The sequence below is a fragment of the Sulfuricurvum sp. genome, assembly GCF_028712165.1.
In the GTDB taxonomy this organism is placed as follows: domain Bacteria; phylum Campylobacterota; class Campylobacteria; order Campylobacterales; family Sulfurimonadaceae; genus Sulfuricurvum.
On the sequence record NZ_JAQTQR010000006.1, the window covers coordinates 1 to 55,380 of the forward strand.

Genomic DNA, 55,380 nt, shown 5'->3' on the forward strand with positions numbered 1-55,380 from the left:
GGGGGAAACGCCCGGTCCCATTCCGAACCCGGAAGCTAAGACCCTCATCGCTCATAATACTGCATCTTTCAGGTGTGGGAACGTAGGTCGCCGCCTGGCCTCAGATTTCTTCTTAACTAACCCCCCTCTTCTTTTAATTCATTAATCGAAAATTTAATCTAATAAACCTATAACCATTTGTTAATCATACTTTGCATTTTTATGCTATTCAAGCTATAATCTAATATTTTATTTATAAAGGTTAGATATGGTTAAAATAATCACCCTTCTTTTTTTCATTGTTTCTCTCGCATTTGGAACTATCAATATTAATCGTGCTAATGCTGCACAGTTGCAAACGCTTAATGGAATAGGTCCATCTAAAGCTCAGGAAATCATTAAATATCGAAAAACACATGGTGGCTTTAAAAGTATCGATGAACTCGTTAATGTTAATGGAATCGGTCCAAAAACACTTCAAAAATTAAAGCCGCAAGTGAGTGTTCGTTAAGGGATATAGATCTTATCGATCATTTCCGTGTATTCACTTATCACGTTGCTTTCGGAGGTTATACCTCCACCGCTTTTATAGATAAGGCTACCGTTAATCTTTTCTATGAAACGAATTGCAACTGCGCTGTAGAGATTCTTTCCATCGTAGTATCCGAATACTCCTGTAAAATATCCGCGATCATATTCTTCAACCTCTTTTATAATCTCTACAGTCTTACGTTTGGGTGTTCCGCTTATACTACCTGCCGGTAATAGTTTACGAAGCAGTTCTCCTGCATTTTCTGTCCAGTTTATATCCAATGTGCCGCAGACATGGGAACTTACTTGATGCAATTTTTTATTTCCGGTGTCAATAGTGGTTATAAAGCGAAATTTTTCAACTTTTATATCCTTGGCTACAATTCCTAAATCATTACGAAGTAGATCTACAATCATTGTATGTTCTGCAAGCTCTTTCGGATCATTTAATATGGTATTGATTGAATCAGGTACAGATGCGTCTATTGTCCCTTTCATTGGATAGGTATGGATGATATTGTCAACAATGGTAATAAAAGGTTCAGGTGAGAAACAGACAAATGTATCTTTTACGCGCATTTTATATGGCGCATGTGCCATCGTATAGATTTCATTAAGTGTATAGTCCGTTTTAATTACGGAGGGTTGTGTAAGATTTAGGAGATAGGTATTTCCGCTCCGAATATGACTTTGTACGGTTTCAAATTTTTGGGAGTAGTGCTCAAAGGCTACAGGAATATAAAGTGGTTTATGCGGTGAATTTGTACTGTCGCTTTCATTGTTGAAAGAAAACTCAATATCTTCTTTCTCAAGCTCTTCCAGTGTAAAACACTGGAGATTCTCTCCCGTGAAATTTGTGAAAAAAAAGCACTTCACTCCTGATGATACGAGCTCAGTGAAACGTTGATACATCAGGCTATAAGTGCTTTGAGAACTGCCATCCGGATGGCAACGCCGTTGCGTACTTGTTCCAATACTTTGCAGCGAGGGTCTTTGAGCATCATATCATCGATATCGATATTGCGATGTACCGGTCCCGGATGAAGGAGAATCAAATCACGATCTCCGACAAGTTCCTGTGTGATACAAAAATCGCTGGCGTAATCTTTGAGTGAACCGTAGGTTTGATGTGAATGGCGTTCGGTTTGGGTACGAAGGCTCATGATAGCATCGACGTTATCAATGACATCACGGAGATTATGAGTCGTTTTGAGATTACTGTCCGGGAGAAAATGCGGAGGGGCTACAAGAGTGATCTCCATTCCAAAACGGGTCAATAATTCGATATTGCTGTTGGCTACACGAGAATTTTTGATATCCCCTACGATAGCGATTTTTTTGCCTTTAACATCCCCAAAATGGCGGCGGAGGGTAAAGAGATCGAGTAAGGCCTGCGTCGGATGGGCATGAGCTCCGTCGCCGGCATTGATGATTGAAGCATGGGTATTTTGCGCAAGGATATTGGGAACTCCCGCATGGGCATGGCGGACGATCATCGCGTGAGGTCCCATTGCATCGAGATTAGCCGCCGTATCGACTAGACTTTCCCCTTTTTGGGTAGAACTTTTTTGCACATCAAGATGAACCACTTCGGCGCCTAAGCGTTTTGCTGCAATTTCAAAAGAGCTTTTGGTTCGGGTTGAGTTTTCAAAAAAGAGGGTAATGATGATTTTTTCTTTGAGGATTGGGTCAAACTGTCCCGCTAGATAGTGTTCCGCATCTCGTAAAACCTGAAGAATTTGGTCCGTCGTAAAATCATCCGTTCGAATCAGGTGTTTCATGCTATCTCCTCATTTTGTAGTGAAATTGTATCCAAAAGTACTTTGGCTATGGTATCAATATCTTTCTCGATTAGGAAGAGCGGATTAAAGCGATGACTAAAATAAGGGAGGGATACGGTTTCAAAACTTGTATCCTCAGATCGGCAATTCAGTCCCCATACATAAGGCAATGCAGCACTGTCAAGTGCATTGATGCTTAAGAGTGTGTCATTAATGCATCCGAGATTGCAGTGGGTGACTAATAATGTTACGGCATTAAAGTGTCTGGGCAGATCGATCATCATTTTTTCAGAATCGATCGGAACCATTAGCCCGCCGGCCCCTTCAATGATGACGATATCACACAGAGTTTCGATTTTTGCTAATGCGGTATCAAAGAGGCTGAAATCTATATTTTTCCCATCATTGGCCACAAAAGGTGCCGCAGGGAGGGGAAGTTGAAGGGTGACGATATCATTTAACGTTAATGAGGTGAGTGCCGGATTATAGGATAATGCGGTTTTGAAAAGCGTATTGCCATCCGATGGCAGGGTTGTGACTCCGGTTTCAACCGGTTTGTAGACACCTACCCGCAGTCCCATACGGCTGAATGCTCTGATAAGAAGTTGAGAGGAATAAGTTTTGCCGATATTGGTGTTAGTTGCGGTTACGAAAATTCGTTTAGACAAGGAGAGAGCCTTTTTGGTTATAATTGTCCAATTTTAATACAGGTTAGATGATGAATCGCTTTGAAGAGTTTACAACACGTATAGTCCAGCAAGTCGGGAAAAAAGAGGGACCGGTCAGCCCGGTCATGGTGAATTCGGCTTCTTTCGGATATGGCAGCAGCGAAACGGGCGAAGGGATATTTGACGGATCTGTGAAAAAACCGTTATATGCTCGTGTCGGCAATCCTACATCGGCGCAGCTGGAACAGATTTTAGCTTCAATGGACGGCGGAATCGGTGCGGTCGCGGCTTCTTCTGGTATGGGTGCGACAGCTATGGCTACCTTGAGCCTTTTGAGAGCGGGTGATGAAATTATCAGTATCGGCGGACTTTTCGGAGGTACCTATTCGTATTTTACAGAGACGCTGGTGCGCTTTGGGATTACGACGCACTTTTTTGATGTGGATGCATTAGATGCTATCGAAGAAGCAATCAATACGGCTACCAAAATTATTTTTTTGGAGAGTGTCGGCAATCCGAATATGCGCCTTCCTGATATTGCAAAAATTGCCGAGATTGCCAATCGTTACGGAGTAGTCTTGATGGTGGATAATACGATTACTCCGCTGAGTGTAGTGCCGATAGCATTGGGTGCCGATATCGTTGTCTATTCAACGACTAAAATTATCACGGGAAATGCTTCGGCTCTTGGCGGTGCCGTGATTTTCCGCGCGATCGCTGAGGGTGAGGATAAGTTTAAAGGTGAGCGTTATCGTGATGTACATCCGTTCATCAAAAAGATGGGCTCTATGGCATTGGTTGCGAATGCCAAAAAACGGGCATTGCGTGATTTTGGGATGTCGGCAAACGGATTTGGAAGCTACCTGACGATGTTAGGATTGGAGACGTTGCCGTTACGTATGGATCGGATCGTTACAACGGTGGAAACAGTGGCTAAAGCTCTAAATGAGAAGGGATTGAGCGTTAATCATCCGTGTTTGCCGCACCATCCTCACCATGAGCGCTATTTGAGTCAATTTGCAAATGGGTGCGGAACCATTCTCACGATCGATATGGGGAGTAAAGAGAGAGCTTTTGAGTTCTTAAACCGTTCCAAATTGATAACGATTACGGCTAATATCGGCGATAGCCGTACTCTCGGATTGCACATGGCTTCGACCATTTATCGCGATTTTGATGAAGCGACACGTGAGTTTTTAGGGATCACACCGGGGCTTGTTCGTGTCTCGATTGGCTTGGAAAGTGCTGAAGCGATTATTGCTGACTTTGTAAACGCGGCAAACCTTTAAAAAGATAAGGTATAGTTGCGTATGGCTACAAAACACGAACACTCAACACAGTTAGATCTTTTGGTGGAACATCCAAAGCAGTACAATGTTTTTTTGCTCAATGACGATTACACGTCAATGGATTTTGTCGTTGAAATTTTGATGAAATTGTTTCGGAAAAATTTTCAGGATGCTCACGCTATCATGATTGAAGTACATCAAAAAGGGCGTGGCTTATGCGGAGTATATCCGTTTGAAGTAGCCGAAACAAAGGTACATCAAGTGGGTACACTGGCTAGAGAAAACGGATTTCCCCTTAAAGCGGTAATGGAGGAAGCATAATCATGGTAAGTACAGAACTGAATGCAATTTTTCAAAAAGCGATCGCGTTTGCACGACATCAGCGTCATGAATATCTAACCATTGAACACGTTATGTTGGCATTGCTCAACTCACCTGACGGTGAGGCCATCATCAAGTCTTGCGGTGCGGACGTGGAGCTTATCCGCGAAGCACTGGGTGCGTATTTGATGCAGACAATGGAGCCGTTACCGGACGATGCGGAACAAGATCCTTTTGAGACGGTCGCATTGGCTCGGATGATTGACGGAATGATGCACCATGTACGAAGTGCCCAAAAAGAGTATGCGGATGTAGGCGATCTTATCGCAGCAGTGTATGAAGAACATCATACGTATGCGTGTATGCTGCTCGAAGAGTATGGAATCAGTCGTGTCGATGTACTCGAAGCAATTTCACATCGGGATATGGATACTGCGCAGGATGAGTCCCAAAATGAAGGGGCATTGCAAAAATACTCGATCAACCTGATTGCCCAGGCACGTAAAGGGAAGATTGATCCCGTTATCGGACGGGTTAATGAAATTGAACGTACGATTCAAACTCTCTGCCGTCGAAAGAAAAACAATCCGCTCTTAATTGGTGAACCGGGAGTGGGTAAAACAGCGATTGCTGAAGGGTTGGCATTACGGATTCTCTCAGGAGATGTTCCTAAAATTTTGGAAAATGCCGAAGTTTTTGCTCTGGATTTAGGGGCGATGCTTGCGGGAACCAAATACCGCGGAGATTTTGAAAAACGGCTCAAAGCCGTGATGGATGAGGCAGCCGAACATCCGAATGCTATTTTATTTATCGATGAAATTCACACGATTGTAGGCGCTGGAGCTGTCGGCGGCGGAAGTATGGATGCGTCTAATCAGCTCAAACCCGCTCTTGCTTCCGGTATTTTGAAATGTATGGGGGCAACGACTCATGCGGAATACCGAAGCGTTTTTGAAAAAGATCGTGCCCTTAGCCGCCGTTTTGCCCGTATTGAAGTGGGCGAACCTTCGGATGAAGAGAGTTTTTTGATTCTCAAAGGGCTCCGAGAACGGTATGAAAAACACCATGGAGTGAAATACACCGATAAAGCGCTTCGCTCTGCGGTTGAACTCTCCAAAAAATACATTACCGATCGCTTTTTACCGGATGTCGCGATTGATTTGATCGATGAAGCCGGAGCATCGTTTCATCTCAAAACCCATAAACGCACGACGATCACTCCCCACGATATCGAAGCGATTATTTCGAAAATGACGGGAGTACCCACTTCGAAAATGGGGACAGACGTACGCGAAAAACTCTCTTCGCTGGAATCGGATTTGAAAGCACTTGTTATCGGACAGGATCATGCCGTTAGCCAAGTGGTCAAGTCGATCAAACGTTCGTATGCCGGTTTGAGTGCAGAACATAAGCCGATTGCATCTTTTCTCTTTTCCGGCCCTACGGGCGTTGGAAAAACAGAATTGGCGAAATCATTGGCTCAGACTTTGGGAATTTATTTCGAGCGGTTCGATATGTCCGAATATATGGAAAAACACGCTATTAGCCGTCTCATCGGGTCACCTCCGGGATATGTGGGATTTGAGCAGGGAGGATTGCTGGTCGAAACGGTTCGAAAACACCCTTATATGGTGTTATTGCTCGATGAGATCGAAAAAGCGCATCCCGATTTGATCAATGTTCTTTTACAGGTAATGGACAGTGCGACACTCACCGATAATACAGGATTTAAAGCGAATTTTTCGAATGTCGTATTGGTTATGACCTCAAATATCGGGGCAACAGAGCGGAACGTTATGGGATTCAATGCAGACAGTTCTATTTCACGTCATGAAGCGCTAAAATCATTTTTTACTCCGGAATTCCGTAATCGGCTGGATGGGGTTGTTGAGTTTGCGGCATTGCCTATGAATGTTGTCGAGGGGATCGTTGATAAATTCATTAGAGAACTCAATATACAGCTCAAACCAAAAAAAGTCAGCGTGGCTCTCAGCGACAAAGCAAAAGTGTATATTGCAAAAATCGGATATGACAAAGCGATGGGGGCACGTCCGCTTGGGCGCGTTATTTCTGAAAAAATCAAAGATTCATTGGTAGATGAAATGCTCTTTGGCCGTTTGGCACAAGGGGGGAAAGTTTTCGTCGATTATACGGATCAACTTGTTTTTGATTATGCTGAATGATTCCAAAACTCACCTATCACCTCTCTTTTCCTAATCCTGCAGATGCATCCAAAGAGGGAGTCGTAGCCTACGGCGGCGATCTCTCCCCTTCACGTTTAATGATGGCGTATCGTTTGGGTATATTTCCCTGGTATAGCAAGGGAGATCCTATCCTCTGGTGGTCACCGGATCCTAGACTCATATTGGAGTTGGATGATTTTAAATTGAGCCGCTCTTTACGGAAAAAACGTGCTCATTTTGAAGTTCGTTTTGACACGGCTTTCTCTCAGGTTATTCGTGAATGCAGTATGGCACCTCGCCGTGGTCAAAAAGGAAGCTGGATTGTACCGGATATGATAGAAGCCTATGAAACACTTCACGCACTTGGGCATGCACACAGTGTCGAAGCGTATCAAAACGGTATGTTAGTCGGTGGACTGTACGGTGTGAGTGTCGGAGGGGTATTTTGCGGCGAATCGATGTTTGCCAAAGTGTCCGATGCTTCCAAAGTAGCTTTTGCAGTGCTTGTTGAACATTTACGCAAATGGGGATACTCTTTTATCGATTGCCAGGTTCCGACGAATCATCTCAAAAGTTTGGGTGCAAAAGAAGTTTCAAGAGAGCATTTTTTGGAGCGTCTTAAAACAGCGGTAGAGCAAATCGATGCCAATTGTTGGAATGTGAGAGATGTTTAAGGTTTTTTTACTTATACTCTCTGTTAATTCTTATGAAAAAGGGGTCTATATGAAAAAAGTTTTAATCAGTATCGCAGCAGTCGCTGCACTTAGTACGGCAGGTTTTGCAACAGTTAACAGCCAAACAGGGTGTGGTCTTGGGTCACAAATTATTCACGATGACAGTTCAGCCGTTATGTTGGCACTTCAGGCAACAACCAATGGAACACTCGGGAACCAAACGTTTGGTGTTACATCAGGAACTTCTGGATGTAAAAAATCAAAATTGGTATTGAATGAGCGTGCAGCAGAGTTCGTTGCTTCCAATATGGATCAACTTTCTCGTGAGATCGCTATCGGACACGGTGAAAGTGTTTCAACATTGGCAGAACTTTTGAACGTTCAAGACAAAGCGGCATTCGCATCGGCTCTTCAAGCAAATTACAACGCTATCTATAGCAGTGATAAAGCGGACATGGCTACCGTGTTGGATAACGTTTCAACAATCGCCGGATAATAGCTATTTTTAAATGTGTATTCCCGCTTTTGCGGGAATGACGAATCTGAGGTTTTTTTGCCCTTTCTTCTTTTCTTATGTGCATTGACTTTATCGCTCTTCGCGAGTACGACCGATGAATTGATTGCACAAGCTCACACGAAACATCTTTCTGATACACGTTACTGGCATCTTTTGATGCACACTCCGCACAATGAAAGTGAAATTGATGATGAGGCTTTTTTTTTAGCTCCAAACGGTAAAAGCGATATTTCAAGTGAATTGGATGAGACAATTACCCATTTTGCTAATGATTTGAATCAAAGTGACGGAAGTGTTTTTTGCCGTTTTCCTGCTCGACGGGCATGGTTGGAAAATGAGCTGAATACATCATTCGGAGAGGGTGACTGCAGAGAATATAATATACTTGTCGCGAAGATGGATCCCCAAAAAGTGACGCTTGTTTTTCCGAGTGCCCATATAAACTCTCCTGCATCGATGTTCGGGCATACCTTTTTACGGATCGATTCGTCGATGGACTCTAAACTCATGTCATATGCGATCAATTATGCGGCGTTTACGGAAGATACAAATGGATTATTATTTGCCTATAAAGGTCTTTTTGGGGGATACCATGGATTTTATTCGATGCTCCCTTACTATGAAAAACTCAAAGAATATCGTGACAGCGAATCTCGAGATGTATGGGAATACGATTTAAATCTCACACATGATGAAGTAATGGCAATGGTACGTCATATCTGGGAATTACAGCATATCAATTCCTGGTACTATTTTTTCGATGAAAACTGCTCGTACCATATGCTGTGGTTGACTGAAATTGCCCGTCCAAGTGTCCATCTTCGGGATCATTTTTTTTATTATGTCATTCCGCCTGAAACGGTTCGTGCATTTGAAGATGAGGCTTTGGTCGAGGAAAAACATTTCCGACCTTCAAAACGGACAAAACTCTTGGCGTATGAGCGTCAGCTAACTCCTCGGGGAATCGATGCGGTTCGATCCCTTACAATCGGTACAATACGTGGAAATGATCTAAAAGGGATCGAGCTGAGTGACCAGGAACGTCGTTTTGTTCTCGAAGCTTCTGCTGAACTCGTGGAGTACGACTACATCGAAGGGAAGATCTCCAAGGATGAATATGCCGCACGTTATCATGAACTTCTTGTAGCGCGTGCGGCATTGGGAGAGGGTAAAGAACTTCCGATACCGAGTAAATCCAATCCCGACACGGCGCATCACTCCGCTCGTATAGAGGTGGCACAGGGGTGGTTTGAACATCGTTCTCCATTGCTTATCGGATGGCGTCCGGCTTTTCATGATCTCACTGAAGATGATACGGGACACCTTTCCGGAGCACAGATTGAATTTTTAGATACGTTGATCGGAATCGATAAAGAGAAAGTGAATTTGGAGAAATTCACGATTCTCTCGTTGGCTTCTATTGCACCTGTCAGCCATTTTTTTAAGCCGCTTTCATGGCGAATGAAAAGTGGATGGGATCGCGACTATGGAGACGATCGACTTAGTTTCGTCACTCGTGTCGGGGCAGGAGCTGCAATCGGAGACGAACGGATGTTCGGATACCTCTTAAGCGAACCGGAAATAAGACTCGGCTTTAATGCAGATGCAGGACTCGGATTTAGTGCCGGTGCAGGGATGAATTGGGGATATCGGATGAAAAGCAGTATTGAAGCGGGTCATATTTTGTATCTTGACGGAGCTGATCGAAGCCGTATGATACTTTCTCATGTATGGCAGTGGAACACGATGGGAGCACTCTCTTTTAACTATGAGGTATTCAACCAATATCATCGTGAAGATCGATATAAAGTCGGTGTTAACATCTATTTTTAATTATTTTTCGGCATAATAGTTTACCTTTTTGTCACGGAGTTATAATGTATCTAGCGGAAGCTCGTTTTGCCCTTTGGGCTGACTTTATCGAACGGACCTTTTTAGATGAAGGCTTTAAAGAGTTAATCGCCAAAGGGATCATTAACGGAGCCACATCGAACCCTGCAATATTTAAAAATGCGATTCTCACATCTGCCGCGTATAAAGAGCAGCTTTCAACACTGGGTTCTCTTTCCCCAAAAGAAAAATATGAAGCATTGGCTATTTACGATATTCAAAAAGCCGCCGATATATTGCGACCGTTATACGATGCCGGAGATGACGGATACGTCAGTATCGAAGTCGACCCGTTTTTGTGCGATGATACAAAAGCAACGGTTGCAGAGGGAGAACGGCTTCATCATAGTATCAATCGTCCGAATGTGATGATCAAAGTACCGGCTACTGAAGCCGGATATTTGGCTATGGAAGCCCTGGCATCGCAAGGTATCGCTGTCAATGCAACGTTGATTTTTTCCGTTGATCAGGCAGTGAAATGCGCAGCCGCATTTGAGAGAGCATCTCACAAAGCAAGTGTTGATACGGTCATCAGCGTATTTGTCAGTCGTATTGATCGTGCCATTGATGAAACGCTTCGAGCTGCCGGAGTTCGTACCGGATTAATGGGGATACTCAATGCAGCGGAGATTTATAACCGTGTAGAAGCTATGAAAGTTCCAAAATGCCGTGTACTGTTTGCCAGTACCGGAGTAAAAGGGGATGAATTTAGAGCTTCTTATTATATCGATGAGCTTTTAGCTCCGAATAGTGTGAATACTGCTCCCATCGCTACCATTGACGCATATGTTCAAGGGGGAGACAGAACGGTGAAACTCCCTCTCTCAGCTGAGATAATTCGGGAACATCAAAGCCGTGTTGCCGGTGCGGGTGTTGTGATGGAAGCGATTATTGAACAGCAGATTGTCGAAGGGCTTGAAGCGTTTAAAATTGCATTTACTGAAATCTTGAGTGAATTGGAGTAAAAAATGAATGAAAATATTCGACAAAGTGTCCATCAACCCGATTTAGGGGAGTTGAATTTTGAGGTTTTGAAAAAAATCCGGGGTTATCTGCGTCGGATGGTCGATGCAGGCGGAAGTGACTTGCACATTAAAGCCAACGCCGTGGTACGAGCTCGTATTAACGGAGAGATCATCCCCCTTTCGGGAGAAATTTTTTCCAAAGACGATGCCCTCATTTTTGCCAAAGAGTTACTTCGTACCCGATTTCCGGAGTTAGTAGAGAAAAAAGAGCTTGACCTTGTTTATCCGTTTGATGAAAACACCCGTTTTCGTATCAATATCTTTTTTCAAATGGAGGGAATATCCGCCGTATTCCGTCTGATTCCGGTCAAAATTTTAACGGTAGATGAATTAGAATTACCAAATGTTGTTCATAGTTTCGCGGAAATGGAACGGGGATTGGTTTTGGTGACCGGTGTAACCGGAAGCGGAAAATCGACAACACTAGCGGCTCTCATCAATGAAATCAATTGGAAACGACGAAAGCACATCATCACGATTGAAGATCCGATTGAATTTGTCCATAAAGACCGCAAATGCATCGTCAATCAACGCAGTATCGGTCAAGATACCCATAGTTTTGGTTCTGCTCTGCGTGCGGCACTGCGCGAAGATCCGGATATTATCCTAGTCGGGGAAATGAGGGATATGGAGACAATTGAGATTGCACTTCATGCGGCGGATACCGGACATTTGGTTTTCTCTACTCTGCATACGCTTGATGCAAAAGAGACAGTTAACCGTATCATCTCCGTATTTCCGACAGGTGAACAAAACCGTATTCGTATGACCCTTGCCTCGGTCTTAAAAGGGGTTATTTCCCAGCGTCTGATACCTACTGTAACAGGGAAACGTACCGCTGCACTGGAAATTTTGATCCGAACGCCGCGGATTGAGCAGTTGATTGCTGAAAATCGTGATATTGAGATCCCCGATACGATTGCTGAGGGTAAAGAGCTCTATAAATCGCAAACGTTTGACCAGGGGATTTTGGATCTGTATTTATCCGGGAAAATTACACGAGAAGATGCCTTGGCATTTGCAACATCCGCATCCGATTTAAGACTCCGAATGGAAGGATTGAGTACCACGGTTTCTAAAGAAAAACTGGGGGTTGACGATGGTCCGAAAGAGTTTAAATCAGAAGATTTTATTGAGTTAAAAGTATAAGATAATTTAGGATATTTTAAACTATTTTTAAGTATAATCCGTCCCATTTTATTTTTGAAGGACATGATTATGTTAGAAGGCATTGTAAGAGAGAGTATTGGCAAAGCTGCTACAAAAGCGTATCGCCGTGATGGTTATCTTATTGCTAACATCTATGGAAAAGGGCTTGACAACGTTCACGCTGCGTTCAAAATGAACGACTTTATCCGTACTGTGCGCAACAAAGAGAGCGTAGCATTTGCTGTAAACGTTGGCGGAACAGAGATGAACCTTGTAGTTCAAGGGTATGAGTCTCATCCGGTATCGGGCAATTTGTTACACGTTGATTTGATGGTTGCACAACCGAATGTTGTCACTCACTACCATGTTCCGGTTAAAACAGTCGGTACTCCGATCGGTTTGAAAAACAAAGGGATGTTATTCATCGCGAAAAAACGTCTTCGTGTTAAAGCAACAATTGAAAACTTACCAGCTAGCGTTACAGTTGATGTTGCTGCACTTGATCTAGGTGATTCAGTATTGGTTCGTGATCTTCCACGTGTTGAGAACGTAACGTTTACTGATTCCGATCGCGTATCGGTTCTTAGTATCATTAAAGCGAAATAATTATGCTTATTGTCGGACTGGGCAATCCCGGCTCGGCATATGCATCGACCCGTCATAACATCGGTTTTATGGTTATTGACGAACTTTGTCGACGCCATAGTGTGCAAAATATTTCAAAGAGCTCCTTTGAAGGGGAGTTGTTTAAAATGGGATCGCACTTTCTTCTCAAACCTACTACCTATATGAATCTCTCCGGTCGTTCTATCCTAGCCGTTAAAAATTTTTATAAAATCGATGAGGTCATTGTTATCCATGATGATTTGGATCTTCCGTTCGGGGCGTTGCGCTTTAAAAACGGCGGCGGTCATGGAGGGCACAACGGATTAAAATCTGCCGATGCCGCTATCGGTGCCGATTATACCCGTGTCCGGATGGGGATTGGTAAGCCCGAGCATAAATCACAGGTTGCCGATTATGTTTTGCATCCGTTTAGTACAGAAGAACAGTCCAAACTTTCAAGTTGGATTGCCGCATCAGCCGATGCTGTTGAGATGCTGTTGAAACACAGTTGCAGCGATGTGGCCGCAAAATGTTCGAGTAAGGGTTTTTAAGATGCTTGCTTTTACGACGCTTTCGTCTCTTTATATACGCTATTTTTTGATTGTTTTGACCGCACTCAGCAGTTTTATGGTTGGATTTGATTTAATGGATAATGCAGCTGGCCTTCCGGCATCCGCGAATCTTGTTTTGATTTACATTATGTATAAATTTTTTTATGCGATAGACATGATGCTGCCGATTTCATTGGTATTTGCAATGATTGCTTCGTTGGTCGAATTGGTTCGTTCCAATGCATTGGCGGCCTACTATGCAATAGGGTATTCCAAAGCTCGAATTCTAGCCCCTTTTTTAAGTGTAGCGGGTGGGCTGATCGGAATTTATATTGCATTGCATACGACCAATTTCGCGCGGGCTAATGAATTTTCGGATAATCTTCGAGAAACATCCGAGTTTATCCGTCCGACAAGCAATCTTTTTTTTACCCATGAGGGAAATTATATCTATTTCGGCAATCTGTATCCTCTTAGTAAAAGGGCGGAAGATATCCGTATTTTCACGTTTAATCAGGGACATTTAAAAGAGGCGTTGAGTGCAACGGAAGCGGTGTATGACAACGGATATTGGAATATTAAAAAAGCCCATTTGATTCATCCTCCACAAACGGTTGATCTTAAAGCAATTGGAATTGAGAGTGAAGATCGTGAAAATTTGAAAGTGCTTCGTGATTTTAAACCTAAAATCTTGGATCAGGTTTATGAAGGGAAAGCGAATTTTACGATCGGCGACGGATTGGATGCACTGAGTCTTTTAAAAAATCAAAATGTTGATATTGCAAAGATTACAAGCGGAATGTATCGTATGTTTATCACCCCTTGGTTCGCACTGATTCTAATCGTGATTTGTTTTTCATATGCACCGGTAAGTGCCCGATTTTTAAATCTTTCCTTTTTCAGTTTTGGAGCTATTCTAATCACCTTGATTGTATGGGGATTGCTCTTTATGATGGGAGAGCTTTCTAATAACAAAACGCTCTCCCCTGAAATAGGGATAATCGTTCCGATTATACTCTTGAGCGGTGTGATGTTTTGGCGACTTGGAAATCCCCTAAGGAGAGTTAGGGTAAAATCGCGACAAAACTAATCAACGAGGATTAAGAGTGATCGATTTTAAAGCTCTGGCAGAAACCTACGGAACACCATTGTATGTGTACGATTTTGATGCGATGAAAACGCAGTTCGAATCTTTGAAAGAGGCGTTTCGCGGGCGTAAATCGATTTTGGCGTATGCAGTTAAAGCCAATTCCAATCTTAGTGTTGTCAAGCATTTTGCACAGTTAGGTTCCGGTGCGGATTGTGTCTCTATCGGAGAAGTCCGTCGTGCCTTGATGGCCGGAATTCCAAAATACCGTATACTTTTCAGCGGTGTCGGCAAACGGGATGATGAAATCCGTGAAGCGATTGAATCGGATATCCTTTACATCAACGTAGAGAGCGAAGCAGAACTCGGACGTGTCGAGATGATTGCACGTGAGTTGAATGCCAAAGCTCGTATCAGTATCCGTGTGAATCCGAATATCGATCCAAAAACCCATCCGTATATTTCAACCGGACTGCATGATAATAAATTCGGTGTAGAAATTGTTGCGGCGAAGCGGATGTACATTCAGGCTAAAAATTCCGATCATCTTGACCCTGTTGGTATCCATTTTCATATCGGAAGCCAGCTGACAGAATTGGAACCGATTTATGAAGCTGCCGTTATTGTTGCCGATTTGCTTCGATCTCTCCAAGCTATCGATATCGAGTTGAAATTTTTTGATATCGGTGGAGGGTTGGGTGTCCGTTACGATAACGAGACGACGATTGAACCGTACGATTATGCGCAAGCAATTCTTTCAGCACTCAAAGGGATTGATGTGACCATCATTTGCGAGCCTGGTCGATTTTTGACGGCAAATGCCGGATATTTCCTGACAAAAGTACTGTACGAAAAAAACAACGGTGAGAAGCGTTTTGTAATGGTTGACGGAGCAATGAACGATCTTATCCGACCGAGCCTGTATAAAGCATATCACCGCATTGAAGCACTGGATAAAACGGGTGAAGAGAGTGCGGCGGATGTCGTCGGTCCGGTATGTGAAAGCGGCGACTTTTTAGCCAAAAACTATCCGCTTCCACCTATGGAACACAATGATTTGCTTATTGTACACAGTGCCGGAGCCTATGGTTTCGGAATGGGGAGCAACTACAATACCCGAGGACGTTCTGCCGAGATCGCTGTTGAAGCGGGTAATGAACGGCTTATCCGACGTCGTGAAAATTTTGAGGATGTTATTGCGCTAGAGCGTGAGTACCTGTAGGAATTATGATGTATTTTATCGACGTACAAGGGACATTAATCGAAGATAACACCAAGCTTCCCACTCGCGGTGCGGTTGCTTTTATCGATTTCCTGAACACTCGTAAAATACCGTATATGGTTATTACCAACAGTACTAAAAGCCCGAGCAACGAATTTTTAGGGTATTTAAATTCGATAGGACTTAATATCCCGAGAGAACACTATCTAGATCCGTTGATGATGCTGGAAAGCCACATTGATAAGAGTAAAAAGATTGCTGCGTACGGCTCAGAACCTTTCTTGGGTGTATTGCATTCTATGGGATACCGTCTTGATTATACGACTCCGGATGTTGTACTCATCGCGATCAAAGAGAACTTTTTACCGGATGAATATGCTGCGATGATTGAATTTCTTCTTGGCGGAGCGGAACTCGTAGGGATGCATGAAACGACGTTGTATGTAAAAAATCATAAACGTTATCCTGGAGTCGGAGCAATTTTGAAAATGCTTGAGTTCGCAACATCAACTCCGTATATTGTTGTCGGTAAACCGAGTGTTTCATTTTTTAATGAGGCATTAGAGCGTTTAACGGCTCAAAAAGCGGGAGCTGGATTTCGTGATATTACGATCATCAGTGATGACGTCAAAGGGGATCTCATCGGAGCACAATCATTGGGGATGAAAGGGGTATTTGTACTCAGCGGAAAATACCGTTCGGCGGAGGAAATTATCCCATCTTTGGAACTTTCTCAGCGTCCGGCAGAGATTTATGCGGATATGCAAGAGATATTGGAGAGGCTATGAATACTTTAGAAGAGTGCAGAGCACGAATTGATGAGATAGATAACGAAGTCGTTTCACTGTTAAATCGCCGCATGGAAGTGGTTCGTCGTGTCGGTGAAATCAAACATGAGAGCAAGACGGCCGTTTACCGTCCGGAGCGTGAAAAAGCGATAATCGATCGTTTAACGCTGCTGAGTAAACAGTCCGGAGGGTTGCTGAATGCCCAAGCGATTGAAGCGGTTTTTCTGGAAATTTTTGCCGTTGCACGTAATCTTGAGCTTCCTGAACGTATTGCGTATCTCGGACCTGAGGGGAGTTTTACCCATCAGGCAGCGGAGTCCCGTTTTGGAGCAATGAGCGATTATCTTTCCCTCGGTTCGATTGAAGCGGTATTTAAAACACTCGAAGCAGGCCGTGCAAAATTCGGCGTTGTTCCAATCGAAAATTCACGAGACGGTGTTGTGGGTGAGACTCTGGATCTGCTCGGTAAAAGTACTATGAAAATCGTAGCGGAATTGTATATGCCGATCCATATGGCATTTGCGACAAAATCGGAAAAAATTCAGGATATCAAACGGATCTATTCGAAAGATAAAGGATTCGGTCAGTGTCGAGAGTTTTTGCAAGAACACGGGCTGAATATGGTTGAACATATTCCGGTGGAATCAACGGCAAAAGCGGCTATATTGGCTTCCAAAGATCCTCAGGCCGCGGCTATATGTTCACATATTGCGGCAAAGCTGTATAGTGTACCGACACTGTTTGAAAATATTGAAGATGCTCATAATAACGCAACACGCTTTTTTATTTTGAGTGATTTCAAAAACGCTATCAGCGATGATGATAAAACCTCAATTCTTGTGCGTTTGAAAGATGCGCAAAAAGCTGGGGCACTGGTTCATTTTCTGGAAGATTTCAATAATGCCGAAATCAATCTGAGTAAAATTGAGAGTCGTCCTTCACGAGATAATGACGGCTTCGGTTATTGGTTCTTCATCGACTTTTTCGGTCATATCGATGAGCCTCAAGTTCAAGAATTAATCCAAAAACATACAGAAGAAGTAACATGGTTAGGCAGCTATGTTAAGGGAGAGTTATGAAATTTAACAGTGCATTAGAAAATATTAAATCGTACGAGGCAGGTAAGCCAATCGAATTGGTGGTTCGTGAATACGGAATTACCAAAGAAGATATTGTTAAGTTGGCAAGTAATGAAAATCCGTTCGGATGTTCACCGAAAGTCAAAGATGCGGTACGTGCTATCATCGATAATATGGCGTTGTATCCGGATGATTCGATGGTAAAACTCAAAACGGCTTTATCCGATAAATACGCGATTAAAAGCAATGAGTTGATTATCGGGGCGGGCAGTGATCAGGTGATCGAATTTGCGATCCATGCCAAAGCACATACGGGCAGTAAAGTACTGATGAACAGCGTGACTTTCGCAATGTATGAGATTTATGCCAAACAAGTCGGGGCAGAAATTATTCGTACCGCATCACGCGAACATAAGATGGAAGAATTTTATGCTCTATACCAAGAACATAAGCCATCCATCATTTTCCTTTGTACTCCGAATAACCCTACGGGTAATGGACTTAAAGCGGAAGAGATGATTTCATTCATCGAAAAAGTGGACAATGATACTTTGGTGATTGTAGATGGTGCGTACATGGAGTATGCCCGTTTTAAAAATCCGGCATATGCAGTAGAACCACGAGATTTGATCGCACAATTTGATAATGTTCTCTTTTTGGGGACTTTTTCAAAAGCATACGGATTAGGGGGGATGCGTGTCGGTTATGGAATAGCTCAGGTACCTATTATTGAAGCCCTTTATAAAGTTCGACCGCCGTTTAATATAACGACTCTTTCGCTTGAAGCGGCATCGACTGCCCTTGAAGATGAAGCTTTTGTTCAAGCGTGTATTGCCGATAATTTCGAGCAAATGAAACGATATGAAGAATTTGCACGCAAGAAGGGGATCGATGTGATTGATAGTTATACCAATTTCGTCACTTTATCGCTTCCTGAAGAAAAAAATTCATCAAAAATTGCGCAAGAACTCTTAAAAAAGGGTATGATTGTACGTGATTTAAGCAGTTACGGATTGAATGCGATTCGCGTTACAATCGGAACATCGATTCAGAATGATCGATTTTTTGAACTCACCGATCCTTTATTATAAAAATAGGTAACAATGGATTTTAAGGCCCTTTTCTCGCAACTTGTTGTTTTTTTCGGAAAGCTCAATCAAGCACAAAAAACTATTATTGGTGCGGCAGTTGCAGGGATAGTGGCATTTTTAGTTTTTTTGGTCGTTTATACCTCGGAGGGTAGCAGCGGTGAAAATAGTGGCTATCAAGTCCTATTTGATTCACTAAGTCCGCAAGATGCGGCACAAGTGGTGCAGCAACTCGAAAAAGATAAAATCCCTTATAAAATCCCTCGTGACAACGTTATTGAAGTTCCTAAAGATGTTGTGTACAAAGAACGTATTACGATTGCTTCTATGGGAATTCCAAAAGAGGGGCATGTCGGTTTTGAGCTTTTTGACAAACAAGAGTTCGGCGCAACTAATTTTGATCAAGAGGTGAAATTTCGACGAGCATTGGAAGGGGAACTTGCCCGTTCGATTGACTCCTTGGCACCGGTTGAAAAATCAAGTGTCTCTCTCGCTTTGCCCAAAGAAACACTTTTTGTTTCAGAAGCAGTCCCCCCTTCTGCCTCGGTTATGGTACAGTTAAGTGCGGATCAAAAACTCTCACCTAAGCAAATCCGAGGGATCAAAAAATTGGTCGCTTCGGCAGTTCCTAAGCTGACGCCAGAAAATGTTGCTTTGATTAATTCTGAGGGAGAAACACTCGGCGATGATGATGCGGCATCGGCTATGGGTGAACTCTCTTCTATGCAGCAGCAGTATAAAAGCAAAGAAGAGAAAAAGCAGGAAGAAAAAATCCTAAATGTTCTTGCCCCATTCATCGGTGGAAAAGATCGCATTGTTGCCAAAGTAACGATAGAGTACGATTTTTCGGAGCAAAGTTCCACGTCTGAAAAATATGATCCTGACAATGTCGTCCGAAGCGAACAGACCAGCGAAGAGAAACGTGACGGAGGAACTCCCGCTTCCGCAGTAGGAGGGGTTCCGGGTGCAGTCAGCAATATCGGACCGGTTCAAGGACTGGGCGGAAATGCAACCGGTGAAAAATACGAAAAAACAACCGGAACAACCAATTACGAAATTTCTAAAACCGTATCTACTACTAAAATGGAATTTGCCCGTATCAAACGGATGACAGCTGCCGTTGCGGTAGATGGGAAATATGAAGCTAAAAAAGGTGCTGACGGACAACCGACGGAAGAAAAAGAATATATTCCATTGGATGAAACGCAGCTTCAGGCGATCGATGCCTTGGTCAAACAATCGATCGGTGTGGATGAAAAACGGGGAGATCTGGTTACGGTACGGAACTTTGAGTTCCAGACGACCAAAGAGGGTGATACTAAGACACCTGTCACTAAGACAACAGCATTTATTGATACCTATTTGGCGCCATTCTCAACCTTATTCAAATATTTGTTTGTCGCTGTGATTTTGTTTATCGCGTACAAAAAAATCATCATTCCGTTCGCAGAGCGTATGCTTGAATTTAGCCGTGATGAAGAAGAGTTCGAAAAACCGAATCTGGAAATCGCAGACGATGAGGATGAAGACTTGGTAGAAAAAGTTCAGCAAATGCGGAAAAAAGTGGAAAGTCAGCTTGGACTTGGGGAAAGTTTCAACGAAGATGAGCTTAAATACGATGTATTGCTTGAAAAAGTACGTGAAATTGCTGAAGAGCATGCCGAAGAAATTGCTTCGCTGATTCAGACGTTGATTGATGAAGAAACAGTCCCCAGCGACATAATGAATAAGCGATAGGAGGGAAATATGAATTTAACACCGTCCCAGCAAGCAAATTTCGATGAAATGAGTATGACTCAAAAAATTGCAATTTTATTGGTTCAATTAGGCGAAGATGTTACCGCTACCATTTTTGCACGTATGAATGTTGAAGCGATTACCGAAATATCCAAATACATTGCGAATAACCGCTCTATCGAGAAAAATTTGGGTGCTGCCGTATTGGAAGAATTTTATGCGATTGTTCAATCCAATCAATATCTCAATACCGGCGGTCTTGAATACGCCCGCGAAATTTTATACAAAGCTCTGGGGCCTGATGAGGCAAAAAAAGTCTTGGAGCGTTTAAGCAAAACAATGCAAAATACCCAAAACTTTGCCTATTTGTCTAAGATCAAACCGCAGCAATTGGCCGATTTTATTATGACGGAGCATCCTCAGACTATTGCACTTATTTTAGCGCATATGGATCCTTCCGCAGCGGCGGAAACTTTGTATATTTTCTCGGATGATCTTCGTGCGGAAGTGGCGATGAGGATGGCAAAATTGGGTGATATTTCACCGTCCATCATTAAGCGGGTCAGTGCCGTATTGGAGTCCAAACTCGAATCGTTGGCAAGTTACAAAGTGGAAGTGGGCGGACCTCGTGCCGTTGCCGATGTATTCAACCGCTTGGGTTCCAAAGCATCGAAAGCGACACTCTCACAAATCGAGCAGCTTGACCAAGAACTTGCTGCATCGATCAAAGAGATGATGTTTACGTTTGAAGATATCGTGGATCTTGACGGCAACAGTGTTCGCGAAATTCTCAAATCGGTTGATAAAAACGATCTCATGCTGGCACTCAAAAGTTCTGCGGATGAGCTCAAAGAGAAATTTTATGCCAATATGTCGCAGCGAGCGAAAGACTCCTTTATCGAAGAGATGCAATTTTTGGGTGCTGTCAAAGTCAAAGAAGTGGAAGGTGCTCAACGTAAAATCGTCGATGCCGTTCAGGCATTGGCAGAGCAGGGTGTTCTGCAATTGGGTGAATCCGAAGAGCTGGTGGAGTAACGTAGATGGATGTGGTTATTCAACATGATCGTTCCGGTGCCCATAACATCAGCAAATACCAATTTAAAATTCTCTCTTCCTTGGCGGGTGCAAGTATTGCAGAAGCGAGAGAAGAACTTGGAGTTCATGAGGGTGTTGTAGAACGTCGCAAAGAGAGTTCTGCCACTCCTAAAGATGAACTGATCGAATCGCTTATGAAAAAAGCGGACGAGATGAGCTCCAATGTGATAAAAATGCAAATGCGAATCGAAGCAATGCAAGAAGATCACGCTCAAGCCCTTGAAGAGGCTAGAAAAGCCGGTTATGAAGAGGGAATTGCAGCCGGGATTGCACAGGAACAGGCACAACGGGCAGGACAAAACGCACAGTCACATGATCAGCTCGCCCAATCGGTTAAAACGCTTGAATATGCAGCGACCGAATTCGTAACGGCATTGGTATCGATTCAAAAAGAGTTGACCCATACGGCGTTAGAGATTGCGAAAGAAGTGATCGGTATTGAAACGCATGACAACAGTTCGAAAATAGCCGCCAAACTTTCAGGCGATTTGATTGAAGAGCTCAAAGATGCTTCCAAAATTACCCTTCGGGTGAACCCGATCGATCATGGGTTTATATCGGAAAAAGTAGGTTCTCTTTCACATGTCGAAGTATTGTCCGATCGTGCTATCAGCCCTGGCGGAGTAGTAGCGATCAGCGATGCGGGGAATATCGACTCCGAGATAAAAAAGCGTTACGAGAGACTTAAACGATCACTTTTACTCGAATCCTAAAGCCTTTTGGTGAGGATTCACCTTTATAATAGAAATACTTTTAGTGTTAGATACAATAGTTAGGACAGTGCCAGACGATGAATATCAAAAATTTTACTTTGAGCGAACTTGAAGCGTTATCCCAAAAAATACGAGATCGTATTTTAGAAGTGGTAAGTACAAACGGCGGACATTTAAGCTCTACTTTGGGTGCAACCGAAATTATTGTTGCGATGCACAAAGTATTTGATTCCACAAAAGACCCTTTTATTTTTGATGTTTCACACCAATCCTATGCGCACAAACTCCTTACCGATCGGTGGGAAGAATTTACAACACTTCGTCAATTCAATGGATTGAGCGGGTATACAAAGCCCTCAGAATCTGCAAGCGATTATTTTGTAGCGGGGCACAGTTCAACCTCCATTTCCCTCGGTGTCGGTGCCGCAAAAGCAATAGCACTTAAAAATGAGCAAGAGAGCCGTATTCCCGTCGTTGTGATCGGTGATGGGGCAATGTCAGCCGGAATGGCGTATGAAGCGCTCAATGAGCTGGGTGATCGTAAGTATCCGATGGTGATTATCCTAAATGACAATGAGATGAGCATTGCCAAACCGATCGGGGCGATCAGCCGAATGCTCAGTTCTGCCATGGCGAGTCCCTTTTATCAGCGTTTCAAACGCAAAACCGAGCAGTTCGTTGATAATTTCGGCGAAGGTGCCCATTATTTGGCAAAACGGTTTGAAGAATCATTTAAACTTATTACCCCGGGGATATTGTTTGAAGAGATGGGGATTGAGTATATCGGCCCGGTTGACGGACATGATTTAAAATCGCTGATTGAGATTTTGAGCATGGCAAAAGCAATGGGCAAGCCCGTATTGGTTCACGTTCAGACGATTAAGGGCAAAGGGTATGAGATTGCCGAGGGGAAACACGAAAAATGGCATGGTGTTTCACCGTTTGATCTCAAAAGCGGTACGGCTAATACCAAAAGTTCAACCAAAAGTGCTACCCAGATCTATGCGGATGCCCTGATGGAACAGGCGCTCAAAAATGAGAAGATCGTTGGGGTTACTGCCGCTATGCCGAGTGGAACGGGATTAACACAGCTTATGGAGAAATTCCCGGATCGCTTTTGGGATGTTGCTATAGCGGAACAGCACGCTGTCACCTCAATGGGAGCATTGGCAAAAGAAGGGTTTAAGCCGTTTTGTACGATTTATTCCACCTTTATGCAGCGCGGATACGATCAAGTAATCCATGATGTGTGCTTGATGGATCTGCCGGTGGTATTTGCAATGGATCGCGCAGGTATCGTCGGTGAAGACGGCGAAACTCATCAGGGTGCCTTTGATATCAGCTTTTTACGGCTGATCCCTAATATGACGCTGTGCGCTCCGCGTGATGAAAAATCTTTTTATCACCTCATAGACTATGTAGCCGGATATGATCGCCCATGCGCAATTCGTTATCCTAGAGGTTCATTTTTAGAAGCCGAATTGCCGGAATCGGTTCCGTATGAAACCGGGAAATCACAAATGCTTATTTCGAATGATTCAAACCGATTGTTTATCGGATATGGCAGCGGTGTAGGACGTGCTGCACAGACGATAGAACTTATGGAGGATAAACCTTCCTTACTCGATTTACGTTTTGTGAAACCATTGGATAGTGATATGTTGGCACAAATGGCACAAAAGTATAAACAATGGTATGTGTTTAGTGACTCTGCCCGTATGGGCGGTGTCGGGAGTGCTTTGCTTGAATGGTTATCGGAAGCAAAAATTACCGATGTCCAGGTTGTCAGCTTCGAATATGCGGATGAGTTTATTAAACACGGCAATACCAAGCTTGTGGAAGAGTCATTGGAGCTGCTTCCTGAGCAGTTAGCACAGCGGATTATCGGAGCATAATCACTCCGGCAATACGCCCCGTATGCTGCAGATCTGCCCTATAGGAAAAATAGAGCTCATTTTGGCAAGAGGTGCACACGTCTATCACTTCAACGTTCTTCATCCTCAAGCGGTTTAATTGTGCAATCAGAATCGTATTAACATCCAAAAATATTTTTTCGTTTTCATATCGCAGCGATTCGGGATATCCTTTTGAGGCAGTTTCCTCGGCAATAGCGGAATTGATTTCATAGCAGCACCCGCTGATGGAAGGGCCTAAAACAGCATGAATCTCATCTGGACTTGAACCGAAGTTTTCCCTCATGGCTTGAATGGTTTTCGGAACGATTTCATTAAGTGCTCCTGCGCGTCCGGCATGAACGGCACCGATCGCTTTATGAACCGGATCATAGAGGAGTATAGGGGTACAATCGGCACTCATCACCATTAAAGGTTTGCTGAGACGGTCGGTTATCACTGCATCGCATTCTGGCGGTGTATCAAAAGTGTAGGTTTCATCGATAATGGTGATTCGATCCGAATGGATTTGGCGCATATGGATCAGGGATTTTCGATCATAGCCTATTTTGTGCGCGAGTAAATCATGGTTTTCCAAAACACTTTTAGGATCGTCTCCGACATGAAATGCTAGATTTGCATTGCTATAGGGTATTTTGGAAACTCCGCCCAGTCGTGTCGTGAAACAGGCGGAAATATCGGTAAATGCGGATAAAAGAGTTGACTCGATTGTTTTCATACAAAGAGTATAGTGAGTGAGTCTTTTAGGAGGGATAAATCAAGTCGGCCTTAAAACCTTTGCACATAGCTAAAGAGATAGTTTCGTCCTTCTCTTTTGATCCCGCCGTCTGTATTATAGTAATAGCTCGGTTGTCTGATGTCTTCATTAAATAGGTTTTTAACCGTCGCTCGGATCTCGTTTGAAGCAGAAAATTTATAGGTGAGTGTTTCATCAACGAGATGTTGCTGATGCACGGTCGTGTTCACCCCATCATCTATGATCCATCCCAACTGCGATTGGGTTGTTTGTGAATAATATTGCCATGTAGTACCGAAAGAGAGAGCATCGATCGGTCGATAGATATACATAGCTTTGAGCATAATTTTGGATATGTCAGGCATAGACTGGTTCACTGAAACGGGATAATCGTTTTCCGGTGGAACGGTGTAACCTGTTTCGACATAGGAAGCATTGAAATAGAAGTTATGTTTGGGTTTTGATTGAAAGTTGTATTCAAACTCTACCCCTTTGCTGGTTCTATCGTTATAGTTTTGGTATCCGGGAATCGTATCGGAAAACTCTTCCAAGTCAATGACGTTCTTAAGTTGAGAATAGAAAAAATCCAATGAGAATTTATTATTAAAATCCGGTGCATAGAGTGCAACAGCCTCATAAGTATCAGTCTCTTCGGGTTTGATATTCTCTGTTCCGGCACGGTAGTTGATATGTCCGTTTGCGTATGCTTCGGTAAAGGTCGGAGCACGGAATGCAGAACCGTAAAGGAGTTTAAAGATTGTTTTGTCATCCGCTCGATACACCACAGCGGCTCTTTGGCTCATTTTTGTTCCGATATCGGAGTAGTCATCGATACGTGCACCCAAAATAACATCCATTTTTGGAGTAAGCGAGATCAAATCTTGAATATACCCATAACCGATTGTCCGGGTTTGGTTTGCACGGATGAAAGTTGTGGTCGGGTCTGCCCAAAATGCCGGTTCCCGTTCTTCTCTATAACGGAATGAATTGTAATTCGGACTTGCCAAAATGGTAGTGAGATTTTGAGTAATGGCATTTTCAACGCTGTTAAAATAGTTATCCTGAGGTAGTTTTACATAGCGTGCTCCGACGCCGGCTACGATCTCGTTTGAGTAGATTTTTGGAAGAGTAAAGATACTCTCAGCTTCAAAGTTTTGTTCTCTCATTTTTTCGGTGAAATAAAAACCGTCTTGCATATCGGTAATACCCACCGACGCAAATCTGCTTGCAGTTACTGCGACACCGCTAATAAAGCTGCCTTCGTTTAGTTCCCTATCCGAAAAATTCACCTTTGTTTCGATCCCGACTTCATTACTGTTTGTTTTATACGAAGCTTGTGCAAAAAAATAGGAGTTTGTATGTTCATTCGGGCTGAGTGAAATTAGACTCGGATCTTCTTCAAAACCGTAAAAATTTCCATATCTGCTTCGTTTATAGCGCGTTGTAAAATCGAAACCGCCGTTTAGGGCTTTTAATCCTATAGAAAAGTCTTTCATACCTTCATTTGTGCTTGCAGAGTACCCTTCAAAAGGGGGGAGTGATTTCTCATTGTGTGCTATGTAGCCATCAGAAAAAATTTTCCAGTTATTTGATAGTGTATAGACATTCGCTCCGGCGCTCAATGTACTATAGCTGCCTGTACCGAGAAAAATTTTGTTTTCTTCTTTTGAATTTCCTAGCTTCGTAACAATGTTAACGGTTCCGTAAAAAGCACCGGAACCTTGGGTTGTAGAGTTTGGTCCCCGCAGCACTTCTATTCGATCAACAAGTTGCAGAGGGAAGTCCATATAAAAATCACCGGAACCGGAAACCTCATTGTTGATCGCTACACCGTCAATCAATATTTTTATTTTATCTGAGAGGTAGGCATTTGGGTTTTTAAAACCTCTTACTGTCGCCATACTATAACCCATGGGACTAAGCTGCATTTGGATACCGGGTAGCATCCCAAGCGCTTCACCGACATTTTGTATCCCTGCATCGATATAGGTTTGTGCGTCGACAATACTGACAACAGAGGGCATGTAATCCACATTGAGGGATTTTTTCGTTGCTAAAGTGCTTACGTTTTCTAAAAGGGACTCAAAATCATTGATTTCAGCTGCGTTTTCTGAAGCGTGGGATGCAGTTAGAGATGAGAATAATATAGCATGTAATAGAATCTTTTTGGACATAAAAAACACCTTTTCTTCTCTACAATTTGCTATACTGATGGTTTGGGTATACTATACAAATTTTTATAACAGTTCCGTTAAACAGAGTAATTAGAGAGGCAAAATTGATAAACAACATTTTCTTTTTATCAATTTTTATTATTTTATTGTATCCCTTCACACTATCTGCATCCACCTATGACGATGATACATTGGAAATCTTTTCAAAAATTATTCCCCGTTTTGTTTTAATGAGCTCTCAAAAAAAGACCATTCAAACTAAAATAGAGATCTGTATTCTGCATGACAAACTGGATGAGAGGATAGTATCGTCATTAATTGATAAAATCCAGAATAATTATCCAAACGGGATTAAAAACTATAGACTGAAAGTGATCAGCAGTAATTATTCGGATATAGATATGTGCTATAAGTCTCAATTGGCATTTTTATTTGATACAGATGAGAAAAATATGGACAATTCTATTCGTGTTTTAAATAAAAACAGTGTTTTTACCATGTCTTATGATGCAAAATATCTGGCAAACGGTGTTGAATCAACCTTATTTTTAGGGAGAAAAGTGGTTCCTTATATGAATATGAGTGCGTTGCGTCAAAATGGAATGGAGATAGATAATACTTTGGTACAAATATCTAAAATTTATTTGCAGGGAGAGGGCAAATAATGCGAGGTATAAGTATCGAGCTAAAAATGATAATAGGTGCGATTTTATTTGCCATGTTCCTGGTTGGATATGAGCGGTTTCAATTTTCGGAAAATATCGTTCAGCAATTCCTTGAATCTAAAAAATCAAAAAACAAATTATTAATCGACACTATTTCCCCTGTTATAGGTTTGAATATTTCTTTGGGTTTAAATGATGCGAATACGGAATATTTGAATCAAATTGTCAAGCAGAACAGTGATTTGCTTAATTTTGATCTTATCGATTCAAATGGATTTACAATCTTCCATTTTGAAAAAAATCCATTATCCGAATCCCAAAAAATTGTTGACGGTATCCGTTATGCTAGCCAAATTATTAAAGATCCCGTTACCGGAGAAAGTGTCGGCACTGTACATTTATACTTTGACGATCATGAGTATCAGGCGATGATGCAAAAAAATAGAGAGATTACGTTAAAAATTTTCGGGATCAGTTTTGTTATGCTCATGATTTTTATTTTATTCGTTAAGAAAGAGTTTAAGTTTTTAAAAAAACTGAGTGAACATGTGTTGCAATATGACCCGCAGATCAATAATTTCACCCTTCAAAAATCAGATCGGACCGATGAAGTCGGTGTAATCCATAATGCCATTATCTCCATGGTGGACAAGATCAACGGTTATGCAACACTTTTAGATGATTTGAATCATTCATTGGCCATAAAAGTTGAGGAAAGAACACAAGAGTTACAAGAAGCAAACTTACAACTTAAAGAGCTCTCCCTGACGGATTCGCTGACCCATTTATCAAACAGACGAAGTCTAGCAATCCATTTGCAAGAGATATGGGAACTTGCGAAACGCCATCGCAGTATTGTATCGATCATTATGTGTGATATCGATCATTTTAAACAGGTTAACGATAAGTATGGACACATAGTCGGAGATACGGTATTAAAAGATATTGCCAACATATTGCAAGTTTCACTCAAGAGAAAAAGCGATTTTCTTGCTCGATACGGCGGGGAAGAATTTATGATCGTTTTATATGAAGTAGATATTCATGCTGCGGAAGAACTGTGTATAAGTATCCAAAAAAATCTTAAAAATATCGGTAAATTCGAATACAAAGAGGTCAAATTAAACCCTATCACTATGAGTTTTGGAATTAGCAGCACTGTTCCTGATGAAGCGAGTGAATATAATGATTTGATAAAACTTGCAGATACGGCTTTGTACCAAGCAAAAAAATCGGGTCGAAATCGTTTTATCTCCATGAATCAAAAGAATTGAAGGTTAGCTACTGCACGTCTTCTTAGAAATTTCGAAATCAAGTATAAAAATTGCATTGATATAGCAAATTTGTGTCTCAAAAAGATTAGTGAAACATCATAATTAGCGGCTTTAGAAAAAAAAGTTTTTCAATCAACATATTTGTCGCCGTTATATTCAGATATAATTGTCCGATTTAAAGCTAATCTCAATGAGAAAAAGGAATTGAATGGAACGTATTCTCAATGATACCGATTTTTTAGTATCTCAAACAGATTCGAAAGGGATAATTCTTTTTGCCAATGAAGACTTTTGTAATATCGCCGGATACACTCTCGAAGAGTTGATAGGAAAGCCCCACAGTATTGTCCGCCATCCCGATATGCCCAAAGCGGCTTTCAAAGATTTATGGGACACCGTTAAAAGCGAAAAAGTGTGGAAGGGGTATGTAAAGAATGCCACTAAAAACGGGGGTTTTTATTGGGTATTTGCCACCGTTTATCCAAATATTGCATGCGGAGATGGAAACAGCGGATATATGTCGTGCCGTCGTAAAGCTTCACCCGATGAAATCAAAAAAGCCGAAGCGCTTTATAAAACCATGCGTTAATCCAAGGGCAAAAGAAATATGAAAAACAGTACAAAAATAATTATTCTTTCGATTTTAGGTATTGCGGGTTTGGGCTTAACAATGGCTATCGCATCTCCATGGATGAGTGCGGGTATTATTGTTGTTTTAATGGGTGCAGCGATAGGGTTGAGCGTTATATCATCGTCAAATTCTGCGGTGTTAGAGCAACAATTGAGCGAACTTGAAGAGTTAATGCAATTTAAGCGTAATCAGATCGAACCTGTGAAAGCTGAATTTGGAAGCATTGAAGAGAAACTCAATCATCTAACAAAAACACATGAAGGGATATTGGAGCAAGATACGAAAGTAGCCGGTGAAATGGTTCTGCTTGCGGATAAAGTTCGCCGTGGGCATTATATTTGCCGTGTTGCAAGTGATTCAAAAACTCCTCATGTCCATTTGTTGAAAAAAACGATGAACGCCATGCTCGATGCGACCGAAAAAAATCTCGATCAGGCCATTAGCGTATTGGAAGCATTGAGTGAAGGGAAATTCTCGACACGGGCGCAAGTCAACGTCGAAGGCAAAATGGCTCAAGTATTGGAAAAGATCAACGATTTGGCGACAGCACTCCAATCTATGGAAGAACAAAATGTTGAATCAAAAGAGGTATTACATAATAATACGCAGCAACTTAGAGATACGATTGAATCTCTTCGCAAAAAAGAGTTTGTTGAACTCAACGAAATGATCAATACGACTGTGGAACGAATCCAAAGAGTGGCTAACAAAGAGCATGAACTCTCCGGAAATCTTCAATCACTTGCCGGGAACGCGCAGGAGACAAAACAAATTTTGACGACTATTGGGGATATTGCCGACCAAACCAACCTACTGGCACTGAATGCGGCGATTGAAGCGGCACGTGCAGGCGAACACGGACGAGGATTCGCCGTTGTTGCGGATGAAGTACGAAAACTCGCCGAACGTACACAAAAAAGTTTGGCGGAAACCTCAGCGACTATCAATATTTTGATTCAGGCCATCACTGACAACAGTGATTCACTCAACAAAAATATGGATGAGATGATGGATCTGACAACGTACATAGGAAGTGTAGATAACAAAATGGAAGAACTGCTCCATACGATGGATCGGTTGAGCTAAACTTTATGTGCAGATCCAATAATGCTCTTGTGTATGATGTTTTGCAAAATACATCGCTTTGTCGGCATTTTTGAGTAATGTTGTTGCGTCATTTCCGTGTTCCGGATAAAAAGCGATTCCGATACTGATGGAAGGTAAAATTTCCATATCGTTGATAAGAAGCGGTTGTTTGCTCTTGGCAATAAGATTTTTTGCTACAGCGATAGCTTCATCTTTTTGATGAATAGATTCAAAAATAATGACAAATTCATCCCCTCCCAAACGAGCCGCAAAATCTTCAGCGCGTATGTTTTCCTGCAAATGGTTTGCTACTGTTTTCAAAAGTTCATCTCCGATATCATGGCCATAGGTATCGTTGATCTCTTTAAACTGATTAAGGTCTATGAAAAACAGTGCAAATACTTTATGTGAACGCTGGGCACGTGAGAGTGCCTGGTGAAAGATTTGATTGAAAAACAGCCGATTCGGCAGTTCTGTCAACGAATCATGATGGGAATGTTTTAAGAGTTGTTCTTCATACTCTTTTTGCAGCGTAATATCACTCAGTATTGAGACGTATCGGATAAGCTTTCCGGAGTTATCGTAAACAGCGGAGATACTTTGCAATGAGGGGTAGATTTCGCCATTTTTTCTTTTATTCCATATTTCTCCGTGCCATTTGCCTGTTGTATTAATAAGTTTTGACATCTCTTCGTAAAAATGGCTATCGTGTCTTCCCGATTTAAGTATTTTCGGATTTTTCCCAATGACTTCTTCCGGTGTATACCCAGTCACTTCGGTAAACGCTTCATTGACTTTGACGATATTTTTATTGGCATCGGTAATAAAAATCACTTCGCTTGTGTTATGAAATACCGCATCTGAAAGTAAGAGTTTGGCTTCTCGTGCTTTAAACTCTTTGATATTATCGATACTGAGCCATACGTATGGAACTTTGAGTATGGTGAGTAGTTTTCCGGAGATTTTAACTGGAACAGCTTGTCCGTTTCGATCGATGTAGAGACTCTCATAAGGGCCGATGGAGTCATTATATTTGAGTGATTGAAGCTGTTGTGTCTCAAATACTTTATACTCATCGGCAATGAGATCTAAATAGTTTAAATCCTCAAGATCCTCTTTGTGAAGAGCGACGATTTGTAAAAAACTGTTATTAGCATCAACAATTTTTCCCGCTATTGTGCATAAGAGCAATCCTGTAGATGAATTGTCTATCAGCATACGGTTGAACCGGCGGGAGTCTTCGATATCTTGTACCAACGGTTTGAGAAAATACCAAAAAATGATACTTCCCATCAATGCCAAAAGGATAGTGAGCCCAAGTGCGTATTCCGCTGCTTTGATATAGGGAGCGCGTATTTCTGAGAGGTCGATTTTGGCAACGATTCCCCATCCGAGATCTTTGATAGGTTCATATGCGGCGAGAACAACGGCCCCTCGGTAATCTTGTGCGACAACAATCCCTTTCTGCCCTTTAAGTGCACGTCGCATCGGTTCGGCCAGATTTGAATTCCAAGGAACGGTGTCCAATTTTTCCATATTGACATGACGCTGTTTAATAAGGAATTGTATAGAATCACCCTCATGCTTTCCAAGTGTTATTTCACCGGTTTTTTCAAGTCCCCCATATTTGTAATGTGCCTCCGTAACTTTTAAAATGATATTTTCGGCAATTTGTTTTGTCATTAATGGAGAGATGTTTTTGTGGAGGAGAAGTTCTTGCTCTGTTACGATATGTATCATTACGGATTGGGTTTCTACCAGTTCGATAAGGCGATTTTTTTGGCGTTCAAATCCTACGTTGTACAAAAGAAAGATCGTGATCATCACGATAAAAAGCATATTGAAAATGAGAAGTGAAATGAGATAATAAGGGGTATGCTGAATACGTCCATGCGAAAAACATTCGATAAAGGAATTTTTTATTCTGTTCATCACATGCCTCTTCAACCTCTTTGTGAATGCGAATTGAATTTTATGACAAAGTATCATAACGGAGAATAGTCATAAAAAAATCATATTGTAAAATTAGATCATTTTTTTTTATAAAATATACAGTGTTAACCGATTAAATTGTCCCGTTTAGCTTTGAGCCAGCTATAAATTGGATAAAATAACTCAAAACGGTTTGAAGGATCAAGTTGTGTTACACAGACAAATGAAATCGGTACGATTGGAAGGGGAAAGTATAACCGCCAAACGTGAAGAGCTTCGGCTCTATTTCCGAGCGAGTTTTGATTTGTTTGAATCGCTGTTTGAATTATTTGTCTCGGATGAGGTTTTTTATCGCCAATCAGAGCCTACACGCCACCCGATGATTTTCTATTTTGGGCATACGGCGATTTTTTATATCAATAAGCTCATCTCAGCAGGGGTACTAACAGAACGGATCGATCCTCATTTCGAATCGCTGTTTGCCGTAGGGGTCGATGAGATGACATGGGATGCCAGCAGCGATTCTCTGAGATGGCCGAGTATTCATGAAGTTCGTGTGTATCGTCAAAAAGTTCGACATATTGTGGAAGAGACCATTACAACACTCCCGATGAATCTTCCTATCACCAAAGAAGACCCGTTTTGGGCGATATGGATGGGAATCGAACATGAACGAATCCATATCGAAACTTCCAGTGTCTTGCACCGTCAAATGCCTCTAAAATACATGAGAGCAAATGAGAATTTCCCCATCTGTCCGGTACAGGGCGATGCTGTAGAGAACGCCATGGTCGCTTTTTCGGCTAGAGAGATCCGTATGGGGAAAGGTTCCGGTGATAACGGCTTATACGGATGGGATAATGAATACGGCAGTCTCATTGTGAATGTCGAAGAGTTTCAAGCCTCAAAATATCTCGTCAGCAACGGCGAATTTATGGATTTTGTCCAGGCCAACGGTTACGGTGTGCCGAGATGGTGGGATGAAGAGGGCTTGAAGTTTCTTTCTATACGCAAGGCTGTTTGTCCGCCGTTTTGGGTTCCTCAGAGTGACGGAACCTATACCTATCGGGCGTTGGCACAGGAGATACCGATGCCGTACAATTGGCCGGTTGAGGTTAATGCGCTCGAAGCGGAAGCTTTTTGCCGATGGAAAAGTGCCCAGGATGGAGAGACCTACCGTCTTCCAACCGAAGCAGAGTGGAGAGTGATGGCAGAAGCGGGCGGTATGAATCAGGAGATTTTTGACGATTCACGCTCAAACATCAATCTCGCCCATTTTGCTTCGTCTGTCCCAGTCGACACCTTTGCACACGGTGAACTCTATGATGTCGTAGGAAATGTATGGCAATGGACGCAAACCCAGATGGATTCATTTGAGGGATTTGCAACACATCCGTGGTACGATGATTTTTCCGAGCCGACGTTTGACGGGAAACACAATCTCATCAAAGGGGGATCATGGATTTCGACCGGTAATGAGATTATGATGGAGTCTCGTTATGCGTTCCGACGCCATTTTATCCAGCATGCGGGATTCCGATATGTCATCGGCGAGGGTGAGACCGAAGCGCAAAAATATACCCGTATAGAGCAAATGTTTAAAAAGTGGAAACAGCGGTATGGGTGAGTTTGATACCATCGACCGCACATCGAGTAACGCCGAAAAGTATACCCTGCGGCAAAAGCTTTTCGGTACAGAAGCCGTTCAGCCGATGTGGGTGGCCGATATGGATATCGCAACACCCTCTTGTGTAATTGCAGCGGTACAGGAACGTTTGAATCACCCGATCATAGGATATGAGATTATGCCTGAGAGTGCTTTTGAAGCGCAAATGGCATGGGTGAGTGAACACCACACATTTTTGATACGGCGCGAATGGCTCAGCTATTCCCCCTCCGTTGTTGCATCGATCGGATGTGCGATTCGTGCTTTGAGCGAGGAGGGAGATGAAGTGATCGTTATGGATCCCGTCTATCCTCCGTTTTATTCGATGGTCAAAGAGAATAACCGCCGTCTTATCATTCATCCGCTTCGACAAGACAAAGAGGGAGTTTACCGTTTCGATATTGAAGTCTTGCGTACGCAGATAACGGATAAAACGAAACTTTTATTGTTGTGTTCCCCCCATAATCCTGTCGGACGGGTATGGAACCGTGATGAACTCAGTGTATTGGGATCATTGTGTCTGGAATACGGCATTGTGATCATCAGCGATGAGATTCATTCGGATATTGTATTCCAACCCCATTCGCATATTCCGATGGCATCATTGTCCGAAGCGCTTTTAAACAACACGGTTACCTTGATGGGACCGGGAAAAACGTTCAATATGGCCGGTTTTTCGATCTCTACGGTATGTATACCCTCTGAGGAATTGCGCTCATTGTACAATGAAGAATATCATCGGGTGCATTGGGGAGACGGGGCTGCATTGTCGCATGTGGCGTTTGAAGCCGCGTATAAGAATGGATCACCGTGGCATCAGAGACTCATCGAGCATTTGAACCGTAATGCTCAACTCATAGAAGAATGGGCTGCCAAGCACCCTTCGATTTGCTATTTTCGCCCTGAGGGGACCTATTTGGCATGGCTGGGTTGCAGAGCACTCGGACTGGGAGATAGGGAACTCAGAGACTTTTTTGTCCAAAAGGCAGGATTGGGTTTGAGTCCCGGTCTTAGTTTCGGCAAAGAGGGATCAGGATTTATGCGGCTCAATTTCGCAGTTCCGACACCGGTTTTGACTCAAGCGTTGGAGCAGTTGGGACAGGCGCTCAATGATTGAAAAAATTGAGCGTTTTATCCGCGAACATCATCTCCTCTCACTGGCAACGATGGGAGAAAGACTCTGGTGTTGTTCGATGTTTTATGCATACGATCACGAAAGTGTCTCCTTTATCGTCGCATCGGATGAGACGACGGAACATATGAACAATGTGGTAAAAAACCTTCATGTCGCCGGAACGGTAGCTTTGGAGACCAAAACCGTGGGGAAGATTCAGGGGATACAGTTTGTCGGGGAGATGGAAAGATGTCCTGAAGGGTTGAAAACTCTCTATTTTGAAACATTCCCATATGCACGCATTATGAACCCGACTCTATGGATCATACGGCTCGATGAGGTCAAAATGACCGATAATACTCTTGGATTCGGAAAAAAGATTACTTGGAAACGGGAGCTTTGAGCTGAAATAAATTGCACGCTTTTCCGCTCGAATTTTGAACAACCATTGAGGGGATCATCTTTGCTTTAAACCCGTACGCTTTGCAACCGTGTGGCTGATTTGCTTCCCACGTGACAAAATAATAGATGCATCGATGACAATTTATTTTTTCCATGGATGGAATATTACCGTATAATTAGAAACTTTTTAAAGGACGAAGATGAACAAATTACTCTGCATGCTCGAATTGCAACAAACATTGAACGATGCCACAAACGGCAAAGGATGGGAAAAAGGGACGACCAAAGAGGGAAAATTGATCAATTGGCGTCGCTGTATCTACATGGAATCGGCAGAGATGATTGACTCATTCGGATGGAAACACTGGAAAAGTATCGCACAGCCGACCGATTATGCCAATCTTCAAATCGAGATAGTCGATGTATGGCATTTTGTGATGAGTCTGGTTTTGGAGTTTACTCATACTAACGGTGCTGAGAGTATCCAAGAATTGGCGATGCGAATATCTCAAACGCCGGAGTTTCAAAAATTAAATAAAGACGAAGCTCTTAGCTTTGGGACGGATGCACTGTTGATGACCAAAATCGAAAACGTTATGCGTCTTTCACTGATCCCTATATCTGCCGAAATGGTGGGTGCATTGATCGAGGAGTTTTTTGAACTGGCACATATGGGAGCATTGAATATGACTCAGCTGTATCGTTTGTATGTCGGTAAAAACATTCTAAACCAGTTCCGTCAGGATCATGGATATAAAGAGGGGACGTACCTCAAAATGTGGAACGGTCAGGAAGATAATGCGGTCATGAAACTGGCATGGGAAACTAATCCTGAAATGACTCCCGAGGAACTTTATACGGCGTTAAAAACAGCTTATCCGGCATAAATTTCCGGATAATCGCTTTTCCACCGCTTGTGACACCAAAACCAAAATTTCGGGTTAGCCCGAATGACTTTTTCTAATGTGTTCGCCTGCTCTTGCGTCGCTTTTAGAATCCCCTGCGCATCATCGCTTTCAACTTCGATCGGATTTTCAAATCGGATCGTGAAATTTTCCTCATCATCCGTAAAGATATAGAGTGGCACGATCGGAGCGTTGTATTTGTACGATAAAATGGCCGGTGTCGAGGAGTGGTAGGTCGGATGAGAGAAAAAATCAACGGCGACACCGTGACGGGAATTGCTCGACTGATCGATCATCAATGAGACTGAATTGCCGTTTTTGAGCGCGCGGGCGAGGTGTTTTAGCGCACCGCTTTTTTCAGCGAGATCCATCCCGTGCGGAGTACGTGATTCGAGGAGATAGGGATCAAATTCTTCTCGTTTAAACGCCTTGTAAATCGATGTCGTAGGGGAAATCAGTGCGGAGAGGGCGGTTGCTCCCATCTCCCAGTTTCCGAAATGGGCAGAGACGAAAATAATGCTTCTATCTTGTGCTAAAAGCTCATCCACCTGTTCTCGGTTTTCAAAGCGCACCCGTTTGGTAAAATCTTCCGTTGTATAGTGCCGATTCTCCATGACTTGCAAAAGATTGAGTCCCAGATTGCGGTAACAATAGTACTCAATCGCATTTATCTCTTCTTCAGTGAGAGTATCGGCAAAAGCAAAACGGAGATTTTGACGGATGACACGGTTGCGTGAGGGTGCAAAAAATCGGGCAAGCCGCGCAAGAGAAGTAAACAATGCACGGCGCCAGCTGTGCGGCAAACGCATCAGAACTGCATCCAGTAATAAAAACAAACGAAACAAAATCATGCTAAAAGTTCCTTGGCTTTTTGGATAATAATATCGGGATTGATCTCTTTTATGGAAAAATCATTTCGGTCAATCTTCATAATATTAACGGAAGAGGGAGATTTGATTCCGATATTTTTGGGTGTCGGAAAAATCATACGCTCATTGGTCGGACCGAAAAGGGTGATCGAGGGAGTATTCATTGCCCATGCCATATGGGTTGGTCCTGTATCATTGCCGATGGTGAGATCACAATGGGCGATAAAAGTAACCAACTCCTTCAAAGACATTTTCGGAGCAATAAGTGCATTCTCTGAATGTTCGGCAATCCATTGGGCATCTTTGTATTCTGCATCACTTCCCCAGATCAAATAGCAGGGGTAGGGAAGCTTCGAGCAAACAGCCGTAAAATGCTCTTTCGGGTAGCATTTACTCGGCCATGAGGCTCCGATCACACAGGCGATTGCCTTTCCCTCATGCGGAAGGGATACCGGTTTGAGCCCTTTCTCAAACACATCTTCTTTGGTGAGAATGTCGTTTTCATCATAGGGGATGTTCAATGCCTCCGTAATGACCAAAACGTTGCGTTTAACCACTCCCGTCTCATACGCGATGGCAGACGAGGTATCGTAAAAGCGTGCCGCAATCCCTTCTCTCGCACTGTTACGGTCGAATCCGTGTACGTTTCCGCGTAGAAAATAGGTGACAAATGCCGACTTTAGCAGTCCCTGAGCATCAATAATGTGATCGTAGGCAGGACGGCTTTTGAGAGAGTGGATCGTCTCTTTTAGGAGAGTGAAACTTTTCGTTTTTTTGATTCGCTTGATCGGTACACTGATCACTTCATTGATGAGAGGATGATCTTTTAAAAGTGGTGCAAAGGCCTCTTCGACAAACCAGTCAATCGTTGCATCGGGGTAATGTTTTCGGATGATTTGCAAAACAACGGCAGTATTGACAATGTCGCCCAGTGCGCTAAGACGAACAATTGCAATTCGGATATTAGACCTTTTCATAAGCGTAACTATAGCGCAACTAAGCTACAATCACCCTCAAAATACAAGAGAAGCTAGGAGTCGAAATGGTTGTTCAAGACATTCGCCAATATTCCGAAATCCGCCCAAAAGCGCGTGCCTATTTTTGTTATCTGTTTCACAAAAATCTTCCGAATCATCTTCCGTCTGTCTCCGTTGAATCGATTACCTCCCGTCTTCTCAAAATCCGCGGCGATCTGCAAGGTCTTGATGCCACGTATCTTCTTGATGCCAAGGGGAATCAAGTCGGACCGACCTATTTAAAAAACGGGAAAAGAGAGGAAGACATAGGGGTCAGCCGTTCTACCCGAGCCTACTACTATCGGGCAATGAACGAACACCGATGTACGATTACCGATCCGTATCCTTCATTGCTGAATGATGAGCTCACGGTAACGGCATCTCAGCCGATTTTTGATGAGCATGGGGAAATTGTTTACGTTGCCTGTATCGATATGCCCTTAGCCGAGGTTCTTCGTATTGCGCATCCTCTTGCATCGGAATCGATTGCGGGGAAATTTTTTCGAATCGCGTACGCAGTTTTTACCCTCGCGCTGGCATTTGTCTCATTGCTGCTTTTTGTAAAAGGGATCGAAGGGTTTTTGGCATACGGCTTTGGCCATTATGCGAAGATTGAAATCAAAGATATTTTTGAAGCGACCATTCTATTGACATTGTCATTAGCGATATTCGATTTAGTCAAAACCCTTTTTGAGGAGGAGGTCCTAGGACGTCCGAAACATGATCCCTCATCCGATATGCATAAAACGATGGTTCGATTTTTGGGATCGATTATTATCGCTCTCTCCATCGAGGCGCTAATGCTGGTCTTTAAATTTGCGATGACGGAGCCTGCAATGCTGATCAACGCAATTTATATTATCGGGGCAGTTGCCCTATTGCTGGTTGGACTGGCTATTTATATTCATTTTACCCATACGAAGGAAATCTCTTGATAGGAATAGTCGATTATAACATGGGCAATCTCGCCAGTGTCAAAAATGCTTTTGATTTGCTGGGGGAGAAAGTAGTCGTAGAATCGGATCCCGATAAACTGCGTACATACGATCGTATCATCTTGCCGGGAGTAGGAGCATTTGGGGATGCAATGGAGCATCTCAAAGCTCGAGGAATGGATCAGGCCGTACGAGAATATGCAGCGAGCGGAAAGTATTTGCTGGGCATTTGTTTAGGAATGCAGCTTCTGTTTGAGTCGAGTGAAGAGTTTGGAATCAGCGATGGTTTGGGATTAATAAAGGGTCGGGTGGTTGCATTTGACACCAGCCGTTTTTCGACACCGCTTAAAGTGCCGCACATGGGATGGAATCGGATGTTTACTTCGCATCATCCGTTGTTTGAGGGGTTGGATGAAGCACATTATCTTTATTTTGTCCACTCCTACCATGCCTTGTGTGCCTCTGATAGTGACAGTATCGGAGAGAGTGTCTACGGATACCGATTTACGAGTGCCGTTGCCCATGAAAACGTGATGGGGATTCAGCCCCATCCCGAGAAGAGCCATCAAAACGGCCTCAGCATTCTCAAAAACTTTATTAATCTCTAAAAGGATATCTATATTATGACTATTTTTCCGGCAATCGATCTTAAAGACGGCAAAGCGGTACGTCTGACCAAAGGGCTTATGGATAGCGCCAAAGTGTACTCCGATACTCCGTGGGAATTGGTTAAAACTTTTGAAGAGATGGGTGCATCATGGGTCCATCTTGTCGATCTTAACGGTGCGTTTGCAGGCGAACCTAAAAACTTGGAACAAATCCGTGCTATTCGTGAAAACTGCAATGTCAAACTCCAGTTAGGCGGTGGGATTCGGGATGAAGCAACCATTCAGCGTTATCTTGATCTTGGGATTGACCGGTTGATCTTGGGATCAATTGCACTGCGTGATCCGGAATTTGTGAAATCAATGGCGGCAAAATATCCGATTGTTGTCGGGATAGACGCGATTGACGGCTATGTTGCCGTTGAAGGATGGGGCGAAGTGAGTACGATGAAGGCGACGGATTTGGCCCGTGCGTTTGCCGATGCGGGGGTAGAAGCGATTATCTGCACGGATGTAGGACGCGACGGTACACTTTCTGGGGTAAATGTCGATTTTACCCTTGAAATTTCAAGAGCATCGGGTATACCGACGATTGCCAGCGGCGGTGTGAAAGATGAGGGCGATATTGAAGCGTTGCTTCAAAGCGGCGAAGTTTCCGGTGTTATCGTCGGGAAAGCATTTTATGAGGGGCGAATTGATCTCAAAAAGTTTTTTTAATCTTTCCACAAAGTTGGTTAGGTTATCATTGGGCATTTATTCTATACAGAAATTGAGAATCAACTAAAGGACGTACATTGAAATTATTGGTTGTAGATGATAGTTCGACTATGCGCCGTATTATTAAAAATACACTTTCCCGTCTTGGATATGAAGATGTTTTAGAAGGTGAAGACGGTCTGCAAGGTTGGACGGTTCTAAATGAGAACACCGATATCGGAATGCTGATTACCGACTGGAATATGCCGGAAATGAATGGTTTGGAATTGGTCAAAAAAGTGCGTGCAGATGCCCGTTTTAGCGATCTCCCAATCATCATGGTAACAACTGAAGGCGGAAAAGCGGAAGTCATCACGGCTCTTAAAGCGGGGGTTAATAACTACATTGTTAAACCTTTTACCCCTCAAGTCTTAAAAGAAAAACTTGCCGCTGTCCTTGGTACTGAGGGTTAATGCAAGATTATTATTATATGTTGGTGGTCAAACCATCATCGCATTTAGAATTATTTAGCGATTTTTTGGTCGATATTCTTCCTGTCGGGTTTGAAGAGATTGATGATGGATTTATTATCCGAAGCGAAGAAGACCTCGAAACGGTTTCGTGGGGAATTGAACAGTTTGCCGAAGCATTACAACGGGCATTAGGCTCAGTGGTTGATGTCGAACTAACCCTGAGCAAAGAGAAAAACGATGACTGGATCGCACAATATCAGCAAGGCGTTACTCCGGTACAAATCGATCCTTTTTATATCCATCCTACCTGGGAAGCACCGAAAGAAGGGATGCTGAACATCGCTATCAATCCGGCCTTGGCTTTTGGGACGGGACATCATCCGACAACTGCTTCTTGTCTGCGCGCTGTAGCCAAATACGTTAAAGCAGGCAATGAAGTGATGGATGTCGGATGCGGCAGCGGGATATTGGCCATTGCTGCGATCAAACAAGGCGCTGTTGTCGATGCATGCGATACTGATCCCCTTTCCGTAGAAAATTCGATTGTCAATGCGGAACAAAATAATATTTCGTATCGACGATTGTGGGAAGGTCCTGTTCAAGAGAGCACAGAACAATACGATGTAATCATCGCCAATATTGTCGCCGATGTCTTAGTATTTATTGCGAGTGATCTTAAAAAACGGTTACGCGACGGCGGCATTTTGATCCTCTCAGGGATTATGGACAAATATGAAGATAAAGTTTTGCGCGCATACAAAACGTTTGAACTTACCGAGCGTTTTGTTGAAAATGAATGGGTAACCTTAGTGGTAACCAAAAAAGGAAATGAATAACATGAGTAAACCTGAGTCCAATCCGACCCCGGACAAAAACGGTAATTTTTTTAATAAAAATCCTCTAATCACTTTTGCTATTTTTTCGATTGTCGTGATTGTCTTGTTTAAAGCGGTAATCGGTGATGAAAATGATTTGGCCGGAAAAATTAACGGTCAAAATGTAACCCGAACTCAAGAGATCAGCTATGCCGATCTGAAAAAATTGATTCAGAATAAAGAGGTTGAAAAAGTCTCTATCGGGCAAACCTATATTCGGGCAATCGGAGATACGACGAATGGCAAAGTAGCCTATACGACCCGTATTGTCGGGCCTGATTCGACTCTTATCCCTTTGTTGGATGAGAAAAAGATCAATTATACGGGTTTTAGCGAGAGCAACTGGTTTACCGAAATGTTCGGATGGCTTTTCCCGTTCTTGATTATTATCGCGATCTGGATGTTTTTTGCAGGTAGAATGCAAAAAAGTATGGGCGGCGGAATCCTAGGGATGGGCAGTTCGAAGAAACTGGTCAATTCCGAAAAACCGAAAACGAAATTCGATGATGTTGCCGGTGTTCAGGAAGCGAAAGAAGAGGTTCAGGAAATTGTTGATTTCTTGAAATTTCCGGATCGTTATGTTGAATTGGGTGCCAAAATTCCTAAAGGGGTATTGCTTGTCGGTAGCCCCGGAACCGGTAAAACACTTCTTGCCAAAGCGGTAGCGGGAGAGGCAGAAGTTCCTTTCTTCTCTGTTTCGGGTTCGAGTTTCATCGAAATGTTTGTCGGTGTCGGTGCCGCACGTGTCCGTGATTTGTTTGAGCAGGCAAAAAAAGATGCACCTTCGATTATCTTTATCGATGAGATTGATGCTATCGGTAAAAGTCGTGCCGCAGGCGGTGTAATGGGAGGGAATGATGAGCGTGAACAAACCCTCAATCAGCTTCTTGCAGAGATGGACGGTTTCGGTACCGATACTCCGATCATTATTCTCGCCGCGACTAACCGGCCTGAGATTCTCGATCCGGCATTGCTCCGTCCGGGACGTTTTGACCGCCAAGTTTTGGTTGATAAACCGGATTTTCAAGGGCGTATCGATATCCTCAACGTGCATATCAAAGGGGTCAAACGTGACAGTGATACCGATGTTGAAGAGATTGCACGTCTTACTGCCGGTCTTGCAGGAGCGGATCTTGCCAATATCATTAATGAAGCGGCATTGCTTGCAGGACGAAAAAGCCAAAAAACGGTTAAACAAACCGATTTACGTGAAGCGGTAGAACGGGCAATCGCAGGGCTCTCTAAAAAGAGCCGACGCATTGATGAAAAAGAGAAGCGTATTGTCGCGTATCATGAAAGCGGACATGCGTTGATAGCAGAGACGACGAAGGGAGCTAAAAAAGTTTCAAAAGTCTCTATCGTCCCTCGCGGTTTAGCGGCACTCGGATATACTCTGAATACTCCTGAAGAGAACAAATACCTCATGCAGCGTCATGAACTCTGGGCAGAAGTGGATGTGTTATTGGGCGGCCGTGCGGCTGAAGAGGTCTTTATCGGTGAAATTTCTACCGGTGCAGCTAACGATTTGGAACGTTCTACCGACATTATCAAATCGATGGTTCAGATGTACGGTATGAGCGATGTGGCCGGTCTTATGGTTCTTGAAAAACAGCGTAACTCCTTTTTGGGCGGCGGTATGAGTCAAGGACGCGAATACAGCGATAAAATGGCTGAAGATATGGATACTTTTATTAAAGATTCACTCCAAGCACGCTATTTGGATGTTAAAGGGCGTTTGGAAGAGTATCGTGAAGCGATTGAAAAAATTGTGGGACTTCTTTACGAGAAAGAGAATATTTCCGGGGATCAGGTACGTGAAATTATTGAAGTGTTTGAGAATGAAAATAATATCGAAACAAAACTTGAACCGCGTAAAGAGACACCTTCGAGCAGAACAATAATTATCGACGAATAAAAGGAGAACCAGATGAGCGTTCAAAATGATACTTTTATCCTATCAAAACGGGGATGGCTACTATCCGGCGTGATCGGAGCGCTCTTTTTATTTTTTATGATGACAGGTTTACATCTGTTTGAATTCATTACAGGTGCGTTGTTATTGGCTGTTTTGATCATTTTCCGAAATCCGGAACGTAATACGACCGCGACGGAAGCCGAGGGGATTATCAGCAGTGTTGACGGTGTCGTTTTATCGGTTGAAGAGACACTTATCGATAACCAAAAAATGATCAAAGTGACTATCATGAATTCACTTTGGGATGTTTCAATGCTTCGTGCTCCGTTTGACGGAGTGGTTGAAGGGTTTAAAATTCGTCACGGTGCTTCATTGCCGCTTTATAATCCTATGGCGGATACGCTTAATGAAAAAGCGGTTATTTCATTCCGATCTCTCAAAGGTGATGAAATCTTTATTGAACACCTGAGTGAGCAAAGCTGTTTTCCGATCGGGATTGAATTGGAAAAAAGCCAAAAGCTCAAAGAGGGGAGCCGTTATGGCTTTTTAGCCAAAGGGCGCAGTATCTTGTATCTTCCCGAAACAACACGCGTATCGGTAAATGCCGGTATTACTGTCCGCGCGGGTGAAAGTGTTATCGGATACATGAATGCGGCTTAAGCGCATCTCTATGCGCTTCTTCGCTCTATTCGCCTGAAAGGAAATTTCCTATGCGTCAATCTCCTCCTCCTATCGCGTATATCCTCCCCAATATGTTCACCGCAGCTTCCATTTTTACCGGTTTTTATGCGATATCTCTATCTCTTACACATGAATTTAGCACCGCGGCATGGTTTATCTTTTTAGCACTGATATTTGACGGGTTGGATGGGCGTGTTGCCAGGATGACCAATACGGCAAGTCATTTTGGTGTTGAATTCGATTCGTTGGCAGATATTGTAGCGTTCGGCGTCGCTCCTGCATTTATTTTGTATTTATACGTTGGAGATATGTATGGTCGGATAGGAATCGTGGTGAGTGCTCTCTTTATTATTTTCGGAGCGGTTCGCCTCGCCCGTTTTAATGTAACAACATCCCGAATAGAGCCGAGCGTATTTATCGGACTGCCGATCCCAACTGCAGCTATTATGATCTCAATCGCAATCTTGCTTTTAGAACATTATCCTCAATATGATCATTATAAGGTTTTTATCCTCCCTTTTGCTGTCATACTGTCAATTTTAATGGTCAGCAATATCCGCTATCCCAGTTTTAAAAAGATCAATTTTCATACCTTTCATTTTATGCGTTTTTTAATCAGTTTGATCGTTGTCGCTTTGGGAGTCTTTGTTTATCCGATTGACGGGATGGCTATTTTAGCAGTTGGATATTTACTTTACGGACCGTTGCGCGCCGCTTTTTATCTCTTACGCCGTTTAATCGGTCACAGAGGGTGATATTTTTTAGGTTCGTTAACGAGTTTGTCTGTATCGATTCCAAAGTCGAAATAGCGTGAAACAAAGCCCGTATTTCCCATTTTGGCAAATTGGGAAACGGATCCCGGATTGTTGCGGATTTGCAGATAGAGTACTCCAAGGGCATAGCGGCTCTCCGGGAAACTCGGATTTTTGAGTTTTGAGAGCTCTAAAAGGGCAATGGCATTTTCATAATGTTCAGCACCGATGGAAGCACAGGCTCCCATAAACAAAGTATGTTCATCGCGTATTTTATACTCATCAATCAGCTGGTTGTAAAGTGTATAGGACTTTTCAAAATCTTGATTGTAAAAATACGATTGTGCCAATGCCCCTAAAATATCGACTGTATGATCCGTAGTCGTTTGCAGCCGATTTTCAAGCCGTTGTATAAACGGGGTGAGTTGACCGGTCATCATGGCTATCAAAATGGCACGGTCACGGGTGATCTGCGGTCCGAAATCCAGATCATCATAGTGGAATGTTTGTTTTTTGAGATAATTGATGGCGGATGAAGCATACGCTTTCGTTTTTTGGTCTTGGAAGTGGGTATCAATATAGATCATATGAGGGAAAATATCGTTGGGCTGGAGTTTGACGAGTCTTTCGGAACTTGCACGTACGATGTCCTCTTTTCCTAACTCAGATGCGATGATAAGTTTAAGTGCGAGATAAAGGGAACGCTCTTTATACGTATTCTCGAGCCATTTTCCGGCACTTGGAAAATTATTTTGGGCGATGTCATTTAAAGTACGGTAGAGCTGAAATTCTTCCGTAGCAGGTTCTTGTGAGAGATTGTCCTGGAGGATAGAGATCAGTTTAGGATTCTTTTTACCGATAATGTCGGAACTCATAATCGCAAAAATCCCTGCCATATAATTATTGGCATCGAGATGATAGGCACGTAAAAAATGGTCATATGCATCGGAAAAATCACCCAATTGGGCATAGGTGAGTGCTAAATTATAATGCAATATAGAGTGTTGGGGATTGGTTTTAAGCAGATCTAATAATTGTTGGTTTGCATCCCGCAGACGAAATTTAAGCGCTTTTTGAACAGCAAGTGCAATCCCGTAATCGACAGTGGAAGCACGTGTGCTTTTTTGGAGATACTCTTTAGCGCTTTGAATATCATCGATATAGATATTGGCATTCCCTTTGCGGATATAGTTGATCGTTTGATCTGCATTGTAAATTTTGTACGGTGCGAAATAAAGGATCGTTTGATAGGTTTTGAGATTGGAATTGCTTTTTTTGTCTCGGTAGAGGTGTTGAATGGAATCCGGATCGAAAAGTGAAGATTTAAGAGAAACCCGAATAGGATAGGGGGTATAGACTTGATCAGGATAAGCTTCCGTTGTTTGTTTAATCAGATTTGCACCATCTTCCTGGGACCCCGATTTTAGATTGATAAACGCCAGCGCGAGCTGTTCTTGAATCGGCTGTTTGTTTTGGATGATGGCGTCATTGAGATATTTCTTTGCTAAATCAACTTTGCCGAGATTGGCATACAACAAACCAAGAGAGAAGGAGTCTTCTTCCTGGAAAGGGTTTTCCAATGTATCGATTGCATCTTTATAGCTTCCGAACATCGCGCTGATTTTTGCTCGGAGTTTTTTTTGTATTTCCTGATACTCTGAAGTAGTCGGATGTTTGAGGGCGCTGAGCGCTTCGAGATAACGACCTTTGTAGTAGTTAATCAGCGTGTAATAGTACGAATACATTGGTGCATTACTCTCTTGCGGGAGATAGCTTTGCGCCATATCGATATAGGTGTTAAAATCGGTTTCACGTCCGAGATACAAACAGCATACCGCAGCATTGATGGCACTGACACACTGGTTTTCATGATTGTCGATAGAGCGTTTAAAGTTTTCCAACGCCCCCTCATACTCACCCTCTTTGAGCTGAACGACACCTAGATTGTATTGGGATATCGCCTCGGAGTAGAGGGCAATTTTTTCATAGAGTTTCAATGCCTCAATCGGGTTGCCGTTGGTATAGAGATAGTTGGCCCGTTGAATCATATTTTCGAGTTCGCTCGGCTCGATTATCGCTTCTTTAGGCTTGTGAGGCCGTTCGACGGTTATGGGTTCTTCGGGCTGCTTCTCTTTTGACGTACCATGTAGGGCGAAGAAAAGCCATGTTCCTCCGCCTGCAGCTAAAATCAGAGTGAGAAGAGAAGCGATGATAATTATGAACCGTTTATTCTTTAGAATGCTCGGTTTTTCATTTGAAGGTTCAGAAACGGCCTCAGCCGTTTTCTCGACGCCTGCGGCATCGGACTCTTCGATGATGATTATCTCTTCTTGCTCTTCAGCCATGGGCTCTCTTTAACCTTTTAGAGGTATTTTTGCAATACGGCAGGGATAACGATCGTGCCGTCTTCCTGCTGGAAATTTTCCATAATAGCTATCATCGTCCGTCCGACCGCTAAACTTGAACCGTTTAGGGTATGTGCGAGGATGTTTTTGCCTTCTTCTTTGTATCGGATCTTTGCACGACGGGCTTGGAAATCCCGTGTATTGGAGACGGAGCTGATTTCACGATAGGTATTTTGTCCCGGAAGCCACACTTCGAGATCGACGGTACGCGCTGCACCGAATCCCAAATCACCCGTACAGAGGGTAACGAGACGGTGCGGAAGACCAAGCGCTGCGAGAAGATCGGAGGCACATGCAACCATCTCTTCAAAGACCGCGTCGCTTTGATCGGCACGGGTGATACTGACGAGTTCCACTTTATGAAATTGATGCTGACGGATCATGCCGCGTACGTCACGTCCGCCGCTTCCCGCTTCTTTGCGGAAGCATGAGGTATAACCGGTCATTTTGATCGGAAGATCGGCACCGTTGATGATCTCGTCTTGGAAGAGGTTTGTGAGAGGAACTTCCGCCGTCGGGATCAAATAGAGCTCTTCTTCTTCGACTTTGAAGAGATCCTCTTCGAATTTCGGAAGCTGCCCCGTCCCCTCTAGTGCTCGGCGATTGACGAGCATCGGAACGCTATACTCTTCGAAGCCGCGTTCACGGTTGAAATCGAGCATAAAGTTGATGAGGGCACGTTCTAAACGGGCACCCATCCCGCCCACGACGCTAAAACGGCTTTTAGCGAGTTTGACACCGCGCTCAAAATCGATCCAGCCGTTTTGTTCGGCGAGTTCCCAGTGCTCTTTTGGGGTAAACGTAAAGGTCGGAGGAGTGAGCACTTTGCGTAGCTCGATATTGTCGTTTTCATCTTCACCGTCCGGCACATCGGCATCGGGGATGTTTGGGACACGCATGATGATCGCATCGAGGGCTTCTTCGGCGGAGCGTTGTGTATCGAGGAGATCATTTAGGGTTGCTTTGTTCGCATCGACCTCGATTTTCAGCTCATCCGTACTTTTCCCCTCTTTTTTGTACTGACCGAAAAGACGGCTGAGTTCATTTTGTTTGGCTTGCAATGTCTCGTAAGCAAGTTTGGCAGTTTTGAGGGTTTCGTTTGCAATTTTAAGTTCGTTGATTACGGAAGCGTCCACTTTTTTACGCATAAGAGCGGCTGCGGTTTCGTCAAAATTTTTCTGGAGAAGTTTTACATCGATCATAAAGGGTCATTCCTGCAATTATATAGTGATCGATTATAGCCAAAAGAGGCTGAAATTTGTTCTCTCTAAGATCCTAATGAAGGCATATTTGAATAAGTGAAATCAGACAATATTTATTTTGTCACAACAATTGACAAATTATTTTTTGTCTTATATAACAAGCATGATTTTATTGTAAACTATCTGCACTAAAATACAATGCTAACGAGATGTAAAATGGAACAAAAACTAGCTATTTGGGAAGATGATTTACTAAACCGAAAGAAGGAGGGCAAGTTCCTTTCCGAATATCTTTTAAAACGTTATTCAAATACTCCAAATAAGCCTTTTGTATTAAATATCAATGCCGAATGGGGATTTGGAAAAACCTATTTTTTAAAAAACCTTTCCAAAGAACTTGCAACACAAAAACATCCTGTCATCTATTTTGATGCATGGCAAAACGATTATTCAGATCAGCCGCTTTTAGCTTTTATCTCAGAAATGAATACATCATTAAAACCTTTTCTTAGCAAAAGTGCTCAGGGAAAAAAATTATTTGATAAAGCATGGAATACATCAAAAAAACTGTTAATGCCAATACTTGTTAAAAAGTTTACAGGATTAACATATGATCAATTAATGGGAGAGTTTGATGGCAGTACCGAAAACATAAAAAATGAGAATGATACAGAAGATGATGCAACAAAAAATGAAGTCGAATCAGTACTGTCAAAATTAGCTGAATCAGCATTGTCAGATCATGAAACTGTTCGAAAAAGCATCACTACATTTAAAGAGAATATGGCGAAATTATTAAGTTATATTGATAAAAATATTTCATCTAAACAATTGCCTATGTTTATCTTTATTGATGAATTAGATCGATGCCGTCCTAATTATGCGATTGAGTTACTCGAAAATATCAAACATATCTTTGATATTCCCGGAATCATGTTTGTTATTGCAACTGATTCGAAACAACTTTCACATTCTATCAATGCTGTATATGGTCAGAACTTCGCATCCGAACGCTATTTAAAGCGTTTTTTCGATCAAGAATACAACCTAACTAAACCGGATAATTATGCCTTTGCTCAGTATCTTTTTGAACTTCATGGTATTACCAAAGATGAAAAACTATTTTCACCTTTAGAGCAAGAGGTTTATAAAGACAAAGACATCAATGTTGAGCTTTTTACCCTTTATGCCAGTTTTTTCAAATTGGGGCTAAGAGATCAGGAACAAGTAGCTACAGTTTTATCTGCGATTGTGTTGACATGGCAAACGACTGATTCAATACACTTAGGCTATTTGCTATTTTTGATTATGTTAAAACAATGTTCTAATAGTTACTTTTATAATTTTAAAGAAACCGTCAACACGAAAAAAGGATCATTTATCAAGAATAATTTAGATCAATTGAATATAGATATATCGTTTCAATATAAGTCAAACTTTGAAAGCAGAAATTCCATGATATCTACTCCAAAGTTTGAACTAAATTTATATTCATTAAACAATTTAATCGAATTGTATACTTCCTTATTAGACATAGACGTTATGCAATTATATAATCTAAAATACAATAATATTTCGGTACATTCTAATGTCATTGAAAAAATGATTTCAGATACTCAGAAAAATAATCAATCAGTACCTAATCTAAATATTTATCTTAATCTTGTTTTACAAGCGGGACAGTTTTCGTAAAATATATGAAAAATCTTTATTGCCAATATATTGACAAAATTACATTTATACGACATAATGACAATATATTGACAAAATTAAAAAAGGAGTTTGCGATGCAAGCCATGTTTTATTCTACGGCACGTAATAACCTGCGAAGTATGATCGATAGCGTGTGTAAGGACTGTGAAGAGTACATCATCACGACCAAAGACAACCAAAGTGCGGTGCTGATCTCGTATGAAGAGTATGCTTCGATGAAAGAGACGATGTACCTCCTTTCATCTAAAACTAATCGTGATCGTTTGCTGGATTCCATTGAAGAGATCGAAAACGGTCATTTCACCGTGCAAGAGATAGCCAGTTGATGATCGCGTTTTCGACCAACGGATGGGAAGATTATCTCTATTGGCAATACAATGATAAAAAGATTCTAAAGAGGATCAATACGCTGTTGGAAGATATTCGCCGAAACCCTGATGAGGGGTTAGGGAAACCTGAACGGTTAAAAGAGAATTTATCGGGATATTTGTCCCGACGGATTACTGCTGAGCATCGATTGATCTATACAATCAAGAATGATCTTATCATCGTAGCGCAGTGTCGATATCACTATTAAAATAGTTCCGCTCGTGGTGAGCTTGTCGAACCATGAAAATACCCTTCGATAGGCTCAGGACGAACGGAAGATTAGCTCAAAATCGCCTTTGCAAGTTCAAACTGATTGGCGGTCATGATGTGGATTTTCGGATGGAGCGCTTTGAGCTCTTCGAAAAGGTTTTTGCTGAGTTCAAATCCGACTCGGTACTCTTCCTCAGGGCTGATGAGTGAAGCGGCTTCGAGGGCTTCGACCCACTCGCTCGGCACAAATATTCCCGGAACATTTTCATCTAAAAATCGGGCGGTGCGGAGTTTCGTAATCGGAAAATAGCCTAAAACTAGTACGCACTCAGCATTGTTTTCACTGTTGGCGTTTTCCATCATTTCCAATAGTTTTTTTGCATTTTCGAGATCATAAACCGGTTGGGAGACGATTGCGATTGCTCCGTGGGCTACTTTTTTCGACATCTTTTTTTGCAATGTTGCAGAGCTTTTGGCATAGGCATCGATAACGGCAAAGGGGAAAATCTCTTGGACGGGAGCGAGGAGCTTTTGTTCTGCGAGATCGGTTCCGTTGTTCAGGGTAGCAATGATATCGAGGAGGAGTTTACTGTTCCCTTCGAATACCCCTTTTGCATGAGGCTGATCGGAGTTGTGCGCGCTGTCACCCGTGAGGGCGAGGATGGCGCGGACGTTGGCTTCGTTGGCTCCGAGGAGATCGGATTGCAATGCGATACGGTTGCGGTCGCGCATACTCATGGTTGCGAGTGTCGGTTTTCCGAAACGCTCTTGGAGTTTTACTGCAGCAAAGAGGGCGTTGTATTTGAGTTTGGCAAGAGGATTATCGGTAGTGCTGAAACCGTCTACGAGTTTATCAAGACCCAAAGCGGCAATTTTTTCAATCGTAGGGGCAAACTGTGCCGATCGTGACGGTGTGGTCTCAAGGGTGATATAGGTTCCGTGACGGAGTTTATGGATAAATGATTCGAACAAAAGCTACCCTTGGATATAATTGCGTCATTATAACAAACAGGATAGGCTCTTTTGATTAAATTAGCAGTATTTGATTTTGATTCAACCCTAATGGATGGGGAAACAATCGATTTTTTTGCAGAAGCACTCGGAATCGGTGAGCAAGTAAGTGCGATAACCGAGCGGGCGATGAACGGGGAACTCGATTTTTTTGAGAGTTTACAACAGCGGGTGGGACTTTTAAGAGGGCTTCAATTTGCTCAGGTGGAAGAAATTTGTCAAAATCTCCCTTATATGCCAGGAGCGGTAGAAACGATTGCCGCACTTAAAGAACGGGGCATTAAAGTCGTCTGTTTCAGCGGAGGATTTCGTACCGCAACGTCGTATGCGAAAAACATCCTCGGATACGATGCCGATTTCTCAAATGTTCTGCATGCTAAAGAGGGCAAGCTAACCGGACTCGTCGGCGGAGATATGATGTTTGATTTTTCCAAAGGGGATATGTTGCAGCGTCTTCAAGGACTTTTTGGAGTTAGTGAAGACGAGACAATGGTAATCGGAGACGGTGCGAATGATCGTTCGATGTTTGCCCATGCCGGAACTCGTGTAGCTTTTTGTGCCAAAGAGATTCTCAAAAAAGAGGCAAATGTTATCATCGATACCAAAGACCTCACCCAAATTATTACAAAGGTGTTTTAATGCTCGAAAATTCTTTATGGTTGCGTTACAACCCTACAAAAACAATCCGCGAAGTCTTGGCACGTTTGTATGAGTGCAGTGCGGTAGAGATCGGTGATGACGAACGTGAGCTATATGCGTCGCTCAAACGTCATTTGACGAAAAAAGAGTTTCGTATGATTATGATGAACGAAGCGGGACTTTCATCCGAAGAAATCGGTGCGGAAGTAGGGTTGGAAGGTGAGGCTCTTGCCAAGGCACAATACAAAGCATACCGCAAAGTTCGCCAGGATAAAATCCGTTTGGAAGTTCGTGCGAGTAAAACAAAAGAAGAAGTTCCTTCAGAGGATGATGAAGCGTAAAATGTGTTTTTTTGATACATTTTTGATAAAATTGTGCTGTTATTAAATATTTTTTTGTTTATTAAACATCTGTTTATTGTTTCTAAGTTATCATTAAACCGATCAAGGCATCTTCACCTTTTCTTCGGAAATGCTGTAGGTGCCTTGCACTAACTTCAAGGAGAACGATATGACAAAGTCTATTTCATTCCTTCTTGCGGCTGTAATTGCTGCAGGGATGATGAGTACAACTGCATCTGCTGATGACAAAAAAGGTCAAAAAGCCTATTTGAAAACGTGTAAAAACTGCCATGGTAATGGTACAAAAGGTGCAGCAATGCATACACAAGACGAATGGGATGATCTATTTGCTAACGGCGGTGCAGCTATTATTAAAAAACATGCCGGAACAAAAGCGGAACCTTTCTTTAACGGTGATGCATTCAAAGGTTATGCTCCAGATCTTCGAGATTTCTTGTTTATGTACGGTTCAGATTCAGGAAACGTTCCTTCTTGCGGCTGATGCCATTTCCCCGTTGTGGGGAATATCTTAAAAATCTTCGATTGTTTTAAATTCCATCACTCCATACGCCGGTTCTTCATACGGATGCACCTCTTTTAATCTTTTTAGCACTTTTTTGAGTATTGCAGCTTCGCAGATCATTTCTATTTTTATCTCTTCCACTTTTTCGAGTATCTCTAAAGTTCCTAAAAAAGGGTTTGATCCTTCACGCGGTCTAAACTGCCCGATTCCCGAACTTTCCCAACTGCATTGATCGTAGTTTTCATAACGGCCGGCACCGGCATCAAAGAGAGCATTTTTTAATTCTTCAGAAGCGGTGAGCGGAACATAAACGAAGAGTTGATAGAGCATTTGATCTTCCTCTATTAGAATTTCATTAAACATGACTGTCAATTATATCTTTAATCCTTCCATGCACCCTTTAAGCTACAATCGTATGATGCAATAGACAAGGGTACAATTATGAAGATAGTCATTTGCGGGATGAGCGGATTTGTGGGAAATGCATTGGAGCATTTTTTCACGGAGCGCGGAGATACGGTAGCTTCAGTAAGTGTACGATCCTCGACTTCGATTGAATCACTGGTGCAAAAAATCGAAGATTCGGATGTCATCATAAATCTTGCCGGTGCCAATATTTTGGGGCGTTGGAGCAATGTATATAAAAATACGTTGCGTCAGAGCCGTTTGGAAACAACGACTAAATTAGTCGAAGCACTAAAACAGTGCATGAATCCTCCTGATACATGGCTCAATGCGTCTGCCGTAGGGATTTATGATGCGTATCATCAGCATGATGAATCTTCCCAAAATATGGGAGATGATTTTTTGGCATCGTTAGTCCGTGATTGGGAATATGCCATTATGAAAGCCGAATCGGAGTTAACTCGGGTGTGTGTTATGCGTTTTGGAGTCGTATACGGCAAAGGGGGTGGTGCGATGGCTAAAATGCTTCCCCCTTTTCAAATGGGGCTGGGTGGAAAGATGGGGGACGGATTTCAGATGATATCCTGGATCCATTTGGATGATCTGATACGTGCTGCAGCCTTTTTGATCGACCATAAAGAGATTCGCGGCGTAGTGAATCTCACTTCACCCGAACCGATCAATAATTTAGAACAGACGAAGGCGATGGGGAGAATTTTACATCGTCCTACTTTTTTTGATCTTCCTGCCTGGGTGGTCAAGCTCGCTTTTGGCGAGGGTTCAATCGTTATGCTCGATTCCAAAGAAGTTTACCCGAGAGTCCTCCAAGAAAACGGATTCGAATTCCGTTACCCTACATTTGACAGTGCGATGGAAGAAATTGTTCACGTCCTAGAATGAGGAGCTCTTCATCCAGACGATAAGGGTGAAGTGCTACCTCATCAATTGTTTTAAAATTGAAATGGCTTTTGTTATAGCAGATAACTGAATGAGTTTTACCTTCTAGTAATGCATCAATGGCATGCGTAACGAATTTATAAGCCATTAATCGGTCGTAAACGCTTGGATTCCCACCTCGTTGTGTGTGTCCCAAAACATTAACCCGTGACTCAAATCCCAATTCTTTTTCAAACCATTGAGAAATATTTTCACTGTTCTGCAGTGCTTCGGAGACGATGGCGATAAAATAATCGCGCCCTTTTGCTATTTGAGACTGAAAACACCCTTTGTAATCCTCGATATTGATCGGAATTTCAGGAATCATACATAGCTCT

The 55,380-nt window shown here is 42.7% G+C and carries 56 protein-coding genes and 1 rRNA gene; 44 read left to right on the top strand and 13 right to left on the bottom strand.

All coding sequences use genetic code 11. The features are described 5' to 3' along the window. Positions 1-99, top strand: a 5S ribosomal RNA gene (rrf, locus tag PHP90_RS01620); the annotation flags it as partial. Between the two features lie 148 nt (positions 100-247). After that, the gene (locus tag PHP90_RS01625) at positions 248-490 is read left to right on the top strand and encodes a helix-hairpin-helix domain-containing protein (RefSeq protein ID WP_299924243.1); all 243 of its coding nucleotides are present in this window, start codon (positions 248-250) and stop codon (positions 488-490) included. On the opposite strand, the gene PHP90_RS01630 is transcribed toward PHP90_RS01625, so the two are convergent. Genes PHP90_RS01630 through bioD form a run of 3 tightly spaced genes read right to left on the bottom strand, consistent with a single transcriptional unit; the run spans position 487 to position 2,959 of the window. Continuing rightward, entirely contained in the window at positions 487-1,422 is a 936-nt protein-coding gene (locus PHP90_RS01630; protein WP_299924246.1) for an aminodeoxychorismate synthase component I, read from the bottom strand. The genes PHP90_RS01625 and PHP90_RS01630 overlap by 4 nt on opposite strands. Further along, positions 1,422-2,291 (bottom strand): aspartate carbamoyltransferase catalytic subunit, encoded by an 870-nt coding sequence (locus PHP90_RS01635; protein ID WP_299924249.1) that lies wholly within the window; start codon positions 2,289-2,291, stop codon positions 1,422-1,424. The genes PHP90_RS01630 and PHP90_RS01635 overlap by 1 nt, the downstream gene beginning before the upstream one ends. Then, positions 2,288-2,959, bottom strand: a complete 672-nt coding sequence (bioD, locus tag PHP90_RS01640; protein WP_299924252.1) for a dethiobiotin synthase — start codon at positions 2,957-2,959, stop codon at positions 2,288-2,290. The genes PHP90_RS01635 and bioD overlap by 4 nt, the downstream gene beginning before the upstream one ends. A gap of 47 nt (positions 2,960-3,006) precedes the next feature. Here bioD and PHP90_RS01645 point away from each other — a divergent pair, with 47 nt between their 5' ends. From PHP90_RS01645 to dxs, 19 genes are all read left to right on the top strand, one after another. Beyond that, positions 3,007-4,248 (top strand): aminotransferase class I/II-fold pyridoxal phosphate-dependent enzyme, encoded by a 1,242-nt coding sequence (locus PHP90_RS01645; protein WP_299924255.1) that lies wholly within the window; start codon positions 3,007-3,009, stop codon positions 4,246-4,248. A gap of 21 nt (positions 4,249-4,269) precedes the next feature. After that, complete coding sequence (locus PHP90_RS01650; protein WP_299924258.1) at positions 4,270-4,569, top strand: ATP-dependent Clp protease adaptor ClpS; 300 nt, start codon at positions 4,270-4,272, stop codon at positions 4,567-4,569. 2 nt (positions 4,570-4,571) lie between these two features. Next, the gene (clpA, locus tag PHP90_RS01655; protein ID WP_299924261.1) at positions 4,572-6,752 is read left to right on the top strand and encodes an ATP-dependent Clp protease ATP-binding subunit ClpA; all 2,181 of its coding nucleotides are present in this window, start codon (positions 4,572-4,574) and stop codon (positions 6,750-6,752) included. Continuing rightward, on the top strand, positions 6,749-7,426 hold the full coding sequence (gene aat, locus PHP90_RS01660) for a leucyl/phenylalanyl-tRNA--protein transferase (RefSeq protein ID WP_299924264.1): 678 nt from the start codon (positions 6,749-6,751) through the stop codon (positions 7,424-7,426). The genes clpA and aat overlap by 4 nt, the downstream gene beginning before the upstream one ends. Positions 7,427-7,475: 49 nt before the next feature. Continuing rightward, on the top strand, positions 7,476-7,922 hold the full coding sequence (locus tag PHP90_RS01665) for a DUF3015 family protein (RefSeq protein WP_299924267.1): 447 nt from the start codon (positions 7,476-7,478) through the stop codon (positions 7,920-7,922). 57 nt (positions 7,923-7,979) lie between these two features. Continuing rightward, positions 7,980-9,776 (top strand): DUF4105 domain-containing protein, encoded by a 1,797-nt coding sequence (locus PHP90_RS01670; protein ID WP_299924270.1) that lies wholly within the window; start codon positions 7,980-7,982, stop codon positions 9,774-9,776. 44 nt (positions 9,777-9,820) lie between these two features. Next, positions 9,821-10,798, top strand: coding sequence for a transaldolase (locus PHP90_RS01675; RefSeq protein WP_299924272.1), 978 nt, complete (start codon positions 9,821-9,823; stop codon positions 10,796-10,798). Positions 10,799-10,801: 3 nt separating this feature from the next. Next, the gene (locus tag PHP90_RS01680; RefSeq protein ID WP_299924275.1) at positions 10,802-12,007 is read left to right on the top strand and encodes a PilT/PilU family type 4a pilus ATPase; all 1,206 of its coding nucleotides are present in this window, start codon (positions 10,802-10,804) and stop codon (positions 12,005-12,007) included. 69 nt (positions 12,008-12,076) lie between these two features. Further along, positions 12,077-12,613: a 50S ribosomal protein L25/general stress protein Ctc gene (locus tag PHP90_RS01685; protein WP_299924278.1), complete on the top strand. Its 537-nt coding sequence runs from the start codon at positions 12,077-12,079 to the stop codon at positions 12,611-12,613. A gap of 2 nt (positions 12,614-12,615) precedes the next feature. Next, complete coding sequence (gene pth, locus PHP90_RS01690; RefSeq protein WP_299924281.1) at positions 12,616-13,164, top strand: aminoacyl-tRNA hydrolase; 549 nt, start codon at positions 12,616-12,618, stop codon at positions 13,162-13,164. Between the two features lies 1 nt (position 13,165). Next, on the top strand, positions 13,166-14,254 hold the full coding sequence (locus tag PHP90_RS01695) for an LptF/LptG family permease (RefSeq protein WP_299924284.1): 1,089 nt from the start codon (positions 13,166-13,168) through the stop codon (positions 14,252-14,254). Between the two features lie 16 nt (positions 14,255-14,270). Then, positions 14,271-15,473: a diaminopimelate decarboxylase gene (gene lysA / locus PHP90_RS01700; RefSeq protein ID WP_299924287.1), complete on the top strand. Its 1,203-nt coding sequence runs from the start codon at positions 14,271-14,273 to the stop codon at positions 15,471-15,473. Positions 15,474-15,481: 8 nt separating this feature from the next. Then, positions 15,482-16,261: an HAD-IIA family hydrolase gene (locus PHP90_RS01705; RefSeq protein WP_299924290.1), complete on the top strand. Its 780-nt coding sequence runs from the start codon at positions 15,482-15,484 to the stop codon at positions 16,259-16,261. Beyond that, positions 16,258-17,340, top strand: a complete 1,083-nt coding sequence (gene pheA / locus PHP90_RS01710) for a prephenate dehydratase (RefSeq protein WP_299924293.1) — start codon at positions 16,258-16,260, stop codon at positions 17,338-17,340. The genes PHP90_RS01705 and pheA overlap by 4 nt, the downstream gene beginning before the upstream one ends. Next, a complete protein-coding gene (hisC, locus tag PHP90_RS01715; RefSeq protein WP_299924296.1) occupies positions 17,337-18,431 on the top strand; it encodes a histidinol-phosphate transaminase in 1,095 nt (364 codons plus the stop codon). Before pheA ends, hisC begins: the two co-directional genes overlap by 4 nt. 12 nt (positions 18,432-18,443) lie before the next feature. Further along, a complete protein-coding gene (gene fliF / locus PHP90_RS01720; RefSeq protein WP_299924299.1) occupies positions 18,444-20,165 on the top strand; it encodes a flagellar basal-body MS-ring/collar protein FliF in 1,722 nt (573 codons plus the stop codon). Positions 20,166-20,174: 9 nt separating this feature from the next. Then, entirely contained in the window at positions 20,175-21,200 is a 1,026-nt protein-coding gene (gene fliG / locus PHP90_RS01725; RefSeq protein ID WP_299924302.1) for a flagellar motor switch protein FliG, read from the top strand. A 5-nt stretch (positions 21,201-21,205) separates the two neighbouring features. Next, complete coding sequence (fliH, locus tag PHP90_RS01730) at positions 21,206-21,973, top strand: flagellar assembly protein FliH (RefSeq protein ID WP_299924304.1); 768 nt, start codon at positions 21,206-21,208, stop codon at positions 21,971-21,973. A 77-nt stretch (positions 21,974-22,050) separates the two neighbouring features. Further along, on the top strand, positions 22,051-23,868 hold the full coding sequence (gene dxs / locus PHP90_RS01735; RefSeq protein ID WP_299924306.1) for a 1-deoxy-D-xylulose-5-phosphate synthase: 1,818 nt from the start codon (positions 22,051-22,053) through the stop codon (positions 23,866-23,868). Here dxs and pgeF read toward each other — a convergent pair. After that, complete coding sequence (gene pgeF / locus PHP90_RS01740; RefSeq protein WP_299924308.1) at positions 23,855-24,604, bottom strand: peptidoglycan editing factor PgeF; 750 nt, start codon at positions 24,602-24,604, stop codon at positions 23,855-23,857. The genes dxs and pgeF overlap by 14 nt on opposite strands. Positions 24,605-24,654: 50 nt before the next feature. Then, complete coding sequence (locus tag PHP90_RS01745; protein ID WP_299924310.1) at positions 24,655-26,796, bottom strand: TonB-dependent receptor; 2,142 nt, start codon at positions 26,794-26,796, stop codon at positions 24,655-24,657. A 191-nt stretch (positions 26,797-26,987) separates the two neighbouring features. Between PHP90_RS01745 and PHP90_RS01750 the strand changes: the two genes are divergently transcribed. The 4 genes from PHP90_RS01750 (at position 26,988) to PHP90_RS01765 (ending at position 30,452) form a co-directional block, all read left to right on the top strand. Continuing rightward, a complete protein-coding gene (locus PHP90_RS01750) occupies positions 26,988-27,461 on the top strand; it encodes a hypothetical protein (RefSeq protein ID WP_299924313.1) in 474 nt (157 codons plus the stop codon). Further along, positions 27,461-28,735: a GGDEF domain-containing protein gene (locus PHP90_RS01755; protein ID WP_299924316.1), complete on the top strand. Its 1,275-nt coding sequence runs from the start codon at positions 27,461-27,463 to the stop codon at positions 28,733-28,735. Before PHP90_RS01750 ends, PHP90_RS01755 begins: the two co-directional genes overlap by 1 nt. Before the next feature lie 208 nt (positions 28,736-28,943). Further along, positions 28,944-29,324 (top strand): PAS domain-containing protein, encoded by a 381-nt coding sequence (locus tag PHP90_RS01760; RefSeq protein WP_299924319.1) that lies wholly within the window; start codon positions 28,944-28,946, stop codon positions 29,322-29,324. An 18-nt stretch (positions 29,325-29,342) separates the two neighbouring features. Then, entirely contained in the window at positions 29,343-30,452 is a 1,110-nt protein-coding gene (locus PHP90_RS01765) for a methyl-accepting chemotaxis protein (protein ID WP_299924322.1), read from the top strand. Between the two features lie 3 nt (positions 30,453-30,455). Here the strand turns inward: PHP90_RS01765 and PHP90_RS01770 are convergent, their stop codons facing one another. Then, positions 30,456-32,384: a diguanylate cyclase gene (locus tag PHP90_RS01770; RefSeq protein WP_299924325.1), complete on the bottom strand. Its 1,929-nt coding sequence runs from the start codon at positions 32,382-32,384 to the stop codon at positions 30,456-30,458. Between the two features lie 208 nt (positions 32,385-32,592). Between PHP90_RS01770 and ovoA the strand changes: the two genes are divergently transcribed. The 4 genes from ovoA (at position 32,593) to PHP90_RS01790 (ending at position 36,453) form a co-directional block, all read left to right on the top strand. Continuing rightward, positions 32,593-34,011, top strand: a complete 1,419-nt coding sequence (ovoA, locus tag PHP90_RS01775) for a 5-histidylcysteine sulfoxide synthase (protein ID WP_299924328.1) — start codon at positions 32,593-32,595, stop codon at positions 34,009-34,011. After that, positions 34,004-35,167 (top strand): pyridoxal phosphate-dependent aminotransferase, encoded by a 1,164-nt coding sequence (locus tag PHP90_RS01780; protein WP_299924331.1) that lies wholly within the window; start codon positions 34,004-34,006, stop codon positions 35,165-35,167. The genes ovoA and PHP90_RS01780 overlap by 8 nt, the downstream gene beginning before the upstream one ends. Beyond that, the gene (locus PHP90_RS01785) at positions 35,160-35,567 is read left to right on the top strand and encodes a pyridoxamine 5'-phosphate oxidase family protein (RefSeq protein WP_299924334.1); all 408 of its coding nucleotides are present in this window, start codon (positions 35,160-35,162) and stop codon (positions 35,565-35,567) included. Before PHP90_RS01780 ends, PHP90_RS01785 begins: the two co-directional genes overlap by 8 nt. 199 nt (positions 35,568-35,766) lie before the next feature. Further along, positions 35,767-36,453 carry a dUTP diphosphatase gene (locus PHP90_RS01790; protein WP_299924336.1) on the top strand — a complete coding sequence of 229 codons (687 nt, stop codon included), beginning with the start codon at positions 35,767-35,769 and terminating at the stop codon, positions 36,451-36,453. Here the strand turns inward: PHP90_RS01790 and PHP90_RS01795 are convergent. Next, entirely contained in the window at positions 36,441-37,322 is an 882-nt protein-coding gene (locus PHP90_RS01795) for a lipid A biosynthesis lauroyl acyltransferase (protein ID WP_299924339.1), read from the bottom strand. The two genes, PHP90_RS01790 and PHP90_RS01795, sit on opposite strands and share 13 nt — an antisense overlap. Continuing rightward, the gene (gene waaC / locus PHP90_RS01800) at positions 37,319-38,317 is read right to left on the bottom strand and encodes a lipopolysaccharide heptosyltransferase I (protein ID WP_299924342.1); all 999 of its coding nucleotides are present in this window, start codon (positions 38,315-38,317) and stop codon (positions 37,319-37,321) included. Before waaC ends, PHP90_RS01795 begins: the two co-directional genes overlap by 4 nt. A gap of 65 nt (positions 38,318-38,382) precedes the next feature. On the opposite strand from waaC, the gene PHP90_RS01805 reads away from it, so the two are divergent. The 8 genes from PHP90_RS01805 to pssA all read left to right on the top strand — a co-directional run bounded on the left by PHP90_RS01805 (position 38,383) and on the right by pssA (position 45,291). Next, a complete protein-coding gene (locus PHP90_RS01805) occupies positions 38,383-39,291 on the top strand; it encodes a PDC sensor domain-containing protein (RefSeq protein WP_299924345.1) in 909 nt (302 codons plus the stop codon). Beyond that, positions 39,288-39,899: an imidazole glycerol phosphate synthase subunit HisH gene (gene hisH / locus PHP90_RS01810; protein ID WP_299924347.1), complete on the top strand. Its 612-nt coding sequence runs from the start codon at positions 39,288-39,290 to the stop codon at positions 39,897-39,899. Before PHP90_RS01805 ends, hisH begins: the two co-directional genes overlap by 4 nt. A 15-nt stretch (positions 39,900-39,914) precedes the next feature. Then, a complete protein-coding gene (gene hisA, locus PHP90_RS01815) occupies positions 39,915-40,613 on the top strand; it encodes a 1-(5-phosphoribosyl)-5-[(5-phosphoribosylamino)methylideneamino]imidazole-4-carboxamide isomerase (protein WP_299924349.1) in 699 nt (232 codons plus the stop codon). A gap of 77 nt (positions 40,614-40,690) precedes the next feature. Next, positions 40,691-41,065 carry a chemotaxis response regulator CheY gene (locus tag PHP90_RS01820; protein WP_299924351.1) on the top strand — a complete coding sequence of 125 codons (375 nt, stop codon included), beginning with the start codon at positions 40,691-40,693 and terminating at the stop codon, positions 41,063-41,065. Beyond that, entirely contained in the window at positions 41,065-41,901 is an 837-nt protein-coding gene (locus tag PHP90_RS01825; protein ID WP_299924354.1) for a 50S ribosomal protein L11 methyltransferase, read from the top strand. Before PHP90_RS01820 ends, PHP90_RS01825 begins: the two co-directional genes overlap by 1 nt. A 1-nt stretch (position 41,902) precedes the next feature. Then, positions 41,903-43,855 carry an ATP-dependent zinc metalloprotease FtsH gene (gene ftsH, locus PHP90_RS01830; protein ID WP_299924357.1) on the top strand — a complete coding sequence of 651 codons (1,953 nt, stop codon included), beginning with the start codon at positions 41,903-41,905 and terminating at the stop codon, positions 43,853-43,855. A 12-nt stretch (positions 43,856-43,867) separates the two neighbouring features. Beyond that, positions 43,868-44,515, top strand: coding sequence for a phosphatidylserine decarboxylase (locus PHP90_RS01835; protein ID WP_299924360.1), 648 nt, complete (start codon positions 43,868-43,870; stop codon positions 44,513-44,515). Positions 44,516-44,565: 50 nt separating this feature from the next. Beyond that, complete coding sequence (pssA, locus tag PHP90_RS01840) at positions 44,566-45,291, top strand: CDP-diacylglycerol--serine O-phosphatidyltransferase (RefSeq protein ID WP_299924366.1); 726 nt, start codon at positions 44,566-44,568, stop codon at positions 45,289-45,291. On the opposite strand, the gene PHP90_RS01845 is transcribed toward pssA, so the two are convergent. Both PHP90_RS01845 and serS read right to left on the bottom strand, forming a co-directional pair. Next, complete coding sequence (locus PHP90_RS01845; protein WP_299924368.1) at positions 45,279-47,633, bottom strand: tetratricopeptide repeat protein; 2,355 nt, start codon at positions 47,631-47,633, stop codon at positions 45,279-45,281. The two genes, pssA and PHP90_RS01845, sit on opposite strands and share 13 nt — an antisense overlap. Before the next feature lie 17 nt (positions 47,634-47,650). Beyond that, positions 47,651-48,895, bottom strand: coding sequence for a serine--tRNA ligase (serS, locus tag PHP90_RS01850; protein WP_299924371.1), 1,245 nt, complete (start codon positions 48,893-48,895; stop codon positions 47,651-47,653). 216 nt (positions 48,896-49,111) lie between these two features. Between serS and PHP90_RS01855 the strand changes: the two genes are divergently transcribed. From PHP90_RS01855 to PHP90_RS01865, 3 genes are all read left to right on the top strand, one after another. After that, positions 49,112-50,587 carry a P-loop NTPase fold protein gene (locus PHP90_RS01855; RefSeq protein ID WP_299924374.1) on the top strand — a complete coding sequence of 492 codons (1,476 nt, stop codon included), beginning with the start codon at positions 49,112-49,114 and terminating at the stop codon, positions 50,585-50,587. 95 nt (positions 50,588-50,682) lie between these two features. After that, positions 50,683-50,934, top strand: coding sequence for a type II toxin-antitoxin system prevent-host-death family antitoxin (locus PHP90_RS01860; protein WP_299924377.1), 252 nt, complete (start codon positions 50,683-50,685; stop codon positions 50,932-50,934). After that, positions 50,934-51,185 (top strand): Txe/YoeB family addiction module toxin, encoded by a 252-nt coding sequence (locus PHP90_RS01865; RefSeq protein ID WP_299924400.1) that lies wholly within the window; start codon positions 50,934-50,936, stop codon positions 51,183-51,185. The genes PHP90_RS01860 and PHP90_RS01865 overlap by 1 nt, the downstream gene beginning before the upstream one ends. A 71-nt stretch (positions 51,186-51,256) precedes the next feature. Here the strand turns inward: PHP90_RS01865 and PHP90_RS01870 are convergent, their stop codons facing one another. Then, on the bottom strand, positions 51,257-52,159 hold the full coding sequence (locus PHP90_RS01870) for a methylenetetrahydrofolate reductase (RefSeq protein ID WP_299924382.1): 903 nt from the start codon (positions 52,157-52,159) through the stop codon (positions 51,257-51,259). Positions 52,160-52,210: 51 nt separating this feature from the next. Here PHP90_RS01870 and serB point away from each other — a divergent pair, with 51 nt between their 5' ends. The 3 genes from serB to PHP90_RS01885 all read left to right on the top strand — a co-directional run bounded on the left by serB (position 52,211) and on the right by PHP90_RS01885 (position 53,680). Continuing rightward, on the top strand, positions 52,211-52,837 hold the full coding sequence (gene serB / locus PHP90_RS01875; protein ID WP_299924385.1) for a phosphoserine phosphatase SerB: 627 nt from the start codon (positions 52,211-52,213) through the stop codon (positions 52,835-52,837). Further along, positions 52,837-53,178, top strand: coding sequence for a hypothetical protein (locus tag PHP90_RS01880; protein WP_299924388.1), 342 nt, complete (start codon positions 52,837-52,839; stop codon positions 53,176-53,178). Before serB ends, PHP90_RS01880 begins: the two co-directional genes overlap by 1 nt. Before the next feature lie 169 nt (positions 53,179-53,347). Continuing rightward, positions 53,348-53,680: a c-type cytochrome gene (locus PHP90_RS01885; protein WP_299924391.1), complete on the top strand. Its 333-nt coding sequence runs from the start codon at positions 53,348-53,350 to the stop codon at positions 53,678-53,680. Positions 53,681-53,707: 27 nt separating this feature from the next. On the opposite strand, the gene PHP90_RS01890 is transcribed toward PHP90_RS01885, so the two are convergent. Next, on the bottom strand, positions 53,708-54,031 hold the full coding sequence (locus tag PHP90_RS01890) for an NGG1p interacting factor NIF3 (RefSeq protein WP_299924394.1): 324 nt from the start codon (positions 54,029-54,031) through the stop codon (positions 53,708-53,710). Between the two features lie 111 nt (positions 54,032-54,142). Between PHP90_RS01890 and PHP90_RS01895 the strand changes: the two genes are divergently transcribed. Continuing rightward, entirely contained in the window at positions 54,143-55,006 is an 864-nt protein-coding gene (locus PHP90_RS01895) for a TIGR01777 family oxidoreductase (protein ID WP_299924396.1), read from the top strand. Here the strand turns inward: PHP90_RS01895 and PHP90_RS01900 are convergent. Then, a partial coding sequence (locus tag PHP90_RS01900) for a 6-phosphofructokinase (protein ID WP_299924398.1) occupies positions 54,960-55,380 on the bottom strand: 421 nt, incomplete at its 5' end. The two genes, PHP90_RS01895 and PHP90_RS01900, sit on opposite strands and share 47 nt — an antisense overlap.

Coding starts and splice junctions, on each gene's coding strand:
- fliH (WP_299924304.1), top strand. CDS start 21,206: ATGGATGTGGTTATTCAACATGATCGTTCCGGTGCCCATAACATCAGC.
- PHP90_RS01755 (WP_299924316.1), top strand. CDS start 27,461: ATGCGAGGTATAAGTATCGAGCTAAAAATGATAATAGGTGCGATTTTA.
- PHP90_RS01635 (WP_299924249.1), bottom strand. CDS start 2,291: ATGAAACACCTGATTCGAACGGATGATTTTACGACGGACCAAATTCTT.
- aat (WP_299924264.1), top strand. CDS start 6,749: ATGATTCCAAAACTCACCTATCACCTCTCTTTTCCTAATCCTGCAGAT.
- hisA (WP_299924349.1), top strand. CDS start 39,915: ATGACTATTTTTCCGGCAATCGATCTTAAAGACGGCAAAGCGGTACGT.
- PHP90_RS01865 (WP_299924400.1), top strand. CDS start 50,934: ATGATCGCGTTTTCGACCAACGGATGGGAAGATTATCTCTATTGGCAA.
- PHP90_RS01630 (WP_299924246.1), bottom strand. CDS start 1,422: ATGTATCAACGTTTCACTGAGCTCGTATCATCAGGAGTGAAGTGCTTT.
- ftsH (WP_299924357.1), top strand. CDS start 41,903: ATGAGTAAACCTGAGTCCAATCCGACCCCGGACAAAAACGGTAATTTT.
- PHP90_RS01675 (WP_299924272.1), top strand. CDS start 9,821: ATGTATCTAGCGGAAGCTCGTTTTGCCCTTTGGGCTGACTTTATCGAA.
- pgeF (WP_299924308.1), bottom strand. CDS start 24,604: ATGAAAACAATCGAGTCAACTCTTTTATCCGCATTTACCGATATTTCC.
- dxs (WP_299924306.1), top strand. CDS start 22,051: ATGAATATCAAAAATTTTACTTTGAGCGAACTTGAAGCGTTATCCCAA.
- PHP90_RS01845 (WP_299924368.1), bottom strand. CDS start 47,633: ATGGCTGAAGAGCAAGAAGAGATAATCATCATCGAAGAGTCCGATGCC.
- PHP90_RS01645 (WP_299924255.1), top strand. CDS start 3,007: ATGATGAATCGCTTTGAAGAGTTTACAACACGTATAGTCCAGCAAGTC.
- PHP90_RS01885 (WP_299924391.1), top strand. CDS start 53,348: ATGACAAAGTCTATTTCATTCCTTCTTGCGGCTGTAATTGCTGCAGGG.
- PHP90_RS01860 (WP_299924377.1), top strand. CDS start 50,683: ATGCAAGCCATGTTTTATTCTACGGCACGTAATAACCTGCGAAGTATG.
- PHP90_RS01650 (WP_299924258.1), top strand. CDS start 4,270: ATGGCTACAAAACACGAACACTCAACACAGTTAGATCTTTTGGTGGAA.
- PHP90_RS01895 (WP_299924396.1), top strand. CDS start 54,143: ATGAAGATAGTCATTTGCGGGATGAGCGGATTTGTGGGAAATGCATTG.
- PHP90_RS01765 (WP_299924322.1), top strand. CDS start 29,343: ATGAAAAACAGTACAAAAATAATTATTCTTTCGATTTTAGGTATTGCG.
- PHP90_RS01835 (WP_299924360.1), top strand. CDS start 43,868: ATGAGCGTTCAAAATGATACTTTTATCCTATCAAAACGGGGATGGCTA.
- hisC (WP_299924296.1), top strand. CDS start 17,337: ATGAAATTTAACAGTGCATTAGAAAATATTAAATCGTACGAGGCAGGT.
- PHP90_RS01745 (WP_299924310.1), bottom strand. CDS start 26,796: ATGTCCAAAAAGATTCTATTACATGCTATATTATTCTCATCTCTAACT.
- PHP90_RS01665 (WP_299924267.1), top strand. CDS start 7,476: ATGAAAAAAGTTTTAATCAGTATCGCAGCAGTCGCTGCACTTAGTACG.
- PHP90_RS01855 (WP_299924374.1), top strand. CDS start 49,112: ATGGAACAAAAACTAGCTATTTGGGAAGATGATTTACTAAACCGAAAG.
- PHP90_RS01795 (WP_299924339.1), bottom strand. CDS start 37,322: ATGATTTTGTTTCGTTTGTTTTTATTACTGGATGCAGTTCTGATGCGT.
- pheA (WP_299924293.1), top strand. CDS start 16,258: ATGAATACTTTAGAAGAGTGCAGAGCACGAATTGATGAGATAGATAAC.
- PHP90_RS01695 (WP_299924284.1), top strand. CDS start 13,166: ATGCTTGCTTTTACGACGCTTTCGTCTCTTTATATACGCTATTTTTTG.
- PHP90_RS01825 (WP_299924354.1), top strand. CDS start 41,065: ATGCAAGATTATTATTATATGTTGGTGGTCAAACCATCATCGCATTTA.
- PHP90_RS01760 (WP_299924319.1), top strand. CDS start 28,944: ATGGAACGTATTCTCAATGATACCGATTTTTTAGTATCTCAAACAGAT.
- clpA (WP_299924261.1), top strand. CDS start 4,572: ATGGTAAGTACAGAACTGAATGCAATTTTTCAAAAAGCGATCGCGTTT.
- serS (WP_299924371.1), bottom strand. CDS start 48,895: ATGATCGATGTAAAACTTCTCCAGAAAAATTTTGACGAAACCGCAGCC.
- PHP90_RS01780 (WP_299924331.1), top strand. CDS start 34,004: ATGGGTGAGTTTGATACCATCGACCGCACATCGAGTAACGCCGAAAAG.
- pth (WP_299924281.1), top strand. CDS start 12,616: ATGCTTATTGTCGGACTGGGCAATCCCGGCTCGGCATATGCATCGACC.
- PHP90_RS01680 (WP_299924275.1), top strand. CDS start 10,802: ATGAATGAAAATATTCGACAAAGTGTCCATCAACCCGATTTAGGGGAG.
- PHP90_RS01805 (WP_299924345.1), top strand. CDS start 38,383: ATGGTTGTTCAAGACATTCGCCAATATTCCGAAATCCGCCCAAAAGCG.
- PHP90_RS01705 (WP_299924290.1), top strand. CDS start 15,482: ATGTATTTTATCGACGTACAAGGGACATTAATCGAAGATAACACCAAG.
- PHP90_RS01790 (WP_299924336.1), top strand. CDS start 35,767: ATGAACAAATTACTCTGCATGCTCGAATTGCAACAAACATTGAACGAT.
- fliG (WP_299924302.1), top strand. CDS start 20,175: ATGAATTTAACACCGTCCCAGCAAGCAAATTTCGATGAAATGAGTATG.
- waaC (WP_299924342.1), bottom strand. CDS start 38,317: ATGAAAAGGTCTAATATCCGAATTGCAATTGTTCGTCTTAGCGCACTG.
- PHP90_RS01785 (WP_299924334.1), top strand. CDS start 35,160: ATGATTGAAAAAATTGAGCGTTTTATCCGCGAACATCATCTCCTCTCA.
- pssA (WP_299924366.1), top strand. CDS start 44,566: ATGCGTCAATCTCCTCCTCCTATCGCGTATATCCTCCCCAATATGTTC.
- PHP90_RS01770 (WP_299924325.1), bottom strand. CDS start 32,384: ATGAACAGAATAAAAAATTCCTTTATCGAATGTTTTTCGCATGGACGT.
- PHP90_RS01880 (WP_299924388.1), top strand. CDS start 52,837: ATGCTCGAAAATTCTTTATGGTTGCGTTACAACCCTACAAAAACAATC.
- PHP90_RS01685 (WP_299924278.1), top strand. CDS start 12,077: ATGTTAGAAGGCATTGTAAGAGAGAGTATTGGCAAAGCTGCTACAAAA.
- fliF (WP_299924299.1), top strand. CDS start 18,444: ATGGATTTTAAGGCCCTTTTCTCGCAACTTGTTGTTTTTTTCGGAAAG.
- PHP90_RS01890 (WP_299924394.1), bottom strand. CDS start 54,031: ATGCTCTATCAACTCTTCGTTTATGTTCCGCTCACCGCTTCTGAAGAA.
- PHP90_RS01625 (WP_299924243.1), top strand. CDS start 248: ATGGTTAAAATAATCACCCTTCTTTTTTTCATTGTTTCTCTCGCATTT.